A 55,083-nucleotide genomic window follows, 5' to 3' on the forward strand; every position below is an offset into this window, starting at 1 on the left:
ATGCCGATGTCATCGACGGATGCCGCAGCAGTACGCGCGATGACCGCGACGTCATCCAAAAGAGCTACAAGTCCGCCGGGCACACATTATCTCCTTAGTTTGGCAAGCCAACGACGCCCTGCCCTGCCCGTTCCGCTCTCACAAGCACTTCCTCCTGCTTGCACAATCGACAGAACACGCTATGTGCGCGCATCTCTCGCTGCCGGAAGAATCGGTCGGGAGATAAGAAGAAAGCCGGAGGGGCCCCGCAATCCCGCGGATCAGCCAGCGATCGGCCACCCGTTGAAAGGACAAGTGCATGGCTCTCTACGAGCATGTTTTCTTGGCGCGACAGGATCTGAGCCAGGCTCAGGTCGACCAGCTCGCCGCCACGGCGACCGAAATCGTCGAAGCAAACGATGGCAAGGTTACCAAGACCGAGACCTGGGGTCTCAAGAACCTCGCCTACAAGATCGACCGTAACCGCAAGGCACACTTCGTGATGCTCAACATCGAAGGCCCCGGTGCCGTCGTCGCCGAGCTTGAGCGCCAGACGCGCATTAACGAAGATGTCATCCGTTACATGACCATTCGTGTCGATGAGCACGAAGAAGGTCCCAGCGTAATGATGCGCAAGAATGAGCGCGATTCGAAGAAGCGCCGTGACCGTGAGGAGCGTGACTGATGGCCCGCCCGTTTTTCCGCCGCCGCAAGACCTGCCCGTTCTCCGCGAAGAACGCACCGCAGATCGATTACAAAGACGTCCGTCTGCTTCAGGGCTTCATGTCCGAGCGTGGCAAGATCGTCCCTAGCCGCATTACCGCCGTAAGTGCGAAGAAGCAGCGTGAACTGGCCAAGGCCATCAAGCGCGCTCGTCACATCGGCCTGCTGCCGTACATCGTGAAGTAAGGAGAAGACCACATGGATATCATTCTCCTCCAGCGCATCGAAAAGCTCGGCACGATCGGCGACGTCGTCACCGTGAAGGATGGCTACGCGCGTAACTTCCTGCTTCCGCAGAAGAAGGCTCTACGCGCTAACGAAGCGAACAAGAAGGTTTTCGAAGCCAACCGTGACCGCCTCGAAAAGGAAAACGCGGAACGTCGTACTGAAGCTGAAAAGGCCGGCGAAAAGGTCGATGGTGTCGAGATCGTACTGATCCGAGCAGCGTCGAACACCGGTCAGCTTTATGGCTCCGTCAACGTTCGTGACATCGTCAACGGACTAGAAGCCAAAGGCCATGAGATCGACAAGAAGCAGGTCATCATGGGCAACCCGATCAAGACGATCGGCATGCATGAAGTGCGGGTCGACCTTCACCCCGAAGTTTCGGTGAACGTGAAAGCTAACGTCGCCCGTTCGGACGACGAAGCCGAACTGCAGAGCCAGGGCGTCGACGTTCTTGCCCAGATGTTCGAAGACGAGCAGCGCGAGATCGAAGAGATGGCTGCAGCCAACTCGGTAGACTCCACTCTCGAGCCCGGCGAAATTCCTTCCGACATGCTCGAAGATGGCGTCAGCACCGAAGAAGGCACCACTCAAACAGACGCCCTCATCGAAGCGACCAAGCCTGAAGATAGCGATAGCTAAGTCCTCAAGCCACTAGACAATCAGGGCGCGGCGGCTTCGGTCTCCGCGCCCTTTTTGTAACAGATGCCTACTTGTGGCAGAGGGGCGTCACGAAAACGAAAAGAGCCAGGAGAAAAAGGCCAGCATGGATTCGATCGAACAGATCCTCGACAAGCTTCAAAACGTCTATGACGCGGCAGTCACGCGGCTCAGAGATGATGTCATCGCATTCGGCCGCGAACGGGAAACGCCGCCCGCTGAGCGACGCAAGGATGGAAGCTACGCGTATCCCGAATTGCGAGTGCTCTTCCGTGGCGGCGCGCTACCCGAAGGTGCCAGCCGAGCATTCGGCCGCCTCAACACTCCCGGCCTTTATTCCAGCACGGTCACCAAGCCGAGCCTGTTTCGAGAATACCTCCGCGAACAGATCGAGCTGATTGAGAGCAATTACGAAGTCGAAATCGAAGTCGGATCTTCCCGTCAGGAAATTCCTTTTCCGTATGTATTGGACGGCGAAGCAGGAGCAGAACTTGCGGGGATCGACCCCAATGAGATCGCGCGGCACTTCCCATCCACAGACTTGGCCGACATCGGCGATGAGCTAGCAGACGGCATCGAACTTACCGATCCGGAACAGCCTATTCCATTATCGCTCTTCGATGGGTTGCGAACAGACTTCAGCTTAGCACGTTTGGCGCATTATACGGGGACGGATCCCAAACACTTCCAGCGCTTCATTCTGTTCACAAACTACCATCGCTATGTTGACGAATTCGTTGACTGGGCCGGCTCGCATCTTGGCAAGAATGGTTATTCCGCCCTCGCTGGCGCGGGGGGGCTGCTTATCACCGAGCCGACTGAAAATGCTCGAGCGCAATTGTCAGACACGGCTTGGCGTCGTCATCAGATGCCTGCCTATCATCTCGTCGGAGAAGGTCGGGACGGCATTACGCTAGTCAATATCGGAGTAGGACCGTCCAACGCCAAGACGATTTGCGATCATTTGGCAGTGCTTCGGCCCGAGGCATGGCTGATGATAGGACATTGCGGCGGGTTACGACCCAGCCAGAAGATCGGCGACTACGTCCTCGCCCACGCCTATCTGCGTGATGATCATGTCCTCGACCCTGTCCTCCCCCCTGAAATCCCCTTGCCGGCAATTGCAGAAGTCCAGCAAGCCTTGGCCGGGGCGGCGGAAACTGTTTCAGGCGAACATGGCAACGACCTCAAGAAGCGGATGCGCACAGGAACCGTGGTGACGACTGACGATCGCAATTGGGAACTGCGATATACCCAATCGGCCCGGCGTCTGTCGCTTAGCCGTGCCGTCGGTATCGACATGGAAAGTGCAACGATCGCAGCACAGGGCTACCGCTTCCGTGTGCCTTACGGGACATTGCTTTGTGTGTCCGACAAGCCGTTGCATGGTGAGATCAAGCTACCAGGGCAGGCGAACAAGTTCTACGAAGAAGCGATCGCCGCCCATTTGCAGATCGGTGTGACAGCATGCGATTTGCTGCGCAAGGAAGGGCCGAAGCTCCACAGTCGCAAATTGCGCGCATTTAACGAACCGCCGTTTAGATAACTCTGGAGCAGGAAATCCTTCTGGATCCATATCGCAATGCCAGAAGCCTCCTGTGTAGGTTCTGATAACTTAAGCATGACATCGTATTCTGGTCATGCTGACTACAAGCAAATCTGCATTGGAGATACAGAAACCAGTGGCGCTCCTATGACCATCACCAATACGTTATTCGAGGCACGGTGAAGGTCACTTTTTGAGCTCCGTCAGCCCTGCCCCTTTGTCTTGGTCTTTCCCACCTTGGCATTGGCTTCCATGAAGCCGATGATTTTGCCAGCGATGTCCATCCCGGTTGCCTGCTCGATGCCCTCCAAACCCGGGGACGAGTTGACTTCCATAATGACCGGGCCGTGATTGCTGCGAAGCATGTCGACCCCGCATACATTCAAGCCCATGCGCTTTGCAGCCGCGACGGCTGTCGAACGTTCGGCAGGGGTAATCTTGATCAGCTCGGCACTTCCGCCACGGTGAAGATTGCTTCTGAAATCGTCAGGCGCGCCTGTACGTTTCATGGTTGCTACGACCTTACCGCCCACTACGAACGCCCGAATATCGGTCCCCCCGGCTTCCTTGATGAATTCCTGTACTAGGATATTCACATTGGCACCGCGGAATGCCTCTATCACAGACTTGGCGCTGCTCATCGTCTCGGCCAAAACGACGCCGATCCCCTGAGTGCCTTCCAGCAATTTGATCACGACCGGAGGCCCATTGACCGCGCGAATGATCTCTTCTGCCTGCTTTGGATCATTGGCGTATGCTGTAAGCGGCAAACCAAGACCGTGCTTGGCAAGGATTTGCATGCTGCGCAGCTTGTCGCGACTGCGTCCGATCGCGACGCTTTCGTTCAATGGCCAGCATCCGCGCATTTCAAACTGCCGCAGGATGGAAAGTCCGTATTGCGTGATAGATGCGCCAATCCGGGGAATAACGGCATCGTAACCGCTGGCCGGTTTTCCTTCGTAATAAACTTCAGGCCGATGGCTTGCGATATGGACAGTGCAGCGCGTGGTATTGAGAATGTCGAGCTCGTGTCCACGCTCTTCTGCCGCTTCCTTCAATCGCTTGTGCGAGTAGAGATTAGCATTGCGTGCCAGCATCGCGATTTTCATGGCTTGTGGCCTTTCTGGACCTTCATTTCCGGCGTCTGCAACCACGAATAACCGGAGTCCACTACAAATCGACGGCGGAGTGAGGATCGCCCAATAAGCATGGGGAATTTCATGTCGCTTCGGTCGGCAAGGCTGATTTCAGCACGAAATTCGACATCGCCAATTTTCAGCGGGGTCTTGATAACGTACCGATACTGAGTCTTACCGTTCGAACTTGTGATGCCGCGCACATCGACATGCACAGCTTCGCAAACCTGCCGGACATGCTGCTGACTGAAATCAACCGCGAACCGCACAAATTTCTGACCGTCACGTTCAAATTCCTCCAGCACCTCCCCGTGAAGAGACGATGTGCGGGCACCAGTATCGATCTTGGCGGGAACTGCGTGAAGGCCCAGATCGGGCAAATGCACGAGTTCGCGCCAGCCCACCGCTGGCAACAACTTTCGTTCGGTCATTCTAGCAGCCCCCTCCCCTGGCTTTTACCAGCCTTGCTCCTTGCCTGCATTCTGCTCGTCGAGCCACGCCTTTAGTGGTGCGAAATATTCGACCATCGCCTTCCCGCTCATCTGACGCTCGCCAGTGAACGCTTCCAGCGCATCAGGCCAAGGCTTGCTTGCGCCCATTTCGAGCATTGCGTCGAGATTTTTCCCAACTTCCTTGTTGCCGTAGAACGAGCAGCGATGCAGCGGGCCTTCCCAGCCAGCTTGATCGCAAGCGGCTTTATAAAACTGAAACTGCAATATTCGCGCGAGGAAATAGCGGGTGTAAGGCACATTACCTGGGATGTGGTATTTCGCCCCTGCATCGAACTGGCTCTCATCGCGCGTAACCGGTGGCGTAATTCCCTGATACTCCAGGCGAAGATCGTTCCAGCCTGTATTCAGCTGGTCTGCCGAAATGTCCCCATTGAAAAGGCCCCAGCGGTAACGATCGACCATAAGCCCGAAGGGAAGGAAAGCGATTTTGTCCATTGCCTGACGCAACAGAAGGCCGATATCCTTATCCGCACTCGGCACGTCTGAAGGTTCGAGCATGTCTATCTGCACCAGATATTCCGGTGTGATCGACAGCGCGATCATATCTCCGATCGCTTCGTGGAAGCCATCGTTTGCGCCATTCAGATGCAGATAGTCCTGCTTGTTGTACGCGCGCTGGTAGTAGTTGTGGCCAAGCTCGTGGTGGATCGTGATGAAATCGTCCGCATTACGCTTGATGCACATTTTGATGCGAAGATCGTCGACGTTGTCCACGTCCCAGGCGCTGGCGTGGCAAACCACTTCCCGGTCTTGCGGCTTCACGAACTGGCTACGCTCCCAGAAGGTTTCAGGCAGCGGCTCGAAACCCAACGATGAAAAGAAGTCCTCGCCCACGCGAACCATCTGTTTCTCGTCATAACCCTTCTTTTCGATGAGGTCTGTGAGATCGTAGCCCAGATCGCCCGCCCCTTCGGGGGCGACGAGCGGATAGATATTTCCCCATTCCTGTGCCCACATGTTTCCGAGAAGATCGGCACGAATAGGTCCGGTAGCAGGCTGGATGGCATCTCCGTATTTTTCGTTGAGCTTGCTTCGCACATAAGTGTGCAGCGCCATGTAAAGCGGCTTAACTTCCTGCCACATGCGCTCGGTATCGGCAGCAAAGGCGTCGGGATCCATATCGTAGTTCGAGCGCCACATCGCACCCAAATCGGCAAAGCCGAGTTCCTTGGAGCCCTCGTTGGCGATCTCGATCATGCGCAGATAATCGTCTCGCATCGGCGCGCCGACATTATCGTGCCAACTCTCCCACATCTCTGCATATTCAGCAGGCGTGCGCTCGAGGTTGCCCATTTCGGCTTCGATATCCGAGCCTGAGATTTCCTCGCCGTTCAGGATGCCCTTGCCTTTCCCGTACTGGCTGTTGAGGCTGGTAGCGATCTCGTTAAGTTCGGTTGCAGCTCCATCACGAACAGGAGCGGGCATCACAATGCCGTTCCGCAGCATGTCGAGCTTTCTCGCAACTTCCGGGTCGAGGCCCGGCACCCGGGCATACTCGGCTGCCTTTGTCGCGTAGGCTACAGTTTTTTCCGTCGCTTCCGCACCATATTTCGCAGCTAGGGCATCGGTGTCATGCGTTATGTAGGTCGAGTTGACCCAGGAGACCTGAGCAAATTCGACCCCAAAATCGAACATGTCTTTTTCGACCATTGCCACCCAGTCTGCAGCTCCTTGGGGTGTCATCGGATAAGGATCTGCTGCAGCTACTCCGGTATCGCGTACCGGCTCGGCATTGGCCGTGGTGCAAGCGGCAAGCGAGATTGCAAGCGCGGAAAGAGCAACGGGCGCGAACTTCATTCTGATTATCTCCCTGAGAGATGGAATTTGATATCTTTGGAGACCGGATTGCACCGCCGATCGAGCATAATCAAGCCGGATCGCCAAGCCAGTCCGCCATAGCCTGGCCCAATTCCGGTTTGGTAACGCTACCCATATGAGTGCCCGGCACCTCTTCGAAAGTAGCATTGGGCAACAGGTCAGCTAGTTCTTCAGCCGAGCCGTTGTCACGATCCTCGTCACCACAGACTACCAAGGTGGGCGCTGTGATGTTGGAAAGCATCGCAAGATCGAGATCCGGCATCGTTTCCAAAAGGTGGCGAGCGGCCACCCTGTCGACGCCTTGCGACTTTAGAAACTGCATTGAGAAGTAGGCCGGATCATTCCTCGGGATATTCTCGAACTCGTCTATAACTCGCTTGAAGAACGCACTGCGCCTTTCCCAATCGCCTAAACCCGCAGTCCCCATCCCCCCAGCGATCAACCGAGCGGGCTGCACAATACCATGCGCCGAAGCATGCAGGGCGGTTCGTGCACCGAGCGAGAAACCGGCGAGGTCATATTCGTCGAGCGCAAGATACTCGATCGCCGCTGCGACATCACGAACCAACACGTTCTTGGGATATGCAGAGGCATCCTGCGGAGCCTCGCTTTCCCCATGAACCCTGAAGTCCAACATGATCACCTCGTAACCCAGTTCCGCGATCAGCTGTGCATGGCCCCATTTGATCCAGTTCATTTCCGCACTTGAAAACAGGCCATGCAAAAGCACCAGGGGGCGTCCTTCGCCGGTGCGATGAAGAGCGAGGCGCGTGCCATCAAAGCTGTCGAACATCTCAATTTTCATCGTGGGTTATATCCTTGTCGAGTTACGCGGGTCTGAAACTGACAGCTTTGTTGGGGTAGGATCGATACGTCCAGCAGCGCATGCGAGCTCTCCACGTAAACCACATCCAATCTTCCCTTCGCTTCGTGGGAAGCCACATCCGGTGGTGAGAAAATGTCTATCGCTGTTTCATATTACGCAATTTGATATAATAAGCATGCTTATTATATGCCTCGTATGGCACCAAACATCGGATATCTTCTGTCGGACAACTCGCGTCAATTGAGGCGCCTGTTCGATCTCCGTGTCCGCGATCTCGGTTTGACCGCGGTTCAGGCGAGACTGCTGCTCGCCCTTGGTAAGTTTCCGGAAAGCAACCAGGCTTTCTATGCGGAGCGTATTGAGGTCGAACCCATTACGCTAACCAGGCTAGCCGATCGCATGGAAGAAGCGGGCTGGATCGAACGTAAACCCGATCCGGAAGACCGACGCGCACGAATTTTGACACTGACCGATAAGGCAGAGGATATCGTCCTGCCGCTAAGGGCAATCGTTGATCAATTGGTCGAAGATATCCTCGATGGAATAAACACAGATGATCGTGAACGCCTGGCAAGGCTTCTTGAGATTGTCGGCGAAAATATGACAGCTCAACGCACTATGCCGGAGATGATCGATGGCTGAAGCAAACCCCGTTATCACTTCCGCTGCCGAACCTGAGGAAACGACAACCCACAAGCCGAAACGCCGCTGGGGCAAAATCGTTTTAATGCTAGCGGTACCGTTAGTATTGCTAGCTGGCGGCCTTGTTTATTGGCTTTCCTGGCAGGGCACGGTTTCGACCGATAACGCCTATCTTCAACAGGACAAGGTGGCTGTCAGCGCGCAGGTTGGCGGCGAGATCGTTGAGGTCTTTGTCAAAGACGGCGAGAAAGTCGAGAAAGGACAACTCCTCTTCCGCATCGATCCCGAACCTTACAAATTGCAAATCGCAGAAGCGAATGCGGCCATAGCATCGGCCCAAGCCAATGTGACTGCGCTCTCTAACTCCTCCGATCTATCGGGGGCCGACATTTCAGCCGCTCGTGAGAATATCAGCTTTGCCCAGGCCAATTTCGCCCGCAAGGACGCCCTGTACGAGCGCGGTTTCCTGACGAAGACCGAGCATGATGCGGCAGAGCATGCCGTAAATCAGGCACGCGAGCAGTTGCGCCAGGCCCAGGCGCGCGCGCAGGCTGCGCAAGCAAAATTGGCTACTGGCCCTGCCGTACCCGGCGAAAACCCACAGGTGGCGGCTGCGAAAGCCCAGAAGGAAGTGGCTGAGCTCGCGTTGAGCCGTACCGAAGTGCGTGCTCCATCTGCTGGCCGGGTGGCACAGGCCGATCGCCTGCAAATCGGTCAGCAACTCGTTCAGGGTCTGCCCGCGGTTACCCTAGTATCCGAGGGCAGTTCCTACGTTGAAGCGAACTTCAAGGAAACCGATCTCGACGACATGAATGTTGGCCAGCGTGCGGAAATTCATTTCGACGCCTATCCCGATCTCGTCCTCAAGGGTCGAGTTGAATCTATCGGGGCGGGAACCGGGAGTGAATTTTCGGTCCTTCCAGCACAGAATGCGACCGGAAATTGGGTCAAGGTGACGCAGCGGGTACCTGTCCGCATTGCGATCGACGGCAAGAGCCCACGCCAGTTGATCGCGGGCCTGTCCGCAGAAGTCACCGTCTTCACCGGCGACACGAAGTAAGCGAATGGCAAGCGCTGCCATCTCTGCCGGATCCGCTTCTCCGCCACGTGATGAAGCGCAACTTCCGGTAGCCAACCACATGCTGCTGATTGTCGGCATTATGGGCGCGTCATTGTTGCAGGTACTGGATACGACGATCGCCAACGTCGCCATACCGCATATGCAAAGCGCTCTAGGTGCTACCGCCGAAAGCGTTACCTGGGTGCTGACAAGCTACATAATCGCCTCTGCCGTGGCCCTGCCCATCACGGGCTGGCTGGCGGACAGGATCGGTGCCCGGCGGCTGTTTATTCTATCCGTAGCGGGCTTTGTCGCCACATCGATGCTGTGCGGCATCGCGCAGAACCTGGAGGAAATGGTTCTGTTTCGCGCGGCGCAAGGTGTGGCAGGCGCCTTCATCGCTCCTCTCAGCCAGAGCTTCATGCTCGACACTACCAAGCCCAGCCGCCATCCGCAGATGATGGCTATCTGGGGCATGGGGATCATGATCGGCCCCATCCTGGGCCCGGTGCTGGGTGGCTGGCTTACCGAAAACTGGAACTGGCGCTGGGTTTTTTACGTAAATCTGCCCATCGGCATTCTCAGCCTCGCCATCCTGATGGCGAACCTTCCCCACCGAGAGCAACTCACGCGGCGTTTCGACATCTTCGGTTTTACATTGCTGGCAATCGCACTCGGCTCGTTCCAGTTGCTGCTGGACCGAGGGCAGCAGACTGATTGGTTCGACAGCTACGAAATCTGGACCTACGCTTTTCTCTGCATTTCGGCGACCTGGATGGCGGTGATCCATCTTGGCACGGCCAGGAATGGGCTTTTCGACCGCGCCCTCTTCGCTGACCGTAATTTCGTAATCGCGCTCTTTTTTATGCTGGTTATCGGCGCAGTGCTCTTTTCGGTGATGGCGCTGATGCCGCCGATGCTTCAGGGCCTGTTCGGCTATGATGTGATCGATACCGGACTGGTACTGATGCCCCGTGGTATAGGGGTGCTCCTCTCGATGCAGGTCGCGGGGTTTCTCATGCGAAAAGGTTTCGATGCGCGGCCAGTTGTTGCTGTGGGTTTTCTGATCTGCGGAGTTTCGTTGTACGAGATGAGCCACTGGTCTCTCGCGGTCGACCGCTACAACATCGTCTTTTCGGGATTGGTACAAGGTCTGGGCATCGGCTTGGTCTTCATTCCCCTCAATGTGAGCGCCTTTGCCACCCTCGCCCCTCGTCTTCGCACGGATGGCTCCAGCCTGCTGAACTTGCTCCGCTCCCTCGGGGCGTCTGCAGGCATTTCCTTGATGACTGTCATGCTGGCCCGAAACACCCAGACAAGCCATTCGGACCTTGCGGGCCACGTAACGAGCAGCGTCCTGAATTCGGTCGATGTCTCGACCGTGGACCGGTTCCAGAATATGGGCGACGCGGTTTTACGGGTGATCGATGGAGAGGTTACCCGGCAAGCAGCGATGATCGCCTATATCGACGATTATTACCTGATGATGTGGATGAGCTTCGCAGCCGTGCCGCTAGCGTTTCTCATGAAAAAGAATTCCGCACCGACGGGCAATCTTCCCCCTCCCGGCGAGTAGCTAGCGGAAGAAGCAGCTCATTCCCGCTGCCAGCCCGGTTACTTTTCCCTCAGTCGGGCTGCCAGAGAAGAAGCCCGTTATCATTCCGTAATCGGCGCTCTCGTACTGGAATTCTCCTTCCAGGGTGCTGTCAGCAATGATCTGTACTGATCGTTCATCACGCAAGGCTGCCATCGATGTTCCCGGACGGACGCCATCTCCGGTTACAACCTGACCGCCCTTACCTTCACCCACAAACCATCCGACAAATTTGTCGTCCTGATAGGCCACCCTCAACGGGCCGCTCTGGGAAAAGTCGGTCAGGCCAATACCGCACTCGTCATTGGAGGACCTTTCGGGCTGCGCTCCGTAAGCGAGGGTCAGTAGAGCGTCTACCTCCCCTCGCGGCGTACCAAAACGCGGAGCCTCGCGTGCATCGCCTTGCCGAACGGCGAGGCCGTTGGAATCTACAACAACTTTTGCATCGGCAAGCCTGCCCTCGGATGCCCCACGATCAAGCTGGGATGGATCGGCTTGTGGCTTATCGGCCTCGCCACCACATGCCGTAAGGACGAGAACGAGGGCGAGAGAAAGACTTTTGCGGATCATCCCTTCTTAAGACATTCGCGCCCCAGCAGTTCCGCAATCTGCACCGCGTTCAGCGCAGCGCCCTTCCTGAGATTGTCCGAGACACACCACAGGGCGATACCGTTATCGACAGTGGGATCATCACGTACGCGGCTGATATAGGTAGCGCTGTCGCCCGCGCTCTCTACCGGGGTGACATATCCTTCATCTTCACGCTTATCGATCAGCATGATGCCCGGGGCTTCGCGCAGAATTTCTTGAGCCTGCTCAGCCGAGAGCTCGTTCTCGAACTCGATGTTTACACTTTCCGAGTGACCGACAAAGACCGGGACTCTTACGCAAGTGGCGTTGAGCTTGATCTTGGGGTCGAGGATCTTCTTGGTCTCGACCACCATCTTCCATTCTTCCTTGGTCGAGCCATCGTCCATGAAGACGTCGATATGAGGGATGACATTGAAAGCGATCTGCTTGGTGAACTTTTCCGGCACCACCGGGTCGCCGACAAAGATTGCGCGGCTTTGCTGGAATAGCTCGTCCATCCCCGCCTTGCCCGCGCCGGAAACCGATTGATAGGTGCTCACGACGACACGCTTGATCGTCGCCGCATCGTGAAGCGGCTTGAGAGCTACCACCAGCTGAGCGGTGGAGCAGTTCGGGTTCGCGATAATGTTGCGCTTCTTGTACTCGTGGATAGCATCGGGATTCACTTCCGGCACAATTAACGGCACGTCGGGGTCCATGCGATAGAGCGAACTGTTGTCGATCACCACGCAACCGGCCGCCGCGGCCTTGGGAGCATATTCCTTTGCTGGACCGCTGCCGGCGGCGAACAGGGCGATGTCCCATCCCGCCCAGTCGAAATGCTCGATATTCTTGCACTTCAGCATCTTGCCTGTGTCACCGAATTCTACCTCGGTGCCGTGCGAACGGCTGCTCGCCACCGCCGCCACTTCGTCACAAGGAAACTCGCGTTCGGCGAGAACCTGCATCATTTCACGGCCGACGTTCCCGGTCGCGCCGACTATGGCAACACGATAACCCAAAATACTTCTCCAATTCTTTCGCCGCCGAGATAGCGATTAGCGGTGCGCCCGCAAGCGCACATTCCTTTGGCCCGGTTAAACCGTTACTCGCCGCCCTCTTCCGGCGGGGTCACACCGTGATGCTCGAGAAAGCGAAATACAGTGTTGTAGCGGTGTGGCGATATCTGCTCCCCAGATACGCGATGCGTGTAGCCTGGGTATAGCATCATCTCGAACGGCACATTGGCCTCCTGCATGGCCGAGATGATCTCTGTCGCATTCTCGAATACGACGTTGTCATCGGCCATTCCGTGAATGAGCAGGAGGGGATCGACGATTTTGGCGGCATTCGGGATGGCGGAGGCCGCTTCGTAGGCCGCGGCATCAGCCTGCGGCGTGCCCATGAAACGCTCGGTATAATGGGTGTCGTAAAGCTCCCAACGGGTAACGGGGGCTCCGGAGATTCCGGCTGCATACAGTCCCGGATCGGCCTGCAATTGCTTCAGCGTCATGTAGCCGCCGTAAGACCAGCCATCGATTGCGATCTTCTCCGGGTCCACGAAATCAAGTGTCTTCAGATAGTCGGCACCAGCCTTCTGATCTCGCACTTCGACCGTACCCATGGCGCGATAGATCGGCTGTTCGAAAGCCACGCCACGGTTGGCGCTGCCCCGATTGTCGAGCGCGAACCAGATATAGCCCTTGTCGACGATGGCCTGCCTCAACGCGCCGTTCCAGCCACGATTGACGGTTTGCGGACCGGGTCCGCCATAGTGATAGAAATAGACCGGATAACGCTTGCCCGGCTCCATCTCTGGAGTGATCATTTCCCAATAGAGGGGCGTACCGTCTTCGGCCGAAATCGTGCCATATTGTGTCGGCTGATGACTAGCCAAATAGGGCGCGTAAGGATGTTCCCCTTCGAGCTTGTTCTCCTCGATCCAGGCGAGGCGTTTGCCAGTCGCGTCTGCGATATAGCTTTGTGGCGGGGTATCGTCGTTGGAGCGCCCGATGAGTAGGGTCTGGCCCTTTTCATCCATGCTGGCGGAGTGCGTGAACCCTTGCTCGGTGAGCCGCGTGACGCTGTCCGGATTGTCTAGATCGAGAGCGTAGACGTGCTGCTCAAGCACATCATCCTTCGTGCCGAGGAAGAATACCCGACGGGCCTTTTGATCGACGCCGACAAGCTTGGTCACCACCCATTCGCCACTGGTTAGCTGCTTCCAATCCTGCGAACCGGAATTGTCGAACAGATAGAGATGCCCATATCCATCCCGCTCGGACCACCAGATGAGATTGCCGTCGTCGAGCCATTTGTAATTGTTCGACAGGTTGATCCAGTAATCTTCTACAGCGGCATTCTCGGTGAATAAAACCGTGCTGTCTCCGGTTTTCGGGTCGACCCGAAGCATATCGAGCTTGGTTTGCTCGCGGTTTTCCCGCTGGACGTAAAGTTCGTCTCCCGCCCAATCGACACGGGCAAGATAGATATCCTGATTGTCGCCGAGGTCGACCTTCACCCGGTTCTGGCCGTCGGGATCCATTACATACAATTCGACCACGGCATTATCGCTGCCAGCAACCGGATAGCGCTGGTCGAAAACCTTCGTACCGGTCGCGCCGATGGCAGCGCGGGTAACGATGCCCACGCCGCTTTCATCGAAGCGCTCGACAGCGATCCGGCTTTCGTCCGGGCTCCACCAATATCCGTCGATCCGATCCATTTCTTCCTGCGCGACGAATTCGGCTTCGCCCCACCGAATGTCGGCGCCTTCCCTGGGTGTTACAGGCGCTGCATCGCCTGTGACCTCGCCCACCCAGAGCTGGCGATCGCGCACGAAGCTGATGAAGTTCCCCTGCGGGCTCAGCGCGGGGTTCAGTTCGCTTTCCTCGGTATCGGTGACCTGGACTACCTGCCCGTCAAGGCTGGCGAGATAAAGGTCGCCATCCAGAGGTACGAGGATCGCCTTGCCGTTGGACGTCCATTCGTAGCTGATAATCCCGGTCAGATTGCCGACTCGCGCACGCTCGCGCTGCATCTTTTCGTCCTCGGACAGTTCGCGGCCCGATCCCACCTTTTCGCTATCTACCAGCATCGACCATTCGCCAGCCTGCCGGTCAAAGGCCCAGAGATCGTAGCGGGAAAGATCATCGGCGCGATTGCGCAGTACGGTGAGATAGCGCCCATCGGGCGATAACTTGGCCTGTCGCGGGCTCGGTCCATCAAGGCTGGGGGAGGCAAAGACGCGCTCGAAGGTGAGGTCCATGGCAGCGGTCTCCTGCGAGGAATTATGATGGTCGGCCAACGCGGGGGTGGCGAGACAGGTGCCCAGCGCGAGAGCTGTAGCGAGGCGAAGCGACTTCATGGTTTCTCCCGGAAAATCTTCCACGCGTCCTCGCAAGCACGAGAGCCGAAAGCAAGCATCACAAACGCCGCGCGCTTTTTTATACCTAATTTGAAGTTAAGCGCGCTTCCTTAAACTTGCTTAAGCTGCTGCTGGCAGAAACTGGACTTGTCATTGGGGCGGCCTATTCCGGCTCACAGGCCTCCTGGTGACATCATTTCGGGCCCTCACGGGCCTCTCATGATCCCCACGTCACGAGGGCGGCGCTTTTCGGAGCGTCGCCCTTTCGCGCCTTGTCGAACTGACCCTGAAAACGAAAAGGGCGGCCCATCTGGACCGCCCTTCGAATTATTCGGCTGAATGCGGGCTTCAAGCCCTGACAATCATGCCTTCGGCGCGTTGTCGCGGCGTTCCGCGATACGCGCGCGCTTGCCGGTGCGGCCGCGCAGATAGTAGAGCTTCGCACGACGCACGATACCGCGGCGGACCACGGTGATGCTGTCGACGATCGGCGAATACAGCGGGAATACACGCTCCACGCCTTCACCGAATGAAAGCTTACGGACAGTGAAATTGCTGCCCATGCCGCGGTTGGAGCGGGCAATGACAACGCCTTCGAAATTCTGGACACGCTCGCGGGTGCCTTCGACAACCTTCACACCGACGCGGACGGTATCGCCTGCACGGAATTCTGGGATGTCCTTGCCGAGATGGTCGATTGCCTCGGCTTCGAGCTGCTGGATCAGGTTCATAGTCCTGGTCTTCCTACTTCTTGTGCCGCGCGCCAGAGGCAGACTGGTCCCGATCGCCACAATAGCGATCCCAAAGGTCCGGCCTGCGTAACCGTGTGTCTTCCTCGCTTCTTGCCTTGCGCCAAGCAGCGATCTTCGCATGATCCCCCGATCGCAGCACTTCAGGGATCTTGCGCCCTTCCCATTCCTGAGGTCGGGTGTATTGCGGATATTCGATGAGGCCGTTTTCGTAGCTCTCTTCGACTCCGCTATCGGGCGCGCCCATTACTCCGGGAAGCAAGCGAATGCAAGCGTCCAGGATTGCCAGGGCCGCAGTTTCGCCCCCTGACAGGACGATATCGGCAAGGCTCACCTCCTCGATCTGCGGATGAGCCTCGAAAATACGCTCGTCGAAGCCTTCGAAACGCCCGCACAGGATCGCGACGCCCCGCCCCTCTGCAATCTCGCGGATCCGCTCCTGCGAGATAGGCTTGCCGCGCGGTGTCATGGCAAGGATCGGCCTGCCCGTGCCCACGCTCTCTATCGCTGGCCCCAGCACATCGGCCTTGAGCACCATGCCCGCTCCGCCGCCTGCCGGTGTATCGTCGACCGTGCGGTGCTTGTCGTATGCGAAATCGCGAATCTGCACGGTCTCGCACGACCAGTCTCCGCGCTCCAGAGCACGGCCCGCCAGCGAAATGCCTAGCGGACCGGGAAACATCTCGGGGTATAGCGTCAGGATTGTAGCGGCAAACGTCATTGCCGCGCCCTAGCTCTAGTAGGACAGCAATTCCATCCCGTCAGCGCGGAGCCGGACGATTCTCGGCAGGGTACGCAGTCAGGAGCTTAGTGACGAGGCTGGATGTGGCCAAGCCAAGGACAAGTAAGCCGCTCGCTGCGATCAGGTCGGTTCCGTACAGGGTGACGCTGTCTGCGCCATCCATCCGCAACGATAGCACCCCGGCTAGCGGCGCCGAGCCTGAGAACAGATTTCGCAAACGCGGTCCGATCGCGGGCGAAAGCTTGGCGACCGCGACACTAATTCCTGCAGTCATCGCTGCATATGTAGCGATCAACACGGCTGCGTTATCCAACATCGATAGACCCTCCCAAATTCTTTCGTCGTTCCATGATACTCTTTACTGATCGATGGAAGGACTGCTCTACCCAAGCAATACACACGTCTGCGAATTACATGGAAGGTCGGACGGGCACCCAAAGGGAAACCGCGCGTTCATCCCTCAATGAGCCAAACCGTCGACGACTGCATCATAATCGGTGCTGGGCCCGCTGGCCTTACCGCAGCGATCTACCTTGCCCGCTACCATTTAAAAATTCGCATGTTCGACTGCGGTACGAGCCGGGCAAGCTGGATTCCGACCAGCCATAATCATGCGGGTTTTCCGGATGGCATCAATGGTAACGAGCTGCTCGAAAGGATGCGCGAACAGGCCGCGAAATATGGGGCACAGCGCGAACCCAAGCGCGTGACGGATCTTACCAAACCCGACGAATGCTTCACCGTTATCTGCGACGATGAAAGCTATCGATCCCGCACTGTTCTGCTGGCGACAGGGGTAGTCAACAACCGTCCCAAGGGGATCGATGATCAACTCCACAGCGAAGCTATGTCTCGCGGTCTGATCCGTTATTGCCCGGTTTGCGATGGCTATGAAGTGACCGACAAAAAGGTCGCAGTAATCGGTACCGGCGACCATGGAACCGCCGAAGCGCAATTCCTGCGCAGCTATACGAAAGACATCACGCTCGTATCACCTCATGGAGATCACGACCTCTCCGATCAGTGCAGCGCTGTACTTGACGATGCCGGGATCGAGCGTGTCGCTGGCCCATGCGGCGATTTTGACATCGAGAACGGCAAAATCGCGTTCGACACGGCTGATGGACGAATGCAATTCGATTCCATGTATCCCGCGCTTGGCTCGGTCATTCGCTCGGAGCTGGCGAAATCCTGTGGCGCCGATGTCAGTGAAGAAGGGTGCATCGAGGTGGGCGACCATCTGGGAACCAGCATAAAAGGTCTTTTCGCCGCCGGCGATGTGGTGGTCGGGCTCGACCAGATCAGTCACGCAATGGGACAGGCCGGTGTGGCCGCGACGACCATCCGGAACCATCTTTCCGAACTAACGCCACTTAGGCGTTAGTCAGCACGTGAGATGACTACTCGACGAAATCTTCGTTGAGAATCAGGCTCTGATCGTCCCACGAAGGCACGGCCTGCTCTGTCAGAGGGACCATGAACTTCTTGCCATCCGTCTTTTCGATCTCGATTATTTCGGTCGCGCCGAAATTCTCTATGGCACAGACTTGGCCGATTTCGTTGCCTGCTTCGGTAACTACGCGCAGACCCAGTAGATCGGAATAATAGAACTCGCCCTCCTCGAGCGAAGGCAGGGACGAGCGCGGGACGGTCAGGACCGTGCCCCGTAAATTTTCTGCTGCCGTACGGTCGGCCACCTCGGCGAAGCGCGCGATAGCGCCGCCCTTGTTGTCGCTGCGGACCTTGGAGAGCCTCAGAGCGCCTTCGTTGAAGCTCTTGTGGGGTTTGAGACCTTCCAGCCCCTCCCCGAACAGCTTCAGACGGACTTCGCCCGCCACGCCATGCGCACCGGTGACGGCTGCCAACGTGACGGGCTTGTCCTGCATCGGAAAGGCTTACTCGGCCTTTTCTTCAGCTGCGTCTGCGGTTTCAGCAGCTTCCGCGCCGGCGCTCTCTTCCTCGGCTGCAGCTTCTTCAGCCGGAGCTTCGGCAGCGGCCTTGGCTTCTTCTTCGGCAGCCTTGGCGGCTTCAGCTGCTTCGGCTTCCTTGGCAGCCTTTTCTTCCGCACGTTCCTTGGCAGCTTCGCCCGGCTCACCCTTCTTCGGGTTGTTGCGCGGTGCACGCTCGAGAATGCCCGCAGCGTCGAAGAAGCGATGGACACGGTCCGACGGAACCGCACCGACCTTCAGCCAGTGACGCGCACGATCTTCGTCGAGCTTCACGCGCTCGCCCGAATCCTTCGGCAGCATCGGGTTATAGGTGCCGATCTGCTCGAGATATTTGCCGTCACGCGGGCTGCGCGAGTCCGACACGACGATACGGTAATAAGGACGCTTCTTCGCGCCACCGCGCGACAGACGAATTGCAACTGCCATTTTACTTCACCTTTCGAATGTAAATATCGGTAATCTAGTTATTTCTTATTCAACATATCGCGCAGCTCAGGCGGCAGCGTATCGGGATCGACCGAAGGCCCCTTCCCGCCGCTGCCGAGACCCGGGAGGCCGCCCATCGGACCCGGGCCGCCCGGACCGCCGAGGCCCGGCATGGCGGCACCCAGGCCGCCCTTGCCGAACAGCGCGCCGAGGCCCTTGAGCCCGCCCATCTTCTTGATCTGCTTCATGGCCTTGGACATTTCCTGATGCATCTTGAGCACCTTGTTCACGTCTTGGACCTGCGTGCCCGAACCTGCCGCCACGCGCTTCTTGCGCTTGGCATTGAGCAGCTTGGGCAATTTGCGTTCCTTCGGCGTCATCGAACCGATGATCGCATCCATATGGACAAGGACCTTGTCGTCCATCCCGCTCGACGCCATCGCTGCCTTGGCCTTCTTCATGCCCGGCATCATGCCAGCAAGCGCGCCAAGGCCGCCCATGCTCTGCATCTGCTTCAACTGCATGCGCAGATCGTCGAGGTCGAATTCGCCCTTCGCCATCTTCTTGGCGAGCGCTTCGGCCTCTTCTTCCTTGATCGCGGTTGCAGCACGCTCGACCAGCGACACGACGTCGCCCATGCCGAGGATGCGACCAGCCACGCGCTTGGGATCGAAGGCTTCGATCGCATCGAGCTTTTCGCCGGTACCGGCAAACTTGACCGGCTTGCCGGTGACATAGCGCATCGACAGCGCCGCACCGCCGCGGGCATCGCCGTCCATCCGGGTCAGCACGACACCGGTGAGCGGCACTTCGCCGGTAAAGCTCTGCGCGACGTTGACCGCATCCTGACCGGTCAGGCTGTCTACCACCAGCAGCACTTCGGTGGGCGATGAAACGGCGTTGATTGCCTTCATCTCGGTCATCAGCGCTTCATCAACATGCAGGCGGCCCGCAGTATCGAGCAGCAGCACATCGGACGCGGCCAGCCTGGCGGCTTCCATGGCGCGGCGGGCGATGTCGACCGGTTGCTGGCCGGCTACGATGGGGAGCGTCGCCACATCGACCTGCTCGCCCAGGATCTGGAGCTGTTCCTGCGCCGCCGGACGATTGACGTCGAGCGAGGCCATCATGGCCTTCTTGCCGTGCTTCTCGCGCAGCAGCTTGCCGAGCTTGGCAGTGGTAGTGGTCTTACCCGAACCCTGCAGACCGACCATCATGATGACGACCGGCGGCTTGGCGTTGAGATTCAATTCGCGCGGTTCGGCATCTTCGCCGTCGCCGCCAAGCATTTCGACCAGTTCGTCATTGACGATCTTGACGACCTGCTGGCCGGGCGTGACCGATTTCAGGACTTCCGACCCGATCGCCTTTTCGGTGACTGCATCGATGAAGCGGCGCACGACGGGCAGCGCGACGTCGGCTTCGAGCAGCGCGATACGCACTTCGCGCATGGCTTCGCGAACGTCGTTCTCCGACAGCGAGCCACGGCCCTTGAGCTTGTCGAAGACAGTACCGAGCCGGTCGGACAGATTGTCGAACATATGTGTTCTACTCCTTGCCGACACGACATGCCGGATTAAACGCGAAAAACGCCGGCGGACGAAAACTCGTCAGCCAGCGTGGGGTCAGACCCCTGTGAAACCCGAACATGTATTCAGGTGTGGTGGAAGCAAGCCGCGGCCGTCGCCACGACCTGCTACCATCGCACCCGAAGTGCCATTCGCGAAATGGTGGAGCCTAGCGGGATCGAACCGCTGACCTCTACAATGCCATTGTAGCGCTCTCCCAGCTGAGCTAAGGCCCCGAACCATTTTCAACTGATGCATCCTGGGAGGTGCATCACCCTTGCGGGAGGCGCCCAATATAAGCAGCCCTCCCGCAATGCAACAGCTAATTTCAAGCTAAATCAGCTTTCGTCGGCGTCGTCGTCGTCGCCCTTGGATTTGGTTTCGACACCAAGGTCGTCGTCACCGCCGAGATCGACTTCATTGTCCGGCGAATCGTCGTCTTCGTCGATATCGATGTCCAGATCGTCATCGTCATCGCCGCCCAGATCGGAATCGGCTTCGCCCTTCTTGTCCTTCTTCTCTTCCTCGGCGAGGATCGGCTGCTTGGACTTGAGCACGGGCTCGGGCGACCACTCTTCACCGCATTCGATGCAGGTGACGGGATCGTCCTTGTTAAGATCGTAGAAGCGGGTGCCGCAGTTCGGGCAGGTGCGCTTGGTGCCCCATTCAGGTTTGACCATGTGTAATCCTTGGATACTGGCCCCGCCGACCGGCGAGACGGAAAAATCTTGGCTAAAGTTGGACTCCATCCGCCTAAAGTAAAGGGGGAGGAATCGACAGCGCGCGCGCCTTGCCAGAAGGTATGTGCCCTGTCAAAGCGCACGGCCTATTCCACGCCCAGCTTCAGGACCTGATTTGACCGCACATCGCTTCCTACCCTCCGGCCCATTGACCGGTCGCATCCGCGTACCCGGCGATAAATCGATCAGCCACCGTGCCCTGATGTTCGGTGCGCTGGCTGTCGGACGCAGCCGCATCACCGGTCTGCTCGAAGGCGAGGACGTGCTCGCGACCGCAGCCGCCTTGCGGGCAATGGGCGCCGTAATCGACAAGGATGGTGACGACTGGATCGTGAACGGCGTCGGTGTCGGCACCCTGCTGCAACCGGAAGCGGCTCTGGAAATGGGCAACTCCGGCACCTCGACGCGGCTTTTCCTGGGGCTTCTTGCCAGCCACGGTATCACGGCCACATTCACCGGCGATGCCAGCCTGTCGAAGCGCCCGATGGGCCGCGTTATCGATCCGCTTTCACAGATGGGTGCGAAGTTCACCTCCTCACCCGGTGGCACATTGCCGCTGATGATAGAGGGCCTTCAGCCCGCAGTCCCGATCTCGTACCGCCTTCCTATCGCCAGTGCACAGGTGAAGAGCGCTATCCTGCTCGCCGGTCTTAATACTCCGGGCATCACCACGGTCATCGAACCCGTTCCCACCCGCGATCATACCGAGCGTATGCTGCGCGGATTCGGTGTCGATGTGCAGGTCGAAGAACAGGATGGCGAGCGCACTATAAAGATCAACGGCCCCTGCGATCTGACGCCTTGCGACATCACTGTGCCGGGCGACCCGTCCTCCGCAGCCTTCTTCGCAGTGGCTGCCAGCATCGTGCCCGGCAGCGATCTGGTCATCGAGAATGTCGGGCTAAACCCGACACGCAATGGCATTTTCCGCGCACTTGCCCAGATGGGGGCAAAGATCGATTATCTCGACGAACGCGAAATAGGCGGCGAGCCGGTAGCGGATCTGCGCGTTCGCCACGCATCGCTAAGGGGCGCCGAGATCGATCCCGCAATCGCGCCAAGCATGATCGACGAATTTCCCGTTCTTTTCGTTGCCGCCGCAATGGCCGAAGGAACCACCGTCGCCAGCGGCCTTGAAGAACTTCGCGTGAAGGAAAGCGACCGGCTGTCGGCGATGGCGGCCGCTCTCGGGCTCGCCGGCGTCGAGCTGGAAGAACGCGAGGATGGCCTCACAATACACGGCAATGGTGGTGCTCCCTTGCCGGGCGGCGGCCCGGTCGTAACCCATCTGGATCACCGGATCGCCATGAGCATGGCTGTCGCCGGTCTCGTGAGCAAAAGCGGCGTGGAACTCGACAGCGCCGAACCCATCGCGACCAGTTTCCCCAACTTTATCGAACTTCTGAAAGAGGCTGCTTCGTGATCAATCTCGACTGGGCGAGCCTTGTCGGCTTCGTTGGCACCGCCTGCATCATCGGCGCCTACGCCTATCTCACCTTCAAGCAGAACCCGAACCCCTTTATTCTTCACGGGACGAACCTGGCCGGAGCTGCCCTCCTGACGGTCTCCCTGATTGTTCACACAAACTGGCCCAGCCTCGTTCTCGAAGGCTTCTGGGCTGCCATAGCGATCTTCGGAATTGCAAAGGCGGTTCGCACCGGCCGTAAAGGACAGGAGCGCGAAGCATGATTATCGCCGTCGATGGCCCCACCGCTTCGGGCAAAGGTACGATTGCGAAGGCGCTGGCCGCACATTTCGGCCTGCCGCATCTCGATACCGGACTGCTTTATCGCGCCGTGGGCCGGCAGGTCTTCATGGACGGCGGCAATCCCGACGACGGCGGGGATGCATTGGCAGCCACAAGCTTCCCCGACAGCCTGCTCGACGATCCCCACCTCAGAACGGAGGAAACGGGCGGCCTGGCAAGTCGCGTCTCGATTCACCCGGCCGTTCGGCAGGCCCTTTTCGATCGCCAGCGCAGCTTCGCTACGCAGGAAGGTGGCGCTGTGCTTGACGGGCGCGATATCGGCACGGTCATTGCGCCCGAGGCGGCCGCCAAGCTCTTCGTCACCGCCAGTGTCGAGGCACGGGCCCAGCGCCGCTTTCTGGAAATGCAGGAGCGCGGCGTGGAGGTCACTCTGGCCGCGATCGAGGATGATTTGCGTCGCCGCGACGAGCGTGACCGCAATCGCGAGGTCGCCCCGTTGGTTCCTGCACCCGATGCAATGGTGATCGACACCAGTGCCGTGGGCAAAGACGCGGCGATTGCCGCCGCGATCGAAGCGGTCACGAGCGCTCTCGGCACCACCTAGCCAAAACTTTCTGGAACATGAATTGTGGCGAAAGGTTGTCTTGCCAGGGGCAGCTGGGGCTGTGCCTTAACTGGGAAAGGGAAACCTATGAGATTTCTATCGATCATCGCCCTTGCGGGCGCACTTGCCGCTTGTGGCTCGAACCCTTCGGACGAAGCGGAAACCACCCCTGAAGAACAGGGCCAGATGACCGAAGAGGCCACTCTTGATGACAAGGCCCTCGCCGCTCTCCAGCAGTGCGAGCAGGTCGAGCCGAGCTGCGGCATGGATGGTGAAAGCTATCTGGTCTTCCCCGATGTGACATCGGTTGCGTTGGGTGTTGGAGGCGAAGGCGGCGAAGGCGCGCTGATCCGCAACGGCCAGGTCGTTGATTATTACAATATGGGCGAAGCCAGCATCGGCCTGCAGGCAGGTGTCTCGGCAGCGTCCTATGTCTTCAAGATGCCGAACCAGGAAGCGCTGGCCGAATTCGAAGATGACGGCGAGTGGAGCATCGGTGCCGAAAGCTCGCTGGTTATCGCCAATGCGGATGCCAATGCCGCAACCGAAACCGCCGGCGACCAAACGGTCCTCTACGTCTTCAACGCAGAAGGTCTGATGGCCGACGTCAGCGTAGACGCCATGCGCATCTGGAAGGACGAGAATTCCGCTTCGGATGAAAACATGGAAACCGGTATGACGGAAACTACTGACAGCTGATCGGCAGATCACTATCCTGAGATGAGACCGGGGGCCGGATGGCTTCCCGGTCTTTTCTTTTGGTCCCTGCCCTTTACCCCTTTCCTACATTGGGCACTCGGTGCAAGCAGGCACTCTATGACCACCACCCTGCCCTTAAAGCCTGAGATTTGCGCGCCTTTGGCGGCTTTTACGCGGGATCGCTTTTTTCTCCCTGGGCCGTGCTCCATGTGCTCCATCCTGTAGGACTTGCCCGCCAATTACCTTGCTTTTGCGCGGTGTTTGGACTAGGCGCGCGGCCGTTCTCGCAAAACCGATCGGATTCGCAGGAACCTTCGCGCTGGCACCCGGCCTCGCGGAGATCACGGCCCTCTTGCCCCGTTGGCCCGAGCAATGGTGTTCGGAGACGGGTAAAGACCCCGGTAAAACCGGTGGCCGGTAGCAAACGTTAGTTAGGACTACTCACCACATGGCAACCTCAGCCAATCCCACCCGCGACGATTTCGCCGCAATGCTCGACGAGCAGCTCGGCGGCGCCGATGACGGCGGCTTCGAAGGCCGCGTCGTCAAGGGCACCGTCACCTCCATCGAAAACGGCATGGCCCACATCGATGTCGGCCTGAAGAGCGAAGGCCGCGTCGACCTCAAGGAATTCATGCGCGGCGAAGACGAGCACGGCCTCGAAGTCGGCTCGGAAGTCGAAGTGTTCGTCGACCGCATCGAGAACGCTGACGGCGAAGCTATGCTGTCGCGTGACCGTGCACGCCGCGAAGCTGCATGGGACAAGCTGGAAAGCGAGTTCGGCGAAGGCAAGCGCGTCGAAGGCCGCATCTTCGGCCGCGTCAAGGGCGGCTTCACCGTCGACCTCGACGGCGCCGTGGCCTTCCTGCCCGGTTCGCAGGTCGATATCCGCCCCGTGCGCGATGTCACCCCGCTGATGGACATGGCTCAGCCCTTCCAGATCCTCAAGATGGACCGCCGCCGCGGTAACATCGTCGTTTCGCGTCGTGCGGTTCTCGAAGAAACCCGCGCAGAACAGCGCAGCGAACTGATCGACAAGCTGGCTGAAGGCCAGGTGATCGACGGCGTGGTCAAGAACATCACCGATTACGGCGCCTTCGTCGACCTCGGCGGTATCGATGGCCTGCTGCATGTCACCGACATGAGCTACAAGCGCGTCAACCACCCCAGCGAAATGATCGAAATCGGCCAGACCGTGACCGTCCAGATCATCCGCATCAACGAAGACACCCAGCGCATCAGCCTCGGCATGAAGCAGCTGGAATCGGATCCGTGGGATGGCGTCGCAGCCAAGTACCCGGTTGGCATGAAGATGACGGGCACCGTCACCAACATCACCGAATACGGTGCATTCGTCGAAATCGAGCCGGGCATCGAAGGCCTGGTCCACGTTTCGGAAATGAGCTGGACCAAGAAGAACGTCCACCCGGGCAAGATCGTCTCGACCTCGCAGGAAGTCGAAGTCATGGTCCTCGAAGTGGACAGCGAGAAGCGCCGCATTTCGCTCGGTCTCAAGCAGGCCCAGCGCAATCCGTGGGAAGAATTCGCCGAAGCGCACCCAGTTGGCGCCAAGGTTACTGGCGAAGTCAAGAACGCCACCGAATTCGGCCTGTTCATTGGCCTTCCGGGCGACGTCGACGGCATGGTCCACATGTCCGACATCGCATGGGGCATTTCGGGTGAAGACGCCCTCGCCCTGCACCGTAAGGGTGAAGAAGTCGAAGCAGTGGTTCTCGATGTCGACATCGACAAGGAACGCATCAGCCTCGGCATGAAGCAGCTCGAAAAGGGTGCTCCGAGCGAAGCCGGTGCCTCGAGCGACGTTCGCAAGAACCAGGTTGTCACTGTCACCGTTCTCGAAGTCCGCGATGGCGGCCTCGAAGTTCAGGTCGGCGAAGATGGCGCAACCGGCTTCATCAAGCGTTCGGACCTCGGCCGCGACCGTGACGAACAGCGTTCGGATCGCTTCCAGCCAGGCGCGAAGATCGATGCCATGGTCACCGGTTTCGACCGTTCGAAGAAGCCTACCTTCTCGATCAAGGCGCGTCAGATCGCCGAAGAGAAGGAAGCGGTTGCTCAGTTCGGTTCGTCGGACTCGGGTGCATCGCTCGGCGACATCCTCGGCGAAGCGCTGAAGAAGAAGGAAGACTAAGCTCTTCCCACCCATTCGAGGGTAATCAGGAAGGCCCGCTTGCGACCATCGCAGGCGGGCCTTTCCTACATGGGCACTCCATCCTACATTGGTGTCCATGCTTGAAATCCATCAATTCCCATGCCTGTCCGATAACTACGGCTTCCTCGTGCACGATCCCGACAGCGGAGAGACTGCTGCGATCGATACGCCCGATGGAGAGGAATATCTCCGCCAGGCGCAAGCCAAAGGCTGGAGCATTTCGCAAATCTGGAACACGCACTGGCATCCCGACCATGCCGGCGGGAACAAGGTCATTGTCGAGCAGACAGGCGCCAAGGTAATTGCTCCTCAAGAAGTCGAGAAGCTTTCACCTATCGACACGATCGTGACGCAGGATGACGTTGTCGCGCTTGGCCAGCATGAAGCCCTGGTGATCGATGTATCGGGCCATACGAATGGCCATGTGGCATTCCATTTAGCGGCTGATGGCATCGCGTTCGTCGGCGATAGCGTCTTCGCGCTCGGCTGCGGCAGGATGTTCGAAGGCGAACCGCAGCAGTTCTGGAAGAGCCTCGATCGCATTCGCCAGTTGCCCGACGAAACCGTGCTCTACTGCGCGCACGAATATACGCAGGCCAATGCCAGATTCGCCCTTCACGCCGACCCCGATAATGAGGCGCTTCAGGCTTACGCGCAGGAAATCGACAATAAGCGCGACCGCGGCCAAGCTACTGTGCCGACAAAACTCGGGCGGGAACTCCAAACAAACCCGTTCCTGCGCGCTGATCGGCCTGAACTTCAATCGAGGTGGGGTGGCGATACACCGGCGGAAACCTTCGCCGCCTTGCGCTCGGCCAAGGACAGTTTCTGAGTAGAACGGCTTGTCCGGGGCAGTACCGAGATGGTGCGCCCTGTAAGAACTGGAGGGTGGCGATAGGCTTTCAGGCTAAAACGAAAAAGGGCAGCCCTAGGGCCGCCCTTATCTTTCCCATTCGAAGGATCCGCTAGATCCCGGCGATCACATCGTCCGTCAAAGCCTTGTCTGCTTCAGCACTGTGCTTTTCCGCGATCAACTTGCGGCTGGCACCAGTTGCTGCAGAAACAGCGCGATTGCGAACGTCCTGCACGGCTTCGCGTTCAGCGGCGGCAATCTTGTCTTCCGCCATACGCTTCCGGCGCTCGACCATTTCCTTGCTGTCGGCTTCGGCCTTCTCAAGGATCACATCCGCCTCGCCTTGAGCCTTTACGAGCATGGCCTCAGCGTCCTTTTCCGCGCTGGCGATCTTGTCGGCATATTCCTTGCGCAAAGCTTCCGCTTCTGCCCGCAGGGACTTAGCTTCTTCCAGCTGTTCCTTGATCGCTGCGATCTTGCTGTCGAGCCCGCCTCCGATAGACTTATGAGCCTTGGCGCCGAAAATGGCGATCAGGAACAGCACCAGCATAGAGATCGAAACGACCTGAAACGGTGCAAGGCCCCAGAGTTCAGGCTCAGCGTGGGTTCCAGCACCGCCGTGACCAGCCTCGGTAAAAACCTCGGGAGCATCGGACGCGAAGACTTCGGGTGCTTCGTTCGTGGCAGGGTTAGCCATGAGCCATCTGCTCCTTTACCGCCTTGGTAGCGACAGGCTTGGTCACCTTTACGTCAGCAAGCGTCTTGACGATGTCTTGTGCCGCCTCGACTGCCACAGCCTCTACTTCCGTCAGTGCGGCAGTACGGGCCTCGGCAATGCGAGCTTCAGCTTCAGCGAGCTTTTTATCGATGCGTGTCTGCGCTGCCTTGAGTTTAGTAGCGGACTTGGCCGCACCCTCGTCCTTTGCTTTGGCCACGATAGCCTGCGCGGCTACACGGTTTTCGTTTTCCTTGACCCGCCAGGCTTCTTCCTGCTCGTCGGCAGCATCGCGCGCAGCTTTGGCTGCAGCGAGGTCGGCGGCGATCTGGCCGTCGCGCTGGGCAACGGTGTCCATCACCTTGGGCACCATGCCCTTGCCGATGACGAAAAAGGTGATGCCGAAAAAGACCAGCAGCCAGAAAACTTGACTGGACCATGTTTCGGCAAGCTGTGCTATCTGGGGCATTGAAGCTCTCGAAAAGCGAGTGACAGGATATGCAGTGCCGGTCGGGCGAACCCGACCGGCTTCAAACGTGATTTCGTGCTGTTAGGCGACGAAGATCAGGATCATGGCAACGACGAACGACAGCAGGCCGAGAAGTTCGGCAGCAGCGAAGCCGATGAACAGACGACCCTGCTGACCGTCAGCGGCGCCCGGGTTGCGGAGCGCGCCTTCAAGATACTTGGCGAAGACGTTACCGACGCCGAGCGATGCGAGGCCCGCACCGATTGCAGCAAGACCAGCACCGAGCAGCTTTGCAGCTTCTACTTCCATGATAAACTCCTTTGGAAAAACGTGTATAGTTAAAGACTTAGTGAAGGTTCTCAGCGTCGTTGATGTACAGCGACGTTAAAAGAGCGAAAACATAGGCCTGAATGCCTGCGACAAGCAGTTCCAGAGCACAGATGCCAATCATAAGCAGGAAGGCGGGCAGTCCGACAACCAAGCCAAAAGTTGCGCCCGCATTCGTTCCATCGATCACAAAGCTCGACAAGACTTCGAGCAACACGTGGCCAGCCATCATCGCCACGAAAAGACGCAGGCCGAGGCTGAAAGGGCGAACCATGAAGGAAATGAATTCGATCGGCGCGAGAATGGGGATCATCGGCAGCGGCGTGCCTTCGGGCACGAACAGCGAGAAGAAATGCAGCCCGTGCTTGTAGAAGCCGACCAGCAGCACGATCGAGAAGCTGATAATCGCGAGGACGCCAGTCACGGTGAAATGGCTGGTGAAGGTGAACGGGTGGACACCAAAAATACCCAGCGGCAACAGACCGAGAAGGTTGGCGAAAAGGATGAACATGAACAGGCTGAATACATAAGGCACATACTTGCGCCCTGCCTTGCCAATGTTTGCTTCGAGCATGTTGTCGATGAAGCCGGTGAAGCTTTCCACCATCATCTGCCAGCGGCCCGGAACCAGTTCGCGACGCATGCCACCGATCATGAACGCAAACAGCGCCACGGTGGTGATCAGCATCCACATTGCTGAGTTGGTGAAGGCGATATTGTATCCGGCCAGCTCCCAGCCTTCCGAGCCGCCAAGCGGCTGGATGGTGAACTGGTACATCGGATCGACTTTGGCCTGTTCGGCTGCCACGTCTCTCTAGTCCTTAAATCCTGTAACGAAAGCCCCGCCAATCCCGATGAGGGATTACTTGCCGGGGCCCTGGTTTGCCGCGCGGATAACATTTCTGAAGGCGACGATGATCCCGAGGAACAAGCCCACCAACAGACCCCAAGGATTGGTATCGGTGAAATACCCGACGGCATAACCGATAACCGAACCTCCCAGAAGCCCACCGAGCAAATCGGCCAGTACACGGTTGCCGCTACGATAATTCGCATCGGCCCCGGAACCAGTCTTGCGGTTACGCTGTTCTTCGCGCTGCTGGGCGGCACTGAGCCGCTTTTCCAGCGCATCGATCCGCGCATCCTCCTCGATGGATTTCCGTGCGGGTTCGTCGTCGCTCATGCCTTACTCCTTCAAAGGGTTTGCGCGGCACGCGCAGGGACTTGCCCGCCAAGGGCGCGGCCCCCTTAGATGCGGGCTATACCTGAGTCAACACAGGCGGCCCTGCGCCCCCCTTCCCGTGACAAAAAAGCCTCCGTCCAGCACGCCACTGGAGGAGGCTTTCAGAAATTACGACAGGCACTCGATCAGGGGCAGCGCGAGTCCCGCATCGGAGCAGCGCTGGTTCGCGTCTGCCAGCTACCATCCGGCGCCTGATATTTTTCGCCTGGCTTGGTTGCGAGAATGGCTTGGCAACCGGCAGTTAACGCATACTCTTCAAGAGTGGCGCTGGTCGCCTTCGCCCGCTCCGAATAAACTGCGCGCCGCTTGATATTAATGTCGTTTACGATCCGACGCAGTTCCGTTGTCTCGCCGCCCACAATTCCGAGATAGCCGTCCATCTTCTCGCCCACTTGGCCAGAAGAACGCGCTGCAGCATAAGCAGGATCACGTTGTGCATAGAGCGGAGCTGCGACACCACCGAGAGCGACAGCGAATGCAGCTGACGAAAGCGCGGCTCTGAAAAATTTCTTGCTCATAATTCTACCTATCAGAAAATATCCGAATTTTCTTCAATCGTATTGCCGGCGTCTTCTGCGAGCCGATAGATCACTTCCTGCCGAATGTTCACGTTAAGCTCTATCACGATCGGTTCAGTAGGCGCCTCTACCGTTACGCAACTCCACAGAGCGAGCGAACCAACGCTTAAGGCCAAGAATTTTCGACCCACGGCTATATTTGTTTCCTGCATGCCGAAACTACTCGCATGCTGGAGTACACCGGTCAATTTCGGTTTACTCATAGGTCTCATTCGCTTTCCTGATCCTGAATGGAGGTATTCTCCGCGGCGATGTCGTCCGAATCGTCTTCTGGCCCAGCCTCCTCGCCGGAGATTGATCGACGCAGAAACCGCGTACCGTCGTCGCTTAACAGACCAAGCTCTCGGGGATCACGAACAGACGCCGGATCGTACATCGATTTCAAAGAAGTGATCAGTTGATAGAATTGCGCACGAATGTTGATCCGGAACTGGATCGGAAGCTTGGCGAGTTGTCTCGTAATGAAGTTGCTCTTCGTTCCCTCCCCCTGCTGCACACCATCAAAACGCACCTGCGTCACGATTTCACCAGTCAGCGGACCGTTCATTACCAATCGCATTTGGGAATAATCGAGGCTACGAAGTGCATCGAAGGCGAAGTTGGCGATAGTCGACAAATCTTCGTATGTCAGATCGCCGACATAAGAGATATTTCCGCCGGGCGGTCGAGAAATCAGCACACCCTCTTCAATCCGGCCATTTCCGTCCTTGTCGAAAATGATGGGTAGCGTACCGTCGAAAATTCCTGTGGCCGAAAGGTTCTCAAGATCCATCTCGGCAACGAACTGGGCTGCATCGAGACCTACAATCTCGAAAACGTAACTGCGTTCTTCGCTTATCCCCAGGTTGAGATCGACATCACGCAGAATGAGGGTGCCGCCCATGAACGGCCACTGCCCACCCTGAACTGCCAGCAACTCGCCGCGCTCCAGCCTGAACACAACTTCGCCTTCGGTCACCTCGATGCCGGGGTTCACGGAAGCAACGCGGATCTTTTGGTTTGGTGCGGTAGTCAATCCGATGAGATCGGTAAATTCCACCGTACCGCTCGCGCCCTTCACCGGGCCAAAAGCTGCTGCGAAATCGAGATCGTCGGAAGAGAAGCTACCAGTGCTGGTCACTCCTCCGCTGGGAGTCCATTCGATGGCGCCCCCTCCCCTTATCAACCCACGTGCATTGGCGACCACGCCGCGAGCCAGAATGCTAACGTCTTCGGGTTGAAGGTTTTCGTCGAACCGAAGGTCTTCGACGTCCAAATTAGCCCGGCCGCTGCCCGTGCCGAGATTATGCCGGACATCAGCTGTCGTTAAGATGCGGTCCGATTGCGGATCTCGGAGGTCGGCTGTGGCATCAATTACATTATCGATTAGCGTAAGCGAGGCCCCTCGCGCGATCAACGGCTCGAATCGCTGCGGACTTTCACGGTCGACTAGGTTGAAAGATGCGTCCGAGATTGAAGCCCGTCCCTCGGCATATTTCCATGAGCCGGATGTTTCTTTGAGATTCATCGGCACCGATGCCAAAGCGATCTCGGCACCGGCGAACGTACCTTCGATGTTATCGCCAATGCGAGCATCAATATCGGACACGAAGAACCGGCTCGCAGTTGCGTCCGGTCCTAGCGTGATTTCAACTTTCTTCGCTTTAAGAACGCCTGGGTAAGCGAAGCCAACAGGCCCACTAGAAAGCCGCAAGGGTGTACTTCCCAGGGAACCAGCTAGGTCAAGGGAAGGCGCTCCGGCCGCAAATTTCAGCTCCCCCGCCCTGTACTGCAACATTGGCTTGCCGGTCGGAGGGCAAAGCGTTAGCCCCGGTCCTGCAATATTCAGTTGAGCGAAGCGAAGGCGGCGGAAGGATAAGCTCGTGCATTCCTGCCAGAGTGTCAGATTACCGCCTGACGACCAGTTCCCTTCGACCGGCAGTTGAAGCCGGTCCACAGCTCCGCCCGGCAGTGGACCGGTCGCTTCGATGTTCCCTGAGAAAGCCAGCGCGCCGCGTTGATCCTGATTTATTTGTATGCGCGGAATGGCCAGGCTGGAACCACTAGCATCGTATTTTGCCATGCTGAGCGAGAAAAGAGAATTGCCTGTGCCGGATCGCTCCATCCTTCCCCTGATCCGCGGAATGCCCGGACCACCAGTGGCAATATTTCCTGATAGCTGCCCTGGCGCCTGATTCCGAGCGGAATATTCCGCTCGGGAAAGAGATGCCAAACGCACGCCGCTTCCGCCCCGCAATTCGGCCTGGGGAATTGAGAGGACGAAATCCCTTCCCTCTGATCGGAGACGCAGGGTGGCATTGAGCGAGCTGCCGCGAGTTTGCGCTTGGAGCGCCCCACTAATGCGGCGAACAATGGGTTCAAGAAAAGTGCCACCTCCCGCATTGGCGAGCTCTGTAACGGAGCTACGAAGTGCTCTTCCCAATCGCAGGCCGTTGCCTTCTACATCCGCCTCGACATCTAATGTCCCGAAGTTGTCGCGAGCTAGAACTCTCCCTTTCGCCGTCAGAATGGCTGACAGGGCCTGAGGAGTTTCGACCCCGCGCAAAGCGAAGGCATAGCGCGCGGTCGCATTCTTGCCTCTTATTTGCGCACGCACTGTCCCCGATATGGATTGCGCGGAATTGAGGCCCCATCTCGCTCGATCAAAAGCCATTCGGGCTTCTAGCGAAGGGTCGGACAATCGTTCATCGGCCGACACGTTGAGCTCGGCGTTCAGATTTTCTGCCTCGCCCCCTGATTCCGAACAGACGACATGAGTCCCGCGCATCGGGCCGCGGAAAGCCGGCTTATTGGATAACGTCGTGAGCTGTCCATACAGTGTCGCATCGGCTATACGGCATCCGGCGATCAAAAGGTCAGGTGCGGTGGCAGCCAACATGCCGGAAAAGCCATTCGCAATATTGCCTTCCCCCGTCAATTTTAGGCCCACTGGCCCGTAACCCGATTCGATAAGTCCGCGCCCATCACGGATTGCAATGTTGGCGTCAGGAAGGCCTGACTGAGTATCCTTGTTCCCAAACAGCACATTGTCGAGCGCTCCGAAACTCAGCGTTCCGTCGGTGAAGCGACCATACAAGCGGGGTTCTACGAGGGTGATCTGATCAACTTCCGGAAGGCCCAGGCGATGGCGCAACCGTACGATAACGCGCCTAGCGGTTAGATCCGGCGCACTGGCGTCACCTATCACCAGATCGGAAATAATCTGGGTCTGTCCACCAACTCGCTCGATCTGGTACGTTGCCGGAAGGTCATTGGCTTCCAACTGCTCGGCAATAAGGTTGTCGGCGATTGCTATGCGGTTCGACCATGCGAGCACTGCCATGACGATGAGCGCAAGAACGACAAGCGCAGGCACGACCCACCGCTTTTTGCGCCAGCGTGGCCTCTCACTCACAAGTTGACCCTCGGAACCGTCCATTGAATCCCGCACTTGCGCGTATTGCCCCTCAGAGGCAATGCAAGATGTTCAATCGACTTGTGGAGGGAAGAGTTTGTCCGAGGCCGTGAAGAGTTCGGCAAGTCATTCCGGAACCGGGCATAGAATGCGTTTACGGCAACGTCTTCTGAAAGGCGGGCCGGAATCGCTGGCCGACTACGAGTTGCTGGAATTTCTGCTATTTGCAGCGATCCGCCAAGGAGACACTAAACCTCTTGCGAAAAGACTGATCACGCAGTTCGGTTCTTTTTCCGCAGTATTGAGTGCTGCTCCAGCAAGTCTTGCACAGGTTAAAGGTATGGGGGAATCGAGCGCCGCATCGCTTTATGCCGTTTCACTCGCTGCAAGAAGAATGGCCCGGGGCGCTGTGCAGCAGCGGCCTGTGCTTGGTAGCTGGCAGGCCCTGCTCGACTATCTTACCATCGACATGGGCGAACTGAAGCACGAGCGGGTAAGAGTGCTTTACCTAGACACGCGCAACCGTCTCATTGATGACCATCTTGCTGCGGAAGGTTCGATCGACGAAGCCGCAATTCATCCACGCGAAGTGATCCGCCGCGCATTCGACGTTGGTGCCAGCGCGCTCATACTTGTCCATAACCATCCAAGCGGCGATCCCGAACCTAGCCGAGCCGACATTCATATTACCCATCAGATCGCAGAAGCCGGTAGACTGCTGAGCATCACGGTCCACGATCATGTCATTGTTGGCCGCGGCGCCCATGTCTCGTTGAGAGCCAAGGGCCTGCTGGCATAAAAATCCGCCCCATGCCTTTAAATAGGCGAGCGAACCTTGTCACCGAGCGTTAGCCTCTCTAGCGGTTCGCGGCAGATCCTCGCCAAATTCGGAGTCCAAGATGGTCCCCCGCTACGCCCGCCCCGCCATGACAGCCATTTGGGAGCCGGAGGCGAAATATCGCATCTGGTTCGAAATCGAGGCGTACGCCACCGAGAAGCTCGGCGAACTGGGTGTGGTCCCCAAGACTGCGGCAAAAGCACTTTGGGACTGGTGGGCGACAGATCCGAAGATCGATGTCGAAGCAATCGACGCCATCGAAGCGGTGACCAAACACGACGTAATCGCATTTCTCACATGGGTCGCGGAAAACGTGGGCGACGAAGCACGCTTCATGCACCAGGGCATGACGAGCTCCGATGTTCTCGACACCACGCTTGCTGTCCAGCTAGCCCGCTCGACCGATCTTTTGCTCGAAGACATCGAGCAACTTCTGGCCGCGATTGAGCGTCGGGCTCAAGAACACAAATATACGCCGACTATTGGTCGCAGCCACGGCATTCATGCCGAGCCCGTAACCTTCGGGCTCAAGCTGGCTCAGGCATATGCGGAGTTCGATCGCTGCAAGACCCGCCTTCTTGCCGCGAGGGAAGAAATTGCGACCTGTGCGATCTCGGGTGCAGTGGGGACTTTCGCAAATATCGATCCCAGCGTGGAGGAGTATGTTGCCGAAAAACTGGGCCTCAAACCCGAGCCGGTTTCCACTCAAGTCATCCCGCGTGACCGCCACGCGATGTACTTCGCGACGCTTGCTGTCATTGCCGGAAGCATTGAGCGCCTAGCGGTCGAAGTGCGGCACCTTCAGCGCACTGAAGTTCTGGAAGCAGAGGAGTTCTTTTCGAAAGGGCAGAAAGGATCAAGTGCAATGCCCCATAAGCGCAACCCGATCCTTACGGAAAACCTTACGGGGCAGGCACGGATGATCCGCGCCTATGCTCTACCGGCGTTGGAAAACGTCGCACTTTGGCATGAACGTGACATCTCGCATTCTTCCGTCGAGCGCTTCATCGGGCCAGATGCGACCATTACACTGGATTTCGCCCTCGCAAGGTTGACCGGCGTGGTGGACAAGCTCTTGGTTTATCCAGACCGGATGCAGGCCAACATGGATCGTATGGGTGGTCTGATCCATTCTCAACGTGTCCTGCTGGCGCTGACGCAGAATGGTGTAAGCCGCGAAGATGCATATCGCCTCGTTCAGCGCAATGCGATGAAGGTTTGGGAATCCGACGGCAAGCTGATGCTTCTCGATCTACTTAAGGCGGACGAGGAAGTGACTGCCGCTTTGACCCACGAACAGCTCGAAGAGCGGTTCGATCTCGACTATCACTTCAAGCAGGTCGACACGATTTTCGACCGCGTGTTCAGCTAGACGCTGCAGAATTCCGCGACTAGCATCACTGGCAATTAATTTCGGGGAGACACGCCGTCATGCAATTTGTGCGCACGATACTCTGGGTCCTGCTTCTCGTGGGGATTCTGGCATTTTCATTCGGCAACTGGGACAAGCAGATCGACGTCCGCATATGGCCGGGCATCGTCTGGGATACCCGGGTACCTGCCTTGGTGATCGTCTCTTTCCTTTTCGGTCTCATTCCGATGTGGCTATACCACCGCGGGGTCCACTGGCGACAGTCGCGCCGGATTTCCGCCTTGGAAACGGCGACTTCAAAAATGGTGGCGCCGAAAACAGATACTAAACCGGTAGCGCCGGTCCGGCCTGAGACCCAGGCGCGAGATATCCCCCCCGAGCCTGCCAACCCCGTTGATCCCGAGCCTTCCGGAAGATTATGAGCAACCCGATCTATCTTGCTCTCGACATGCCGCGTCTACACGATGCGGTATCACTTGCCGAGAAAACCAAAGCGCATATCGGCGGCGTGAAGCTCGGGCTGGAATTCTTCAATGCCCATGGCGCCCACGGCGTTCATATGCTTACCCAACTCGGGCTCCCGATCTTTCTCGATCTCAAATTACATGACATCCCGAACACCGTCGCAGGAGCAATGCAGGCGATCCATGTTCTGGAACCGGCGATCGTTACCGTGCATGCCTGTGGCGGGGTAGCCATGATGGAAGATGCCAAGGCCGCTGCCGGCGAGAACACGAAGGTTGTCGGCGTCACCATGCTTACGAGCCTCGATGAACCAGATCTACGAGCGATGGGCGTTCCCGGCACACCCTATGATTACGTCATGCGGTTGAGCGAAGCTGCCCATCGCGCAGGCTTGGACGGCGTCGTCTGTTCGGGGCACGAAATCAAAGCCGTTCACGAACAGTGGAAGGACGGCTTCTTCGTCGTTCCCGGACTGCGCCCCGAGGGAAGCGTTGTTGGGGATCAAAAGCGTGTCGTAACGCCGCGTCAGGCTCGTGACGATGGCGCTAGCGTCCTTGTCATTGGGCGCCCGATCAGCAGAGCCGACGATCCGGCCGAAGCCGCACGCGCTATAGAGGCGACCCTCTGAAGGGTCAGCCCATGCAAACAGCCATAAAGATCTGCGGCATTTCAAGCGTGGAAGCGCTCGACGCTTGTATAGACGCTCGAGCCGACTTCTTCGGAATGGTGTTTTTTCCGCTCTCCCCACGCCATGTCGATTTCCATGCTGCGAGCTCGCTGGCAATGCGGGCTGGTTCCCGGATTGGTCGAGTAGGTTTATTTGTTGATGCCGACGACGGAGCGATTGCCGAAGCTGTAAAGGCGGGACGATTGGATGCGATACAGCTTCACGGCTTGGAAAGCCCCGCTCGCTCCGCTCAGATCAAGTCCCGCTTCAACTTACCCGTCTGGAAAGCGATTGCGGTTTCCACGTCAAGTGATGTGGCACAAGCCGATCATTACCGTGACGCAGTCGACCTGATCCTTTTCGACGCGAAAACACCGAAAGATGCTGCACTTCCAGGAGGGATGGGCCTCAAGTTCGACTGGTCATTGCTTGAAAGCTGGCGTGGCAGGCCCGGTTGGGGCCTCGCTGGTGGACTAACTCCTGGGAATGTCGCCCAGGCGCTTTCAGAAACCCGCGCTCCTTTGGTCGACACTTCGAGTGGCGTGGAGACCAGCCTCGGTTTGAAGGACCCCGCCCGTATCGCTGCATTCTGTGCAGCTGCCCGGAAAGCTTGACGCGCGGGGATTTCCTGCTATTCGCGCGCCTTCGCTGATTGGCCCCGCACCCCGGTGAAGCGGTGGCCGCGTAGCATTCTTTAGGAATGCGACGGTGCGATGCCGGGTTGAATGGCCGCCGATGGGGTGGCTCAGCAAATTGAAGGAAAGACTTATGTCGAAGCGCAAGAGCGCCAAGTACAAACTCGACCGCCGGATGGGTGAAAACATCTGGGGTCGCCCGAATTCCCCGGTCAACAAGCGTTCGTACGGTCCCGGCCAGCACGGCCAGCGCCGCAAGGGCAAGATGTCCGACTTCGGCCTGCAGCTGCGCGCCAAGCAGAAGCTCAAGGGCTACTACGGCGATGTTACCGAGAAGCAGTTCAAGCGTACCTACAAGGAAGCGTCGGCCATGAAGGGCGACACCGGTCAGAACCTGATCGGCCTTCTCGAACAGCGTCTCGACATGGTTGTCTATCGCGCCAAGTTCGCACCGACCATCTTCGCCGCCCGCCAGATCGTGAGCCACGGCCACATCTATCTCAACGGTGTGAAGACCAACATCGCCTCGGCCCGCGTCAAGGTTGGTGATGTCGTGAGCCTCGGCAGCAAGGCCAAGGACATGGCTCTCGTCATTGAAGCGCAGAGCCTGCCCGAGCGTGAAATTCCCGATTATGTCGCGCCCGACGGCACCGACAAGGTTACCTTTACTCGCGTCCCGAAGCTCGACGAAGTGCCTTACCCGGTCACGATGGAGCCGAACCTCGTGGTCGAGTTCTATTCGCGCTAAAATTCTCGAAATTCAGACAGCAAAGGGCGGTCCTTCAGGGCCGCCCTTTTCTTTTGTATACGGTTGAACGGTTCGTCGTATTTTCAGATACTTGGCGGAAACCGCATCGTCAGAGCAGCGTTCAAATGACGCTATGACACAGTATCGGTTCGTTACCCGTTCCCGCACCGGCAAATGGTACCCTTCTCTCGCTGACGCGCAACGTCAGGCCAACCGTATTGGTGCAGGTTTTACCGACGCGTTGGGGCAGTTCATTGCCTACCGTGGCACCATCCTCGAAATGCGGGAAAAGAGGTCCAATTGACGCCTAACGGCGGTGAGACCGTTTTAGCGCATAAAAGATCATGATCGCGATGAGAACGGTGATGGCGATACCCCAGAACCAATAGGGGAGCAGCAGGGCTTGTTCGATTTGGGCAGTGTCCGAAAGTTGCTGACGTCCCCCGAGGTTCCCGCCTTCGCTGAACATGTATCCAAAGTCGCGATAGATAGAAATGCATCCCTGAACTCCGAGGAACTGCACTGCTAGGCGTCGATGAGCTACGCGGCTTTTCATTGCGATGATCAGAAGCGTTGTACCGATTGCAGGTAAGATGATCCATCCTGTAGTCGAACGCACCCAGATGAATGTCGATAGAAGCAAGGCTGCGCCGAGAACCAGTAGCGCGATCTTCGTGGCGCGTTGGGTACGGGACGAAAGAATGAGCAAACAACCGGCCACCGTTGGCCCAAGCAGACCGGCGGCTGCGATACCTGCCTGGGCAAGTCGGGATGGCTGCTCCGAATAATACAGCGCGTAACCGGATCCGTTAGAGAAAATCACCAATCGCTCGAAATGGCTACCAAACGCCATCGCAGCCAGGCCGTGACCCATTTCGTGAAACCAGGTGGCGAGAATACTGAACGGATAGAGAAGATATCCGCCGTAGGGAGAATGCCAGAGAAGGATCGAGATGACCCCGATCATGACGAGCAGCGTAATTTCGCGACGTCCAGCCTCAGTCTTAAAGGATGAGGAACGGCTGTTCATGGTTCGATTTCCTTCCCGTCCCACGCGAAGCATCGCCCGCTATCTCGCTGATCGAGCCCTTCCAAGACATCGAGCAGATAATGAGCTGCCCGCTCACAAGTGAACAGCTTGCCCTCTGGCACTCCTCGTTGGAAAGGCTGGCTCAGCCCAGTGTCGACAGTTCCCGGATGCAAACCGACACAAAAAGCTTCCGGTCTCTTGCGCCCCAATTCGACAGACAATGTTCGGATAAGCATATTCAGAGCGGCCTTACTGGCACGGTAGGAATACCACCCGCCCAACCGATTATCAGATATACTTCCCACCCTCGCCGACAAGGCCGCGAAACCCGCCTTTCCGCTTTCGTGGAGCAAAGGCAGAAAGTGCTTAGCGATCAGAGTCGGGCCAATGGCGTTGACGGCATAACTGCGGGACATTTCTTCGGCGGAGAGGTGGCGCCAATCCTTCTCGGGACCTTCCCCTCCTTCATGCAGATATCCGGTTGCCACGATTACAAGATCAAGCGGCCCGTCGCGTGCAGTGAGCTTTGCTGCAGCAGCGATGCTGCTTTCGTCGGTCAGATCCAGCTGACTTTCGCCAGCGAAGCTTCGGGCAAAACGGCTGACAATCGAGCCACGAGATTCCAGCTCATTCGCGAGCTTCGCGCCAATACCGCCGGAAGCCCCTATAACCGCCGCACGGCGCCAGCTCACTTAGCCGAGTTCCCCAAGTAATCGCTCCGAAAATCACGGGCAAATTTGGCGAAGCCCCCTTCACCGATGGCATCACGCATCGATTGCATCAATTGCTGATAGAACGCGATGTTATGCTCCGTCATTAGCATAGCGCCCAATATCTCTTGTGATTTGACGAGATGGTGCAGATAGGCCCGGGTGTACGTCGAACACGTGTCGCAACCGCACCGTTCGTCGAGCGGCCCCTGATCCTCCGCAAAGCGCGCGTTCCGCAAGTTCAGAGGGCCATTCCAGGTAAAGGCCTGACCGTTTCGTCCCGATCGGCTGGGCAATACGCAATCGAACATATCAACTCCGCGCTCGACCGCGCCGACCAGATCGTCGGGCTTGCCAACCCCCATGAGATAACGCGGGCGGTCCTCCGGAAGCTGGCCAGGTGCGAAATCAAGCGTAGCGAACATCGCCTCCTGGCCTTCGCCGACAGCCAAGCCGCCAATGGCATACCCATCGAAGCCGATGTCGCTCAGCTTTTCGGCGCTGATCTTCCTGAGCTCCTCTTCCAATGCGCCCTGCTGAATTCCGAACAGCGCGGCACTTTCGGCATGCTCTCCCCCGCTGTCGAAACCTTCACGGCTACGTTTAGCCCAGCGCATACTCATTTCCATGCTCTCCGCGATTTCGTCTCGAGGTCTGTCTGCGCGAGGACACTCGTCAAATGCCATGACGATGTCACTGCCGAGCAGGCGCTGGATTTCCATGCTCCGCTCGGGCGTCAGCATGTGTTTCGAGCCATCGATATGGCTGCGAAACTCCACACCCTTTTCCGTCAGTTTCCTGAGATCGGACAGACTCATGACCTGATAGCCACCGCTGTCTGTGAGTATCGGCCTTGGCCAGTTCATGAATTTATGCAGGCCACCCAACCGTGCGACCCGTTCCGCCCCCGGCCTCAGCATGAGGTGATAGGTGTTACCCAGTATGATGTCCGCGCCGGTCTTGCGAACTGTCTCGGGCTTCAATGCTTTGACGGTAGCGGCAGTACCCACCGGCATGAACGCTGGAGTACGGATATCACCGCGTATCATGCGGATCGTGCCCGTACGCGCCGCGCCGTCCTGCGCATGAATATCGAATTTGAAACGTTGCATAATTAAAAGCCGTAAACGACCGTGAACCGGGTCGAGGTGTCGGTAGACACAGAATTCGCGGGCGGATTGCTGTTATAGTCCAGCGCGTAGGATAGCCGGGACCGCAGGTGCTTTGTGATGCGATAGTCCAGCCCACTAACCAGATTCACACTGGTGTTGTTACCGTCCACGAGGACCTGAACTTCACCCCCTCCTTCGGCAACCGCATTGGCATCCTGCGTAAATGTCAGGCCATCCACAATTTGCCAGTCGAAATCGGCTCCAAACAACCCTGCGATCCTGCTCGCACTGCCGCCATCGGTAAAATCGGTAAGCCGCCAGGCCGGGCCTGCCTTTACCGAAAGTTTCAGGCCTTCCTGATCCAGCAGCTTATAGCCTAGCCCCCCCGATACGGCGTAGCGACCATCAAATCCCTGAAGCTGGTCACCTTCGTATTGGGCCAGACCGTAGATAAACATATCATCGCTGAACTGCCAGCGTGGCTCGTAAGCGGCCAAGTATTGCTCTCGGCTGGTCCTGCCATTCTGGCGCTGGTAGTCAGCCCGTGCACGAAGGAGGTGGCTCCACTCGAGACCTTTGCGTTCAAGCTTGAGCGATGCTGCGATACCGATACTGTCGGTATTTCCAGAAGAATGAAATCCGCCGAATTCGCCCTCGCCACTCCAGCGATCAAAAATACCTGCCTGACGAATAGCCTGTTCCTTCGCCGCCTGAGCTTCCGACTGCTTCTTTGCTTGCGAAGCTGCCCACTCAGACTGAATCGAGTCGATCGTCTCGCCATCCTCTGGATTGGTGCTGCGAGCCAGTTCCAAGACCGTCGACACCTTTTCAGCGTCTCCGGTCGCAATTGCCGCCTCGATCATCGCTCGCACGCCCTCGGGCAATTCAGCCACAGCGGGACTTGATATGAAAACAAGCGCGAAAGGGAAAGCAAGATAACTGGCACGAAGCATGGGGAAACGGTTAGCGCCTGAATAAAAGGATCGCCAGCCCTCACGAAAAAGGGCGGGCCTCGCTAAAGGCCCGCCCCGATTGTAAGAGTGCGCTATCAGAAGTTGAAAGCAACACCGGTTGTCGCACGCACGGTGTCGAATGCGATGGTATCCAGGTTCACGCGAAGCGCAGCGCCGCCGATCGGGAATTCTGCACCAAGTCCAACCAGGTAGTCGCCGCCGGTATCATCGATATCGAGATCGTCGATGATGTCTTCATCGACGCCGGTCAGTTCAGCCACGTCGAGATCGACCCACTGATAACCACCACGTACGTAATACTTGGCTCCGCCCGCATCGCGGAAACCGAGACGTGCAGATGCACCGTATTCGCTGTCGATGGCACTAAATCCGAAGTGGTAGTTTCCTTCCACGCCAACAAAAACATTCGACGCCGCGGCGAAATCTGCACCGGCGAAAATGCCGAGAATGGCGCTGGAATCTTCAACGTCGATGTCGAAATCACCGTCTACATCATCTGCGCCGAGATCATGGTAGCCACCCGACACGCCGACGAAGGGTTCCGCCTGCTGCGCCTGGGCAGCGGAAGGGAGAGCGACGGCAGCAACGGCCATTCCTGCGAAGAGAGCAATCTTTTTCATTTTTTCTATCCTGATAATCGCGTTCGGCAATCCGAACGCGCCGCAAATAGGAATCGAGGCGCGCCCTCTACAAGATTAAAAAATCATTTTTGCCACACTGTTGCAAATTGACGACATCCAGCGACGGCTGGAATGACCTCCATTCGCTTTAAGGGATGAATAGTGCCTGACAGCTATGATCGGGAGTTCAGGCTCTAAGCCGCCAACCCGTTTTGAATATGTAGGCAATTACCGCAGTACATGCGGCAAGGAAGCCAAGGGTAATACCGAAACTCACCCAGATGTTCACATCGCTGCTGCCGTAAAAAGTCCAGCGTAATCCGCTCACAAGATACACAATCGGATTGGCCAGTGCGATCGTGTCCCACGGCTTGGGCAACATGTCGATGGAATAGAAGGTACCACCCAAGAACGTTAGTGGAGTGAGGAAAAGCAGGGGAATTATGCCGAGCTTTTCAAAGCTGTCCGCCCAAATGCCGAGGATGAAGCCGAAAAGGCTGAATGCGGCGGCAACCAGCATAATGTAGAAGATTGCTAAAACCGGATAGGCAATCGAGTAATCCACGAAAAGCCGCGCCGTCAGTAGAATGATTGTCGCTAGGATCAGGCTTTTTGTCATGGCTGCACCCACGAAGCCTATGAGAGTCTCGGCCACGCCGACGGGCGCGCTGAGAAGCTCGTAAATGGTGCCCGTAAATCTGGGCATGTAGATACCGAAGCTCGAATTGCTGGTGGTTTCTCCCAGCAGGGTCAGCATCAGCAAACCCGGAATAATGAACGCCCCATAATCGACCCCGTCGAGGTCGGGCATTTGCCCCCCTATCGCCGCGCCGAAGACGACAAAATACAGTGAAGTTGTCAGCACCGGGGCGAGTACCGACTGGAAGGCCGTGCGCAGGAAGCGCATAAGCTCACGGGTGTAGATCGACCAGGTCGAGCGCCAGGAAATCATGCTGCTTCCTCCTCGCCCAGAAGCGACACGAAGATATCCTCAAGACTGCTCTCGCGCACCTCGATGCCGGTATAGTCGATACCTGCTGCCAACAGGGCTTTCGTAATCTCGGCAACTTCGCCCTTGCCACGCCCGGTTCCGTCACCACCGCGATAACAGAGTGAAGTCCCTCCCTTTTCAATTTCTACAGGGTACCGGGCGACGGATGATGGTAGGTCCGTAATGGGCTGCGCCAGAGTTATGTGTGCCTCGGTTCTTCCGAGCCGGGCCATCATCGCCTCCTTCTCGTCCACCATGATGAGCTGGCCCTTGCGGATGATGCCCACCCGATCTGCCATTTCCTCGGCTTCTTCGATGTAATGGGTAGTGAGAATTACGGTAACGCCGCGCTCCCGCATCTCGTCGATGATAGACCACATCCCCTTGCGCAGTTCGACATCCACACCTGCAGTTGGTTCATCCAGAAACAGCAAATCTGGTTCGTGAGCCAACGCCTTGGCGATGAGTACGCGGCGCTTCATTCCTCCCGACAGAGCCATGATCCGCGTATCGCGCTTGTCCCAGAGGCTGAGACTGCGCAGGATTTCCTCAATCCGTTTGGGGTCGGAAGGAAGCCCGAACAGTCCGCGTGAATAAGCGACAGCCCGTTCTACCGGTTCGAACATATCCGTGGCTAATTCCTGGGGAACGAGGCCAATGCGTGCCCGTGCCTTACGCCAGTCATCGGATAAATCATGGCCGAAAGCGCGCATGGTACCGCCGGTAGGCCGCACCAAGCCGCAGATCGCGCCAATAAGAGTAGTTTTCCCGGCGCCATTCGGTCCCAGCAAGGCGAATATCTCGCCCTTACGAATAGTCAGACTTACGTGGTCGAGCGCCTTGAGCCCGCCGGGATAGACCTTGGTGAGGCCGTCGAGCTCGAGGATCGGTTCGTTCATTCGCGCGATCTAGGGAAGTAAAAGAGAAGAGTCACCATAGGAATAGAATCGGTATTCTTCACCTATCGCGTGAGCATAGGCCGATTGCATTATCTCGGTGCCCATGAGCGCGCTGACCAACATAAAAAGCGTAGATTTGGGTAAATGAAAGTTGGTCATCAAACCGTCGATCGCGCGAAATTCGTACCCGGGGGTAATGAAAATATCGGTGTCGCCCGCAAAAGGACGGATCACACCATCTTCGCCCGTCGCGCTTTCCAGTAACCGAAGGCTTGTCGTCCCAACTGCGATGATGCGTCCACCCTTAGCCCTGGCAGCATTGAGGCGGTCAGCTGTCTCGCATTCGATCCTGCCCCATTCAGAATGCATCTGATGATCGTCTGTATCTTCGGCTTTGACAGGAAGAAACGTGCCTGCGCCGACATGAAGAGTAAGTGTCTCCGTCACAATGCCCCGTTCGGCAAGACCAGCCATGAGCCGATCCGTAAAATGCAACGCTGCAGTCGGGGCGGCTACAGCACCGTCTTCTTTCGCAAACAGCGTTTGGTAATCCTCGCGGTCCTGCGCATCGGTAGGGCGTTTGCCTGCGATATAGGGCGGCAATGGCATGGTACCCGCACGCTCGAGCAGGACCTCGACCGGTTCTTCCCCTTTGAACGCAAGGACGAAACTGCCATCCGGCAGCCGTTCTTCCGCGACGGCGGTAACTCCGCCACCGAATTCGGCTAAGTCACCGGGTCGCAAACGCTTCGCATTGCGAACGAATGCCTGCCAACGCCGCAGGTCGATACGCTTGTGCAGCGTTGCACTTATTTTCGCCTCTCCGCGCCGTCCCTCGAGCTGCGCAGGAATTACCCGCGTGTCGTTGAAGACCAGCACATCGCCCGGTTCCAGAAGGTCGGGCAAATCCCGCACATGCCGGTCAGCGAAGAAATCATCCTTACCCACCACCAGCATCCGCGCCGCATCACGCGGCCGCGCAGGACGAAGCGCAATACGTTCGTTGGGAAGATCGAAATCGAAGAGGTCAACGCGCATGCCAGCGCCATTAGACGCTGGCAGCGCAGTAGGAAACTCAGTTTTCGATCGGCGCGTTCAGATCATCTGCCGTTACGGGCGCGTCGGACATGATCGCAGGTGCTGCAGCGGGTTTGGCCTTGTTTTCTGACGCCAGAGAAGCCTGCAAAATTAGCGTGGGGTTCGCCGGCGGTTCGCCGCGGTTAATCGCGTCAACGGCTTCCATATTGGAAATCACCCGGCCGAAGTTGGTGTATTTCTTGTCGAGGCTGAACCGCGGATAGAACACGAGGAAAAACTGGCTATTAGCGCTGTCTTCGCTCGCAGCACGCGCCATGGATACAGTTCCTCGAACGTGCGGCATAGGATTGAATTCTTCTTCCAGGTCCGGAAGCTCGCTTCCGCCCTGCCCCGTTCCGGTCGGATCGCCCGTTTGCGCCATGAAACCATCGATCACACGATGGAAGATCACCCCATCGTAGAAGCCTTCGCGAGCCAGGGTCTTGATCCGCTCTACATGATTGGGGGCCCAGCTCGGCATCAGCCGAACAGCCACACGCTCCCCATTGGACAGGTCCAGGAACAGAATGTTCTCCAGATCTTCGGTGAGATTGTAATTGATCGGATCGTAGACCTTGCGCGCGGGCGCAGCGGTCTCTGCTTCCTGAGCGGTAGCAGCAACCGGGGCGATTACCGCAAGTGCGGCGGCGGCAAGGGCAAGCGAAGACTTGAGCATCATATTTCCGTCGAATTGTCCTGTGTGGATGTCGCCCTAGCGATGCGGCGCTGTCCGTTCAATGAATGGTTTGGCCCGGGGGTCAGTAGTCCCCCAACTGACCGTTTTCCTGCACGCGCGCGATGACATCGTCACATACATCCTTGCTGACAAAGGGAGTAATATCACCGCCGAACAACGCGATTTCCTTTACCAGGCGAGATGCGATGGGCTGTAGCGACACATCCGCCATCAGGAATACCGTTTCGATATCGTCATCAATTTGCTGGTTCATTCCGGCCATCTGATATTCGTATTCGAAATCTGCGACAGCGCGCAGGCCTCGGATGAGCACCGAAGCCCCCATTTTCTGGGCGAACTTTACCAAAAGCGCGTTGAAACCAACCACCTCGACATTTTCGAGGCCCATAGTCTTTATCTCACGCTCGACCATGTCGAACCGCTCTTCGGTAGAAAACATCGGGTCTTTGGACGGGTTCGTCGTCACGCCGATAATCAGTTTGTCGACCAACTTGCTACCGCGCCGGATGATGTCCGCGTGGCCCAAGGTGATCGGGTCGAAAGTGCCCGGATAGATACCGATCCGTTCAGCCATCAGTGATCTCTCTTCACAACGAAATGCGCTAGATCGACAAGTACTTTGGCGTCTTCACCATATCCGGCGAGATGATCGCCAGCCTGATCCACAAGCATCTCGGCCTGTGCGCGGGCCTTGTCGCGGCCCATCAGAGTAACGAAGGTCTGCTTGCCCTGCTCTTCATCTTTTCGCAGTGCCTTGCCAGCCTTGGTCTCATCACCCTCCACGTCCAGCAGGTCGTCCGCAATCTGAAAAGCAAGGCCGATATCGCGCGCATAAGCGCGCAAATGGGTCCGTCCTTCCGGGGGAACCTTGCCGAGAATAGCACCCATCTCCACGCTTGCTGCCAAGAGGGCACCGGTTTTCAATTGCTGGAGACGGGTTACCTGCCGCAAATCATATTTTTCTTCGTCGGAAACGATGTCCATCATCTGCCCGCCAGCCATTCCCGCATGCCCGCTTGCGCGTGCCAGTGTCGCGACAAGTTCGGACCGCACGAATGGGTCGCTGCTGGTGCCCGGCATAGTGAGAATATCGAAAGCCAGCGCATGAAGGCAATCACCAGCCAGAACAGCCGTCGCCTCGTCGTAAACCTTGTGTAAGGTGGGTTTTCCGTGTCGCAGATCGTCATCGTCCATACATGGCAGGTCGTCATGTATCAGCGAATAGGAATGGATCGCCTCCACAGCGCAGCCAGCAGCAACGGCTGCGTCGCGGTCCACCCCGAACAGCTTTGCGGTCGCGCAAACCAGCAAGGGGCGTACGCGCTTGCCACCGCCGATTGCCGCATAGCGCATCGCTTCGACCAGCCGAGCACGAGTGTCTTCCGGAACCGGCAGGAAAGCGTCGAAAGCGGCATCAACCTCTTGTTGAACCTGTTCGAGAGCTTCTGCGAGGCGGTCGGGCATGGCAGTTACGGCGTGCATGCTTCAGCTATCCGCATCGAAGGGAGCCGTGCCGGAAGGGCGGCCTTCGCTGTCGGTGACAATCTTGTCTATCTTGGCCTGCGCATCGTCGAGCCGCTTCTGGCATGCCTTGCGCAATTCTTCTCCGCGTTCATAAAGCGCAATGCTCTCATCGAGCGGCACTTCGCCGCTTTCGAGGCGGCGAACGGTAATCTCCAGCGAGCGCAGAGCTTCCTCGAAGCTCATCTCGCCAATCGGTTTGTCTTGGCCCTCTGTCATCGTGGCGGAGCATTGACGGGGCGCGGACCTCCGGTCAAGAAGGCGCTGGAACGGGGGAGCGGATATGACGTGGATTGTCGCCTTCATTGCCGCTGCCGTAACATTTGGGGGGCTCGACGCTTTGTGGATCCGCTGGGCGGGACCCAATTTCTATCACCCCCGGATCGGCGAAATACTGGCGCGTAGTTTTCGCTTCGTACCCGCCCTCATATTCTACGCGGCTTATGTCTTTGCCATCGTCTGGTTCGCGGTGCGTCCGGGCCTGTGCGATGGATTGGATGCGGCAGCGCTGAACGGTGCGTTGCTCGGCTCGATCTGCTACGCCACTTACGACCTTACGAACCACGCTACCCTCAAGCGCTGGTCTACCGTTGTCACCATAACAGATATCTGCTGGGGCGCTGCTGCAACCGCCATAGCTGCAAGCGTAGCCACCATTGCTGCCGAGAAACTCGTTTAAAGGTCAAGCAAGCCATGTTCATCGGCCATTTTGCGCCAGCCTTCGCAGCGAGAGCCATTACCGGTGAGGCACCAAAACTGGGCACACTGTTCATTGCCGCACAATTGGTGGACTGGATCTTTTTTCTGCTCGTCCTCGGTGAGATTGAACACATGCGACCGGCTCCGGGCATCACCGCGATCAGCCCTATTGATTTCTACGACTATCCATACACCCACAGCCTTGCGGGGACAGCGATAATCGGAGTTATATTTGGACTTGTCGTGGCGGTGACGATGCGCAATTCAGTCGCGGCCGTATGGGGTTCACTGGTAGTCTGCTCGCACTGGGTCCTCGATTGGTTCAATCACCGGTCGGATCTTACCCTGGCAGGGGGCGAAACGACTTTCGGTCTTGGGCTGTGGAATTTCCCTTTGGCAGCCATGGTGCTGGAAGCTGCGCTCTTGGGGTTGGCCTTCTGGTGGTATCTGGCTCGCACTAGGGGCCCGGTTGTTCCGCCTCTTATTCTCCTTGGCGCGCTGCTCGCCTTACAGTCAGCAAATTGGTTTGGGCCGAAACCAACCGATTTAAGTATTCCATTTATAGCTCCGGCCCTGCTGGCCTTTGCTGTTCTGACAGCCCTCGCTTATTGGGTTGGTAAGACACGGTGGCATCGCGCCGAAGTAGGGCTTGGCGTGGGCAGTCCTCCTCCCTGATAACTACCATATCGCAGCCGCCATATTGCGCCGGCGCGCGTGGCACCGTAAGGGCGCGGGCCATGAGCGAAATCACCCCCGACCTCGTCGCCCAGCACGGCCTTTCCGAAGAAGAATATCAGCGCGTCCTCAACGCGCTCGGCCGCGAGCCCAATCTTGTGGAACTCGGCATCTTCTCAGTGATGTGGAGCGAACATTGTTCCTACAAGTCGAGCCGCCTCCATCTCAAGAAGCTACCGACAGAGGCGCCTTGGGTGATTTGCGGCCCCGGCGAGAACGCCGGCGTAATCGATATCGGTGACGGTCAGGCGGCGATCTTCAAGATGGAGAGCCATAACCACCCCAGCTATATCGAACCTTATCAGGGCGCGGCGACCGGCGTGGGCGGAATCCTCCGCGACGTTTTTACCATGGGCGCACGGCCGGTGGCCAATGCGAATGCGCTGCGCTTCGGCCGTCCCGATCATCCCAAGATGAAGCACCTTGTGCAGGGCGTGGTCGCAGGCATCGGTGGCTATGGCAATTGCGTCGGCGTCCCGACTGTCGCTGGCGAAACGAACTTCCACCCCGCATATGACGGCAACATCCTCGTAAACGCGATGACCTTAGGGGTCGCCGATGCGGACAAGATTTTCTACAGCGCGGCAACGGGCGTGGGTAATCCGATCGTCTATGTCGGCTCCAAGACCGGCCGCGACGGCATTCACGGCGCGACGATGGCTTCGGCCGATTTCGAGGAAGATGCCGAGGCCAAGCGCCCCACGGTGCAGGTCGGCGATCCCTTCACCGAAAAGCTGCTGATCGAAGCCTGCCTCGAACTCATGGCGACCGATGCGATTGTGGCAATTCAGGACATGGGCGCAGCGGGCCTCACCTCGTCCAGCGTCGAAATGGCCACCAATGGCAAGGCCGGTATCCGCCTCGATATGGACAAGGTGCCGTGCCGCGAAGAAGGCATGACGCCGTATGAAATGATGCTGAGCGAAAGCCAGGAGCGGATGCTCATGGTGCTGAAGCCCGGCAAGGAAGAAATGGCAGCGGCCATCTTCGAAAAGTGGGAGCTGGATTTCGCTGTCATCGGCGAAGTTACTGACACGCAGCACATGGTGCTGGAATTCGGCGGCGAAGTCGTGTGCAACATCCCATTGGGGCCCCTTGCGGCAGATGCTCCCGAATATGATCGCCCGTATCTGTCGAAGGAAGAATATACCGCCTGGGCCGGCATTACGCCGATGGCGGAGCGTCCCGACACCAATGATGTCGGTGGCGACCTGATGAAGTTGCTCGCCTCGCCTAACCTGTCCTCGCGCCGGTGGATTTCGGAGCAGTACGACAGCCAGGTCGGCGCGGATACGCTGCAGACCGGCGGCGACGCGGGCGTGGTCCGCGTTCATGGGACGAAAAAGGCACTGGCAATTAGCACGGACTGTACGCCGCGCTATGTCCATGCCGATCCCTATGAAGGCGGCAAGCAGGCTATTGCCGAGGCCTATCGCAATCTGTGCGCAGTCGGCGCGCGTCCGCTTGCGGTGACCAATTGCCTCAACTTCGGCAATCCGCAGCGGCCCGAAATCATGAGCCAGTTCGTCCATGCGCTCGAAGGTATGGGCCGCGCCTGCCGCGTCCTCGATTTCCCGATCGTGAGCGGCAACGTCAGCCTCTATAACGAGAGCAAGGCGACCGGCGGCGGCTCGGCCATCCTGCCCACCCCGGCCATCGGCGGTGTCGGTATCATCGACGATTACGATCGCATGATGACCATGCCGTTCAAGGCAGAGGGCGAGGCGATCTACCTGATCCGCGCCGAACATTGGGCCACCCCGGACCCGGAACGCTCCCATCTCGGCAAGTCGCTATGGCTGAGCGAGATCCACGGCCGTGATGAAGGGCGCACCCCGCCTACCGATCTGACCGTTGAGAAGAACGCGGGCAAGATCGTGCTGCAGCTTATTGCCGATGGGCTGGTCAGCGCGGTTCACGATGTGTCCGACGGCGGCCTGGCAGTCGCGCTGGCGGAAATGGCGATGGCCGGCGGCATCGGTGCCGATGTCGAACGGCACGAAGATTACACGCAGGCGCAGTGGTGGTTCGGCGAAGACCAGGGCCGCTACATTGTCACTGTGCCCGATGCGCAGGCGCTCAACGAAGCGCTCGCCAGAGGTACGGAAAACGACGAAACCGCATCCATCGGCTTCCGCCGCATCGGCAAGACTGGCGGCACGACCCTGTTCGGCAACTCGATAGACGAGATGCGCGCCGCGCACCGTTCGTTCTTCGACGAATGGATGGAGGCCTGATCGAAACGCTGTTCCCTTTTGCCCAAGGCATTGGGGAACAGCAATCGCTCGCGGTGTAAGGGGTTGGCTTAGCCCTGCACCCACTCGCTCTCGGGGATACCGAACAGCTTCAGGATGGCAGTGAGGTTCTCGCTGGAGATCCGCCCATTCGCTGCATCGCGGGCCTTTGGCTTGGCCCGATAGGCTATGCCATAATCGGCCGCTTCGATCATCGGGATGTCGTTTGCACCATCGCCGGTAGCAAGCACACGTGCGCCTTCGCCCAGCAAGCCGCGCTCTTCCTCAAGCGTCGCCAATTTGGTCGAGGCGTCGCTGATCGGCCCCGCCAGCTTGCCGGTCAACACGCCTGCATGGACTGCAAGGCGGTTGCCGACGACCCGTTCAAACCCGAGCTGTTGGCCCACCCGGTCCGCAAAATGATGAAATCCCCCGGTGACCAGAACGCAGCGGCAGCCTTTAGACGCCAGCGTCTGGACCAAAGTGCGCGCACCGGGAACCGGTGTGATCCGTTCTGCCAGGCAATTGTCGATCGCTCTTTCGCCCAGCCCTTCGAGCAGTCCCACACGCTCCCGCAATGCGGTCTCGAACTCGAGCTCTCCCCGCATCGCACGCTCGGTGATGTCGGCAACCTTGTCCTTGATGCCAGCAAAATCGGCCAATTCGTCGATGCATTCCTGCCCGATCATGGTCGAATCCATGTCGGAAACGAACAGGCGCGGGATTTCGAACGCGTGATCGGCCACCAGCATGTCGCATTCGCCGAAATGGTCTTCCAGCACGGCCATGGCCTGTTTGGCTTCGCCATGCGGCAGCGCGATCTGCAGTACATCACCGCAGAAATCCAGCATCGACGCTTCTGCCACGGGCATGCCCGCTGACGCCAGCGCCTTGCTCGCTGCGTCGAGCCGGGTTTCCAGACTGTTCGCCTCTGCTATCAGCCGGGCGATGAGCATAGAGAATTCCCCTGTTTTGCCTCCACTTGCGCTCATTGCAGGGCCGACCGCCAGCGGCAAGAGCGATCTGGCAGTGAGGTTAGGAAAGCGGATCGAATCGCAGGGACGGCGCGCGGTGGTGATCAATGCCGACAGTGCCCAGGTCTATTCCGACCTGCATGTCCTTTCGGCGCGCCCGAGCGTGGAGGACATGGGCGGCATCGAACATCGTCTGTTCGGGGCCTGGGACGGCGCCACGCCCTGCTCTGCGGCCGACTGGGCTGCAGCAGCCAAGCGCGAAATCGCCCAGCTTCATTCTGAAGGCGCCGTGCCGATCCTGTGCGGCGGCACCGGCCTTTACATGCGGACACTGCTGGAAGGCATTGCCCCGGTTCCGGAAATCGCCCCCGGGATCCGCGCCGATGTCCGCTCGCTGGATCAGGCCAGCGCCCGCGCCGCTCTCGAAATCGAAGATCCCGAGGCCGCTGCCCGGCTTGCCCCGGCAGACATTGCACGGACCACGCGCGCGCTGGAAGTCGTGCGATCGAGCGGCCGAACGCTCAAGGAATGGCAAGATCGCAAGACCGGCGGCATCGGCGATCAAGTCTCGCTTTACCCTCTCCTCCTTCTGCCCGAACGCGATTGGTTGTACGAGCGCTGCGATCGCCGCTTCATCATGATGCTGGATGGCGGCGCTATAGGAGAGGTCGAAGCCTTGCTGGCGCGCCAGCTCGACCCCTCGCTGCCGGTCATGCGGGCCATCGGTGTGCCAGAAATAGCGGGGCTGGTGCAAGGCGATCTATCGCGGGATCAAGCCATCGTCTCTGGCCAGCGCGCCACACGGCAGTACGCCAAGCGGCAATATACGTGGTTCAGGCATCAGCCGCCGGGATCGTGGGCGCGATGTGATAATAAAAATATCGATGAATACGATATTTTTGTATCATTGTTGCGTCGATCGAGTTGACAGCAGCCCTTTAGTTTCCCATACGAAGGTTCTGTCGGCTCGGCGCTACGACCCCAAGCGCCGGGCCGATTTGCGACTTGAGTGGAGGAATACGTGTCGGAAGAGCGCAGCGGAGCTGCCATATTGATCGAATGCCTGAAGCGGCAGGGTGTCGAATTCGTGTTCGGCTATCCTGGTGGCGCAGTGCTGCCGATCTATGACGAACTGTTTGCGGAGGGTGCCGCCGATGGCGGTATTCGCCACATCCTCGTGCGGCATGAAGCAGGCGCGGCCCACGCAGCCGAAGGCTATGCGCGCTCCACCGGAAAGCCCGGCGTCGTACTGGTCACCAGCGGTCCGGGCGCAACCAATGCGGTAACCGGCATTGCCGACGCCTATATGGATTCGATCCCCATGGTGGTCATCACCGGCCAGGTGCCGACCGGCCTCATCGGGACAGACGCATTCCAGGAAGCGGACACGGTCGGCCTGACCCGCCATTGCTCCAAGCACAACTACCTCGTGAAGGATCCGGCCAAGCTGCGCTCCACCGTGGAAGAGGCATTTCGGATTGCAACCACCGGGCGGCCCGGTCCGGTCGTAGTCGACATTCCCAAGGACGTGCAGATCGCGCTTGCCGAATGGGGCGAACAGGATTCCGCCCCCCTGCCCTCGCATCGCTATCAACCACGCATGGTTGGCGCAGCGGACGAAATCGCCGAGGCGGTGGACATGCTGGCATCAGCAGAACGGCCGATCTTCTATACCGGCGGCGGGGTGATCAACGCAGGCCCCCGCGCTTCCGAGCTTTTGCGCCAGTTGCAGCACAAGACCGGAGCGCCGGTGACAAGCACGCTGATGGGACTTGGCGCATTTCCTGCCGATCATCCCGACTGGCTCGGCATGCTCGGCATGCATGGCACCTATGAAGCCAATATGGCGATGAACCGCGCAGACCTCATCATCGCGGTAGGCTCGCGCTTCGATGACCGGGTGACCGGCCGGCTCGATGCTTTCGCGCCGGAGGCGAAGAAAATTCACATCGACATCGACCGGGCGCAGATCAACAAGATCGTGCCGGTGGACCTCGGTATCGTCGGCGATTGCGGCCACGTTCTCGAACAGCTTCTCGAAGGCTGGGGCAATAGAAAGGGCCGCGATCTTTCCGAATGGAAAGCACGAGTACTGGGGTGGAAGGCGCGCGACTGCCTTGCCTATCCTGAAAAATCGGACCTTATCATGCCGCAAAAGAGCATCGAGAGGCTCTTTGCACTGACGAAGGATCGCGATCCGATCATCACCACCGAGGTCGGCCAGCACCAGATGTGGGCGGCGCAATATTTCGGTTTCATGGGACCGAACAAGTGGCTCACCAGCGGCGGCCTCGGCACAATGGGCTATGGCCTGCCTGCCGCGATCGGCGCGCAGCTGGGCAACCCTGATGCGCTGGTGATCGACATCGCGGGTGAAGCGAGCATCCAGATGAATATCCAGGAACTCGGAACCGCGAGCCAGTTCCGCCTGCCCGTCAAGGTCTTCATCCTGAATAACAAATACATGGGCATGGTTCGCCAGTGGCAGGA

At 58.1% G+C, this 55,083-nt stretch carries 62 protein-coding genes and 1 tRNA gene (2 of these 63 cut by a window edge); 26 read left to right on the top strand and 37 right to left on the bottom strand.

Annotated features, from left to right (window positions below):
* Positions 1-83 carry the beginning of a DUF808 domain-containing protein gene (locus tag ACYQ0G_RS03635; RefSeq protein ID WP_460099424.1) on the bottom strand. 862 nt of this gene lie to the left of the window's left edge, so 83 of the gene's 945 nt are visible here — the first part of the coding sequence; it begins with the start codon at positions 81-83; its stop codon lies beyond the left edge, outside the window.
* A 215-nt stretch (positions 84-298) separates the two neighbouring features.
* On the opposite strand from ACYQ0G_RS03635, the gene rpsF reads away from it, so the two are divergent.
* The 4 genes from rpsF to ACYQ0G_RS03655 all read left to right on the top strand — a co-directional run bounded on the left by rpsF (position 299) and on the right by ACYQ0G_RS03655 (position 3,133).
* The gene (gene rpsF, locus ACYQ0G_RS03640) at positions 299-664 is read left to right on the top strand and encodes a 30S ribosomal protein S6 (RefSeq protein ID WP_460099427.1); all 366 of its coding nucleotides are present in this window, start codon (positions 299-301) and stop codon (positions 662-664) included.
* On the top strand, positions 664-888 hold the full coding sequence (gene rpsR / locus ACYQ0G_RS03645) for a 30S ribosomal protein S18 (RefSeq protein ID WP_221540446.1): 225 nt from the start codon (positions 664-666) through the stop codon (positions 886-888). Before rpsF ends, rpsR begins: the two co-directional genes overlap by 1 nt.
* 12 nt (positions 889-900) lie before the next feature.
* Complete coding sequence (gene rplI / locus ACYQ0G_RS03650; protein WP_460099430.1) at positions 901-1,569, top strand: 50S ribosomal protein L9; 669 nt, start codon at positions 901-903, stop codon at positions 1,567-1,569.
* Positions 1,570-1,642: 73 nt separating this feature from the next.
* Complete coding sequence (locus tag ACYQ0G_RS03655; protein WP_460099433.1) at positions 1,643-3,133, top strand: AMP nucleosidase; 1,491 nt, start codon at positions 1,643-1,645, stop codon at positions 3,131-3,133.
* A gap of 203 nt (positions 3,134-3,336) precedes the next feature.
* Here ACYQ0G_RS03655 and rimK read toward each other — a convergent pair whose 3' ends face one another.
* The 4 genes from rimK to ACYQ0G_RS03675 all read right to left on the bottom strand — a co-directional run bounded on the left by rimK (position 3,337) and on the right by ACYQ0G_RS03675 (position 7,404).
* Positions 3,337-4,242: a 30S ribosomal protein S6--L-glutamate ligase gene (rimK, locus tag ACYQ0G_RS03660; protein WP_460099435.1), complete on the bottom strand. Its 906-nt coding sequence runs from the start codon at positions 4,240-4,242 to the stop codon at positions 3,337-3,339.
* A complete protein-coding gene (locus ACYQ0G_RS03665; protein ID WP_460099438.1) occupies positions 4,239-4,700 on the bottom strand; it encodes an ATP-dependent zinc protease family protein in 462 nt (153 codons plus the stop codon). Before ACYQ0G_RS03665 ends, rimK begins: the two co-directional genes overlap by 4 nt.
* A 24-nt stretch (positions 4,701-4,724) precedes the next feature.
* On the bottom strand, positions 4,725-6,578 hold the full coding sequence (locus tag ACYQ0G_RS03670) for a M2 family metallopeptidase (RefSeq protein ID WP_460099441.1): 1,854 nt from the start codon (positions 6,576-6,578) through the stop codon (positions 4,725-4,727).
* Between the two features lie 70 nt (positions 6,579-6,648).
* The gene (locus tag ACYQ0G_RS03675; protein WP_460099442.1) at positions 6,649-7,404 is read right to left on the bottom strand and encodes an alpha/beta fold hydrolase; all 756 of its coding nucleotides are present in this window, start codon (positions 7,402-7,404) and stop codon (positions 6,649-6,651) included.
* Between the two features lie 207 nt (positions 7,405-7,611).
* Between ACYQ0G_RS03675 and ACYQ0G_RS03680 the strand changes: the two genes are divergently transcribed.
* Genes ACYQ0G_RS03680 through ACYQ0G_RS03690 form a run of 3 tightly spaced genes read left to right on the top strand, consistent with a single transcriptional unit; the run spans position 7,612 to position 10,703 of the window.
* Complete coding sequence (locus ACYQ0G_RS03680; protein ID WP_460099445.1) at positions 7,612-8,067, top strand: MarR family winged helix-turn-helix transcriptional regulator; 456 nt, start codon at positions 7,612-7,614, stop codon at positions 8,065-8,067.
* Complete coding sequence (locus ACYQ0G_RS03685) at positions 8,060-9,127, top strand: HlyD family secretion protein (protein ID WP_460099448.1); 1,068 nt, start codon at positions 8,060-8,062, stop codon at positions 9,125-9,127. Before ACYQ0G_RS03680 ends, ACYQ0G_RS03685 begins: the two co-directional genes overlap by 8 nt.
* A 4-nt stretch (positions 9,128-9,131) precedes the next feature.
* Positions 9,132-10,703, top strand: coding sequence for a DHA2 family efflux MFS transporter permease subunit (locus ACYQ0G_RS03690; RefSeq protein ID WP_460099451.1), 1,572 nt, complete (start codon positions 9,132-9,134; stop codon positions 10,701-10,703).
* Here ACYQ0G_RS03690 and ACYQ0G_RS03695 read toward each other — a convergent pair whose 3' ends face one another.
* From ACYQ0G_RS03695 to ACYQ0G_RS03720, 6 genes are all read right to left on the bottom strand, one after another.
* Positions 10,704-11,291, bottom strand: coding sequence for a hypothetical protein (locus tag ACYQ0G_RS03695; RefSeq protein WP_460099453.1), 588 nt, complete (start codon positions 11,289-11,291; stop codon positions 10,704-10,706).
* On the bottom strand, positions 11,288-12,313 hold the full coding sequence (locus ACYQ0G_RS03700; protein WP_460099456.1) for an aspartate-semialdehyde dehydrogenase: 1,026 nt from the start codon (positions 12,311-12,313) through the stop codon (positions 11,288-11,290). The genes ACYQ0G_RS03695 and ACYQ0G_RS03700 overlap by 4 nt, the downstream gene beginning before the upstream one ends.
* An 83-nt stretch (positions 12,314-12,396) precedes the next feature.
* Complete coding sequence (locus ACYQ0G_RS03705; RefSeq protein ID WP_460099459.1) at positions 12,397-14,658, bottom strand: S9 family peptidase; 2,262 nt, start codon at positions 14,656-14,658, stop codon at positions 12,397-12,399.
* 362 nt (positions 14,659-15,020) lie between these two features.
* Positions 15,021-15,389: a 50S ribosomal protein L19 gene (gene rplS, locus ACYQ0G_RS03710; protein ID WP_460099461.1), complete on the bottom strand. Its 369-nt coding sequence runs from the start codon at positions 15,387-15,389 to the stop codon at positions 15,021-15,023.
* A 13-nt stretch (positions 15,390-15,402) separates the two neighbouring features.
* Entirely contained in the window at positions 15,403-16,128 is a 726-nt protein-coding gene (gene trmD / locus ACYQ0G_RS03715; protein ID WP_460099464.1) for a tRNA (guanosine(37)-N1)-methyltransferase TrmD, read from the bottom strand.
* A gap of 40 nt (positions 16,129-16,168) precedes the next feature.
* Positions 16,169-16,465: a hypothetical protein gene (locus ACYQ0G_RS03720; RefSeq protein ID WP_460099466.1), complete on the bottom strand. Its 297-nt coding sequence runs from the start codon at positions 16,463-16,465 to the stop codon at positions 16,169-16,171.
* A 147-nt stretch (positions 16,466-16,612) separates the two neighbouring features.
* Between ACYQ0G_RS03720 and ACYQ0G_RS03725 the strand changes: the two genes are divergently transcribed.
* Positions 16,613-17,533 (top strand): NAD(P)/FAD-dependent oxidoreductase, encoded by a 921-nt coding sequence (locus tag ACYQ0G_RS03725; protein WP_460099468.1) that lies wholly within the window; start codon positions 16,613-16,615, stop codon positions 17,531-17,533.
* Between the two features lie 16 nt (positions 17,534-17,549).
* Here ACYQ0G_RS03725 and rimM read toward each other — a convergent pair whose 3' ends face one another.
* The 5 genes from rimM to ACYQ0G_RS03750 form a co-directional block, all read right to left on the bottom strand.
* Complete coding sequence (gene rimM / locus ACYQ0G_RS03730; RefSeq protein WP_460099471.1) at positions 17,550-18,035, bottom strand: ribosome maturation factor RimM; 486 nt, start codon at positions 18,033-18,035, stop codon at positions 17,550-17,552.
* A gap of 9 nt (positions 18,036-18,044) precedes the next feature.
* Positions 18,045-18,524 (bottom strand): 30S ribosomal protein S16, encoded by a 480-nt coding sequence (gene rpsP, locus ACYQ0G_RS03735; protein WP_460099472.1) that lies wholly within the window; start codon positions 18,522-18,524, stop codon positions 18,045-18,047.
* Between the two features lie 38 nt (positions 18,525-18,562).
* Complete coding sequence (gene ffh, locus ACYQ0G_RS03740) at positions 18,563-20,065, bottom strand: signal recognition particle protein (protein WP_460099474.1); 1,503 nt, start codon at positions 20,063-20,065, stop codon at positions 18,563-18,565.
* Between the two features lie 187 nt (positions 20,066-20,252).
* Positions 20,253-20,328: transfer RNA gene (locus ACYQ0G_RS03745), tRNA-Ala, on the bottom strand.
* A 102-nt stretch (positions 20,329-20,430) separates the two neighbouring features.
* Entirely contained in the window at positions 20,431-20,772 is a 342-nt protein-coding gene (locus ACYQ0G_RS03750) for a TIGR02300 family protein (protein ID WP_221541385.1), read from the bottom strand.
* Between the two features lie 175 nt (positions 20,773-20,947).
* Between ACYQ0G_RS03750 and aroA the strand changes: the two genes are divergently transcribed.
* The 6 genes from aroA to gloB all read left to right on the top strand — a co-directional run bounded on the left by aroA (position 20,948) and on the right by gloB (position 26,848).
* Complete coding sequence (gene aroA / locus ACYQ0G_RS03755) at positions 20,948-22,255, top strand: 3-phosphoshikimate 1-carboxyvinyltransferase (RefSeq protein WP_460099477.1); 1,308 nt, start codon at positions 20,948-20,950, stop codon at positions 22,253-22,255.
* The gene (locus ACYQ0G_RS03760) at positions 22,252-22,521 is read left to right on the top strand and encodes a CBU_0592 family membrane protein (protein ID WP_460099480.1); all 270 of its coding nucleotides are present in this window, start codon (positions 22,252-22,254) and stop codon (positions 22,519-22,521) included. The genes aroA and ACYQ0G_RS03760 overlap by 4 nt, the downstream gene beginning before the upstream one ends.
* Positions 22,518-23,144 (top strand): (d)CMP kinase, encoded by a 627-nt coding sequence (locus ACYQ0G_RS03765; RefSeq protein ID WP_460099482.1) that lies wholly within the window; start codon positions 22,518-22,520, stop codon positions 23,142-23,144. The genes ACYQ0G_RS03760 and ACYQ0G_RS03765 overlap by 4 nt, the downstream gene beginning before the upstream one ends.
* An 87-nt stretch (positions 23,145-23,231) precedes the next feature.
* A complete protein-coding gene (locus tag ACYQ0G_RS03770; protein ID WP_460099485.1) occupies positions 23,232-23,843 on the top strand; it encodes a YSC84-related protein in 612 nt (203 codons plus the stop codon).
* 448 nt (positions 23,844-24,291) lie between these two features.
* Positions 24,292-25,995 carry a 30S ribosomal protein S1 gene (gene rpsA / locus ACYQ0G_RS03775; RefSeq protein WP_460099487.1) on the top strand — a complete coding sequence of 568 codons (1,704 nt, stop codon included), beginning with the start codon at positions 24,292-24,294 and terminating at the stop codon, positions 25,993-25,995.
* 97 nt (positions 25,996-26,092) lie between these two features.
* Positions 26,093-26,848 (top strand): hydroxyacylglutathione hydrolase, encoded by a 756-nt coding sequence (gloB, locus tag ACYQ0G_RS03780; protein WP_460099490.1) that lies wholly within the window; start codon positions 26,093-26,095, stop codon positions 26,846-26,848.
* 133 nt (positions 26,849-26,981) lie between these two features.
* Here gloB and ACYQ0G_RS03785 read toward each other — a convergent pair whose 3' ends face one another.
* The 8 genes from ACYQ0G_RS03785 to ACYQ0G_RS03820 form a co-directional block, all read right to left on the bottom strand.
* Complete coding sequence (locus tag ACYQ0G_RS03785; protein WP_460099493.1) at positions 26,982-27,566, bottom strand: F0F1 ATP synthase subunit B family protein; 585 nt, start codon at positions 27,564-27,566, stop codon at positions 26,982-26,984.
* Positions 27,559-28,053, bottom strand: a complete 495-nt coding sequence (locus ACYQ0G_RS03790) for a F0F1 ATP synthase subunit B family protein (RefSeq protein ID WP_460099496.1) — start codon at positions 28,051-28,053, stop codon at positions 27,559-27,561. Before ACYQ0G_RS03790 ends, ACYQ0G_RS03785 begins: the two co-directional genes overlap by 8 nt.
* Before the next feature lie 81 nt (positions 28,054-28,134).
* Entirely contained in the window at positions 28,135-28,362 is a 228-nt protein-coding gene (locus ACYQ0G_RS03795; RefSeq protein ID WP_221541377.1) for a F0F1 ATP synthase subunit C, read from the bottom strand.
* 37 nt (positions 28,363-28,399) lie between these two features.
* A complete protein-coding gene (locus ACYQ0G_RS03800) occupies positions 28,400-29,188 on the bottom strand; it encodes a F0F1 ATP synthase subunit A (RefSeq protein WP_460099499.1) in 789 nt (262 codons plus the stop codon).
* A gap of 54 nt (positions 29,189-29,242) precedes the next feature.
* Complete coding sequence (locus ACYQ0G_RS03805; protein ID WP_460099502.1) at positions 29,243-29,563, bottom strand: AtpZ/AtpI family protein; 321 nt, start codon at positions 29,561-29,563, stop codon at positions 29,243-29,245.
* A gap of 185 nt (positions 29,564-29,748) precedes the next feature.
* The gene (locus tag ACYQ0G_RS03810; RefSeq protein ID WP_460099504.1) at positions 29,749-30,141 is read right to left on the bottom strand and encodes a YdbL family probable chaperone protein; all 393 of its coding nucleotides are present in this window, start codon (positions 30,139-30,141) and stop codon (positions 29,749-29,751) included.
* A gap of 11 nt (positions 30,142-30,152) precedes the next feature.
* A complete protein-coding gene (locus ACYQ0G_RS03815) occupies positions 30,153-30,404 on the bottom strand; it encodes a YnbE family lipoprotein (RefSeq protein ID WP_460099507.1) in 252 nt (83 codons plus the stop codon).
* Positions 30,405-30,409: 5 nt separating this feature from the next.
* Positions 30,410-33,556, bottom strand: coding sequence for an intermembrane phospholipid transport protein YdbH family protein (locus tag ACYQ0G_RS03820; protein WP_460099509.1), 3,147 nt, complete (start codon positions 33,554-33,556; stop codon positions 30,410-30,412).
* 187 nt (positions 33,557-33,743) lie between these two features.
* Here ACYQ0G_RS03820 and radC point away from each other — a divergent pair, with 187 nt between their 5' ends.
* The 7 genes from radC to ACYQ0G_RS03855 all read left to right on the top strand — a co-directional run bounded on the left by radC (position 33,744) and on the right by ACYQ0G_RS03855 (position 38,624).
* Positions 33,744-34,394 carry a RadC family protein gene (gene radC / locus ACYQ0G_RS03825; RefSeq protein WP_460099510.1) on the top strand — a complete coding sequence of 217 codons (651 nt, stop codon included), beginning with the start codon at positions 33,744-33,746 and terminating at the stop codon, positions 34,392-34,394.
* Between the two features lie 100 nt (positions 34,395-34,494).
* A complete protein-coding gene (gene purB / locus ACYQ0G_RS03830) occupies positions 34,495-35,805 on the top strand; it encodes an adenylosuccinate lyase (protein ID WP_460099513.1) in 1,311 nt (436 codons plus the stop codon).
* A gap of 59 nt (positions 35,806-35,864) precedes the next feature.
* A complete protein-coding gene (locus ACYQ0G_RS03835; protein ID WP_460099515.1) occupies positions 35,865-36,227 on the top strand; it encodes a DUF1049 domain-containing protein in 363 nt (120 codons plus the stop codon).
* Positions 36,224-36,898, top strand: a complete 675-nt coding sequence (gene pyrF, locus ACYQ0G_RS03840) for an orotidine-5'-phosphate decarboxylase (protein ID WP_460099516.1) — start codon at positions 36,224-36,226, stop codon at positions 36,896-36,898. The genes ACYQ0G_RS03835 and pyrF overlap by 4 nt, the downstream gene beginning before the upstream one ends.
* 11 nt (positions 36,899-36,909) lie before the next feature.
* A complete protein-coding gene (locus ACYQ0G_RS03845) occupies positions 36,910-37,551 on the top strand; it encodes a phosphoribosylanthranilate isomerase (RefSeq protein ID WP_460099519.1) in 642 nt (213 codons plus the stop codon).
* Positions 37,552-37,705: 154 nt separating this feature from the next.
* Positions 37,706-38,320, top strand: coding sequence for a 30S ribosomal protein S4 (gene rpsD, locus ACYQ0G_RS03850; RefSeq protein WP_221541369.1), 615 nt, complete (start codon positions 37,706-37,708; stop codon positions 38,318-38,320).
* Between the two features lie 133 nt (positions 38,321-38,453).
* Complete coding sequence (locus ACYQ0G_RS03855) at positions 38,454-38,624, top strand: hypothetical protein (protein WP_460099522.1); 171 nt, start codon at positions 38,454-38,456, stop codon at positions 38,622-38,624.
* Positions 38,625-38,627: 3 nt separating this feature from the next.
* Here the strand turns inward: ACYQ0G_RS03855 and ACYQ0G_RS03860 are convergent, their stop codons facing one another.
* From ACYQ0G_RS03860 to ACYQ0G_RS03915, 12 genes are all read right to left on the bottom strand, one after another.
* Positions 38,628-39,350, bottom strand: coding sequence for a M50 family metallopeptidase (locus ACYQ0G_RS03860; RefSeq protein WP_460099525.1), 723 nt, complete (start codon positions 39,348-39,350; stop codon positions 38,628-38,630).
* Positions 39,347-40,042, bottom strand: coding sequence for an SDR family NAD(P)-dependent oxidoreductase (locus ACYQ0G_RS03865; RefSeq protein ID WP_460099526.1), 696 nt, complete (start codon positions 40,040-40,042; stop codon positions 39,347-39,349). Before ACYQ0G_RS03865 ends, ACYQ0G_RS03860 begins: the two co-directional genes overlap by 4 nt.
* A complete protein-coding gene (gene tgt, locus ACYQ0G_RS03870; protein WP_460099529.1) occupies positions 40,039-41,172 on the bottom strand; it encodes a tRNA guanosine(34) transglycosylase Tgt in 1,134 nt (377 codons plus the stop codon). Before tgt ends, ACYQ0G_RS03865 begins: the two co-directional genes overlap by 4 nt.
* 2 nt (positions 41,173-41,174) lie before the next feature.
* Positions 41,175-42,035, bottom strand: a complete 861-nt coding sequence (locus ACYQ0G_RS03875; protein WP_460099531.1) for a DUF481 domain-containing protein — start codon at positions 42,033-42,035, stop codon at positions 41,175-41,177.
* 185 nt (positions 42,036-42,220) lie between these two features.
* Positions 42,221-42,796 (bottom strand): outer membrane beta-barrel protein, encoded by a 576-nt coding sequence (locus ACYQ0G_RS03880; RefSeq protein WP_460099533.1) that lies wholly within the window; start codon positions 42,794-42,796, stop codon positions 42,221-42,223.
* A gap of 157 nt (positions 42,797-42,953) precedes the next feature.
* Entirely contained in the window at positions 42,954-43,718 is a 765-nt protein-coding gene (locus tag ACYQ0G_RS03885) for an ABC transporter permease (protein WP_460099535.1), read from the bottom strand.
* Entirely contained in the window at positions 43,715-44,656 is a 942-nt protein-coding gene (locus ACYQ0G_RS03890; RefSeq protein WP_460099538.1) for an ABC transporter ATP-binding protein, read from the bottom strand. Before ACYQ0G_RS03890 ends, ACYQ0G_RS03885 begins: the two co-directional genes overlap by 4 nt.
* 9 nt (positions 44,657-44,665) lie before the next feature.
* Positions 44,666-45,694, bottom strand: coding sequence for a tRNA preQ1(34) S-adenosylmethionine ribosyltransferase-isomerase QueA (gene queA / locus ACYQ0G_RS03895; protein WP_460099540.1), 1,029 nt, complete (start codon positions 45,692-45,694; stop codon positions 44,666-44,668).
* Between the two features lie 37 nt (positions 45,695-45,731).
* Complete coding sequence (locus ACYQ0G_RS03900) at positions 45,732-46,409, bottom strand: peptidylprolyl isomerase (protein ID WP_460100621.1); 678 nt, start codon at positions 46,407-46,409, stop codon at positions 45,732-45,734.
* A gap of 82 nt (positions 46,410-46,491) precedes the next feature.
* Positions 46,492-47,004 carry a pantetheine-phosphate adenylyltransferase gene (gene coaD / locus ACYQ0G_RS03905; RefSeq protein WP_460099543.1) on the bottom strand — a complete coding sequence of 171 codons (513 nt, stop codon included), beginning with the start codon at positions 47,002-47,004 and terminating at the stop codon, positions 46,492-46,494.
* Positions 47,004-47,912, bottom strand: coding sequence for a polyprenyl synthetase family protein (locus ACYQ0G_RS03910; protein WP_460099545.1), 909 nt, complete (start codon positions 47,910-47,912; stop codon positions 47,004-47,006). The genes coaD and ACYQ0G_RS03910 overlap by 1 nt, the downstream gene beginning before the upstream one ends.
* A gap of 3 nt (positions 47,913-47,915) precedes the next feature.
* Positions 47,916-48,170 (bottom strand): exodeoxyribonuclease VII small subunit, encoded by a 255-nt coding sequence (locus tag ACYQ0G_RS03915; RefSeq protein WP_460099548.1) that lies wholly within the window; start codon positions 48,168-48,170, stop codon positions 47,916-47,918.
* Between the two features lie 64 nt (positions 48,171-48,234).
* Between ACYQ0G_RS03915 and ACYQ0G_RS03920 the strand changes: the two genes are divergently transcribed.
* The 3 genes from ACYQ0G_RS03920 (at position 48,235) to purL (ending at position 51,622) form a co-directional block, all read left to right on the top strand.
* Positions 48,235-48,630: a DUF2177 family protein gene (locus ACYQ0G_RS03920; RefSeq protein ID WP_460099550.1), complete on the top strand. Its 396-nt coding sequence runs from the start codon at positions 48,235-48,237 to the stop codon at positions 48,628-48,630.
* 14 nt (positions 48,631-48,644) lie between these two features.
* Positions 48,645-49,325: a hypothetical protein gene (locus tag ACYQ0G_RS03925; RefSeq protein ID WP_460099552.1), complete on the top strand. Its 681-nt coding sequence runs from the start codon at positions 48,645-48,647 to the stop codon at positions 49,323-49,325.
* A gap of 62 nt (positions 49,326-49,387) precedes the next feature.
* Complete coding sequence (purL, locus tag ACYQ0G_RS03930) at positions 49,388-51,622, top strand: phosphoribosylformylglycinamidine synthase subunit PurL (protein ID WP_460099553.1); 2,235 nt, start codon at positions 49,388-49,390, stop codon at positions 51,620-51,622.
* A 68-nt stretch (positions 51,623-51,690) separates the two neighbouring features.
* Here purL and serB read toward each other — a convergent pair whose 3' ends face one another.
* Entirely contained in the window at positions 51,691-52,575 is an 885-nt protein-coding gene (serB, locus tag ACYQ0G_RS03935) for a phosphoserine phosphatase SerB (RefSeq protein ID WP_460099556.1), read from the bottom strand.
* On the opposite strand from serB, the gene miaA reads away from it, so the two are divergent.
* The gene (gene miaA, locus ACYQ0G_RS03940; RefSeq protein ID WP_460099558.1) at positions 52,568-53,521 is read left to right on the top strand and encodes a tRNA (adenosine(37)-N6)-dimethylallyltransferase MiaA; all 954 of its coding nucleotides are present in this window, start codon (positions 52,568-52,570) and stop codon (positions 53,519-53,521) included. The two genes, serB and miaA, sit on opposite strands and share 8 nt — an antisense overlap.
* A gap of 93 nt (positions 53,522-53,614) precedes the next feature.
* Positions 53,615-55,083 carry the 5' portion of a biosynthetic-type acetolactate synthase large subunit gene (gene ilvB, locus ACYQ0G_RS03945; RefSeq protein WP_460099560.1) on the top strand. Its footprint extends 292 nt past the window's final position, so 1,469 of the gene's 1,761 nt are visible here — the first part of the coding sequence; it begins with the start codon at positions 53,615-53,617; its stop codon lies beyond the right edge, outside the window.

The organism is Qipengyuania triglochinis (assembly GCF_054655615.1).

Bases quoted from the DNA above. Each gene is read 5' to 3' on its own strand.
- ACYQ0G_RS03925 (WP_460099552.1), top strand. From the start codon at position 48,645: ATGTTCATCGGCCATTTTGCGCCAGCCTTCGCAGCGAGAGCCATTACC.
- rpsP (WP_460099472.1), bottom strand. From the start codon at position 18,524: ATGGCAGTTGCAATTCGTCTGTCGCGCGGTGGCGCGAAGAAGCGTCCT.
- ACYQ0G_RS03835 (WP_460099515.1), top strand. From the start codon at position 35,865: ATGCAATTTGTGCGCACGATACTCTGGGTCCTGCTTCTCGTGGGGATT.
- ACYQ0G_RS03805 (WP_460099502.1), bottom strand. From the start codon at position 29,563: ATGAGCGACGACGAACCCGCACGGAAATCCATCGAGGAGGATGCGCGG.
- purL (WP_460099553.1), top strand. From the start codon at position 49,388: ATGAGCGAAATCACCCCCGACCTCGTCGCCCAGCACGGCCTTTCCGAA.
- rplI (WP_460099430.1), top strand. From the start codon at position 901: ATGGATATCATTCTCCTCCAGCGCATCGAAAAGCTCGGCACGATCGGC.
- ACYQ0G_RS03920 (WP_460099550.1), top strand. From the start codon at position 48,235: ATGACGTGGATTGTCGCCTTCATTGCCGCTGCCGTAACATTTGGGGGG.
- ACYQ0G_RS03785 (WP_460099493.1), bottom strand. From the start codon at position 27,566: ATGGCTAACCCTGCCACGAACGAAGCACCCGAAGTCTTCGCGTCCGAT.
- trmD (WP_460099464.1), bottom strand. From the start codon at position 16,128: ATGACGTTTGCCGCTACAATCCTGACGCTATACCCCGAGATGTTTCCC.
- ACYQ0G_RS03685 (WP_460099448.1), top strand. From the start codon at position 8,060: ATGGCTGAAGCAAACCCCGTTATCACTTCCGCTGCCGAACCTGAGGAA.
- miaA (WP_460099558.1), top strand. From the start codon at position 52,568: ATGAGCATAGAGAATTCCCCTGTTTTGCCTCCACTTGCGCTCATTGCA.
- ACYQ0G_RS03885 (WP_460099535.1), bottom strand. From the start codon at position 43,718: ATGATTTCCTGGCGCTCGACCTGGTCGATCTACACCCGTGAGCTTATG.
- rimM (WP_460099471.1), bottom strand. From the start codon at position 18,035: ATGCAGGACAAGCCCGTCACGTTGGCAGCCGTCACCGGTGCGCATGGC.
- ACYQ0G_RS03765 (WP_460099482.1), top strand. From the start codon at position 22,518: ATGATTATCGCCGTCGATGGCCCCACCGCTTCGGGCAAAGGTACGATT.
- radC (WP_460099510.1), top strand. From the start codon at position 33,744: ATGCGTTTACGGCAACGTCTTCTGAAAGGCGGGCCGGAATCGCTGGCC.
- tgt (WP_460099529.1), bottom strand. From the start codon at position 41,172: ATGCAACGTTTCAAATTCGATATTCATGCGCAGGACGGCGCGGCGCGT.
- ACYQ0G_RS03680 (WP_460099445.1), top strand. From the start codon at position 7,612: ATGCCTCGTATGGCACCAAACATCGGATATCTTCTGTCGGACAACTCG.
- ACYQ0G_RS03795 (WP_221541377.1), bottom strand. From the start codon at position 28,362: ATGGAAGTAGAAGCTGCAAAGCTGCTCGGTGCTGGTCTTGCTGCAATC.
- ACYQ0G_RS03750 (WP_221541385.1), bottom strand. From the start codon at position 20,772: ATGGTCAAACCTGAATGGGGCACCAAGCGCACCTGCCCGAACTGCGGC.
- ACYQ0G_RS03815 (WP_460099507.1), bottom strand. From the start codon at position 30,404: ATGAGTAAACCGAAATTGACCGGTGTACTCCAGCATGCGAGTAGTTTC.
- pyrF (WP_460099516.1), top strand. From the start codon at position 36,224: ATGAGCAACCCGATCTATCTTGCTCTCGACATGCCGCGTCTACACGAT.
- ACYQ0G_RS03890 (WP_460099538.1), bottom strand. From the start codon at position 44,656: ATGAACGAACCGATCCTCGAGCTCGACGGCCTCACCAAGGTCTATCCC.
- ACYQ0G_RS03770 (WP_460099485.1), top strand. From the start codon at position 23,232: ATGAGATTTCTATCGATCATCGCCCTTGCGGGCGCACTTGCCGCTTGT.
- ACYQ0G_RS03810 (WP_460099504.1), bottom strand. From the start codon at position 30,141: ATGAGCAAGAAATTTTTCAGAGCCGCGCTTTCGTCAGCTGCATTCGCT.
- ACYQ0G_RS03790 (WP_460099496.1), bottom strand. From the start codon at position 28,053: ATGCCCCAGATAGCACAGCTTGCCGAAACATGGTCCAGTCAAGTTTTC.
- ACYQ0G_RS03690 (WP_460099451.1), top strand. From the start codon at position 9,132: ATGGCAAGCGCTGCCATCTCTGCCGGATCCGCTTCTCCGCCACGTGAT.
- rpsA (WP_460099487.1), top strand. From the start codon at position 24,292: ATGGCAACCTCAGCCAATCCCACCCGCGACGATTTCGCCGCAATGCTC.
- ACYQ0G_RS03665 (WP_460099438.1), bottom strand. From the start codon at position 4,700: ATGACCGAACGAAAGTTGTTGCCAGCGGTGGGCTGGCGCGAACTCGTG.
- ACYQ0G_RS03725 (WP_460099468.1), top strand. From the start codon at position 16,613: ATGAGCCAAACCGTCGACGACTGCATCATAATCGGTGCTGGGCCCGCT.
- gloB (WP_460099490.1), top strand. From the start codon at position 26,093: ATGCTTGAAATCCATCAATTCCCATGCCTGTCCGATAACTACGGCTTC.
- ACYQ0G_RS03915 (WP_460099548.1), bottom strand. From the start codon at position 48,170: ATGACAGAGGGCCAAGACAAACCGATTGGCGAGATGAGCTTCGAGGAA.
- ACYQ0G_RS03695 (WP_460099453.1), bottom strand. From the start codon at position 11,291: ATGATCCGCAAAAGTCTTTCTCTCGCCCTCGTTCTCGTCCTTACGGCA.
- rplS (WP_460099461.1), bottom strand. From the start codon at position 15,389: ATGAACCTGATCCAGCAGCTCGAAGCCGAGGCAATCGACCATCTCGGC.
- rimK (WP_460099435.1), bottom strand. From the start codon at position 4,242: ATGAAAATCGCGATGCTGGCACGCAATGCTAATCTCTACTCGCACAAG.
- ACYQ0G_RS03855 (WP_460099522.1), top strand. From the start codon at position 38,454: ATGACACAGTATCGGTTCGTTACCCGTTCCCGCACCGGCAAATGGTAC.
- purB (WP_460099513.1), top strand. From the start codon at position 34,495: ATGGTCCCCCGCTACGCCCGCCCCGCCATGACAGCCATTTGGGAGCCG.
- ACYQ0G_RS03860 (WP_460099525.1), bottom strand. From the start codon at position 39,350: ATGAACAGCCGTTCCTCATCCTTTAAGACTGAGGCTGGACGTCGCGAA.
- rpsR (WP_221540446.1), top strand. From the start codon at position 664: ATGGCCCGCCCGTTTTTCCGCCGCCGCAAGACCTGCCCGTTCTCCGCG.
- ACYQ0G_RS03910 (WP_460099545.1), bottom strand. From the start codon at position 47,912: ATGCACGCCGTAACTGCCATGCCCGACCGCCTCGCAGAAGCTCTCGAA.
- ACYQ0G_RS03705 (WP_460099459.1), bottom strand. From the start codon at position 14,658: ATGAAGTCGCTTCGCCTCGCTACAGCTCTCGCGCTGGGCACCTGTCTC.
- ACYQ0G_RS03875 (WP_460099531.1), bottom strand. From the start codon at position 42,035: ATGATCGAGGCGGCAATTGCGACCGGAGACGCTGAAAAGGTGTCGACG.
- queA (WP_460099540.1), bottom strand. From the start codon at position 45,694: ATGCGCGTTGACCTCTTCGATTTCGATCTTCCCAACGAACGTATTGCG.
- ACYQ0G_RS03845 (WP_460099519.1), top strand. From the start codon at position 36,910: ATGCAAACAGCCATAAAGATCTGCGGCATTTCAAGCGTGGAAGCGCTC.
- ACYQ0G_RS03670 (WP_460099441.1), bottom strand. From the start codon at position 6,578: ATGAAGTTCGCGCCCGTTGCTCTTTCCGCGCTTGCAATCTCGCTTGCC.
- ACYQ0G_RS03900 (WP_460100621.1), bottom strand. From the start codon at position 46,409: ATGCTCAAGTCTTCGCTTGCCCTTGCCGCCGCCGCACTTGCGGTAATC.
- ACYQ0G_RS03720 (WP_460099466.1), bottom strand. From the start codon at position 16,465: ATGTTGGATAACGCAGCCGTGTTGATCGCTACATATGCAGCGATGACT.
- rpsF (WP_460099427.1), top strand. From the start codon at position 299: ATGGCTCTCTACGAGCATGTTTTCTTGGCGCGACAGGATCTGAGCCAG.
- serB (WP_460099556.1), bottom strand. From the start codon at position 52,575: ATGCTCATCGCCCGGCTGATAGCAGAGGCGAACAGTCTGGAAACCCGG.
- coaD (WP_460099543.1), bottom strand. From the start codon at position 47,004: ATGGCTGAACGGATCGGTATCTATCCGGGCACTTTCGACCCGATCACC.
- ffh (WP_460099474.1), bottom strand. From the start codon at position 20,065: ATGTTCGACAATCTGTCCGACCGGCTCGGTACTGTCTTCGACAAGCTC.
- rpsD (WP_221541369.1), top strand. From the start codon at position 37,706: ATGTCGAAGCGCAAGAGCGCCAAGTACAAACTCGACCGCCGGATGGGT.
- ACYQ0G_RS03675 (WP_460099442.1), bottom strand. From the start codon at position 7,404: ATGAAAATTGAGATGTTCGACAGCTTTGATGGCACGCGCCTCGCTCTT.